The sequence below is a fragment of the Rhizobium sp. RCC_161_2 genome (assembly GCF_041355235.1).
GTDB lineage: Bacteria > Pseudomonadota > Alphaproteobacteria > Rhizobiales > Rhizobiaceae > Rhizobium.
In genome coordinates this window covers 1-57,086 of record NZ_JBFUPL010000013.1, presented here as the reverse complement: position 1 = coordinate 57,086, position 57,086 = coordinate 1, and the positions used below count along the sequence as shown (strand labels likewise).

General features: G+C 57.5%; 52 protein-coding genes and 1 pseudogene (1 of these 53 running past the window's edge). 30 read left to right on the top strand and 23 right to left on the bottom strand.

What is annotated here, in order from left to right:
* A protein-coding gene (locus tag AB6803_RS27405; protein WP_371111852.1) for an ABC transporter substrate-binding protein crosses the window boundary here: on the bottom strand, window positions 1-674 show its start. The gene continues 967 nt to the left of window position 1, outside the view; 674 of the gene's 1,641 nt are visible here — the first part of the coding sequence; its start codon is at window positions 672-674; its stop codon lies off the left edge, out of view.
* 235 nt (window positions 675-909) lie between these two features.
* On the opposite strand from AB6803_RS27405, the gene AB6803_RS27400 reads away from it, so the two are divergent.
* On the top strand, window positions 910-1,629 hold the full coding sequence (locus tag AB6803_RS27400) for a GntR family transcriptional regulator (RefSeq protein WP_371111851.1): 720 nt from the start codon (window positions 910-912) through the stop codon (window positions 1,627-1,629).
* A 209-nt stretch (window positions 1,630-1,838) separates the two neighbouring features.
* Here AB6803_RS27400 and AB6803_RS27395 read toward each other — a convergent pair whose 3' ends face one another.
* Window positions 1,839-2,654, bottom strand: coding sequence for an IclR family transcriptional regulator (locus AB6803_RS27395; RefSeq protein WP_371111850.1), 816 nt, complete (start codon window positions 2,652-2,654; stop codon window positions 1,839-1,841).
* A gap of 118 nt (window positions 2,655-2,772) precedes the next feature.
* Here AB6803_RS27395 and AB6803_RS27390 point away from each other — a divergent pair, with 118 nt between their 5' ends.
* The 6 genes from AB6803_RS27390 (at window position 2,773) to AB6803_RS27365 (ending at window position 9,978) form a co-directional block, all read left to right on the top strand.
* Window positions 2,773-3,861: a ring-opening amidohydrolase gene (locus AB6803_RS27390; RefSeq protein ID WP_371111849.1), complete on the top strand. Its 1,089-nt coding sequence runs from the start codon at window positions 2,773-2,775 to the stop codon at window positions 3,859-3,861.
* Window positions 3,862-3,959: 98 nt separating this feature from the next.
* A complete protein-coding gene (locus AB6803_RS27385; RefSeq protein ID WP_371111848.1) occupies window positions 3,960-4,982 on the top strand; it encodes a BMP family protein in 1,023 nt (340 codons plus the stop codon).
* 128 nt (window positions 4,983-5,110) lie between these two features.
* Window positions 5,111-6,598: an ABC transporter ATP-binding protein gene (locus AB6803_RS27380; RefSeq protein ID WP_371111847.1), complete on the top strand. Its 1,488-nt coding sequence runs from the start codon at window positions 5,111-5,113 to the stop codon at window positions 6,596-6,598.
* Complete coding sequence (locus tag AB6803_RS27375; RefSeq protein ID WP_371111846.1) at window positions 6,595-7,650, top strand: ABC transporter permease; 1,056 nt, start codon at window positions 6,595-6,597, stop codon at window positions 7,648-7,650. Before AB6803_RS27380 ends, AB6803_RS27375 begins: the two co-directional genes overlap by 4 nt.
* Window positions 7,647-8,549 carry an ABC transporter permease gene (locus AB6803_RS27370; RefSeq protein WP_371111845.1) on the top strand — a complete coding sequence of 301 codons (903 nt, stop codon included), beginning with the start codon at window positions 7,647-7,649 and terminating at the stop codon, window positions 8,547-8,549. The genes AB6803_RS27375 and AB6803_RS27370 overlap by 4 nt, the downstream gene beginning before the upstream one ends.
* A 22-nt stretch (window positions 8,550-8,571) precedes the next feature.
* Window positions 8,572-9,978: an amidase gene (locus tag AB6803_RS27365; protein ID WP_371111844.1), complete on the top strand. Its 1,407-nt coding sequence runs from the start codon at window positions 8,572-8,574 to the stop codon at window positions 9,976-9,978.
* A 132-nt stretch (window positions 9,979-10,110) separates the two neighbouring features.
* On the opposite strand, the gene AB6803_RS27360 is transcribed toward AB6803_RS27365, so the two are convergent.
* Both AB6803_RS27360 and AB6803_RS27355 read right to left on the bottom strand, forming a co-directional pair.
* Window positions 10,111-11,097 (bottom strand): NAD(P)H-quinone oxidoreductase, encoded by a 987-nt coding sequence (locus AB6803_RS27360; protein WP_371111843.1) that lies wholly within the window; start codon window positions 11,095-11,097, stop codon window positions 10,111-10,113.
* 12 nt (window positions 11,098-11,109) lie between these two features.
* Window positions 11,110-11,646, bottom strand: a complete 537-nt coding sequence (locus AB6803_RS27355) for a hypothetical protein (protein ID WP_371111842.1) — start codon at window positions 11,644-11,646, stop codon at window positions 11,110-11,112.
* Between the two features lie 116 nt (window positions 11,647-11,762).
* On the opposite strand from AB6803_RS27355, the gene AB6803_RS27350 reads away from it, so the two are divergent.
* From AB6803_RS27350 to AB6803_RS27330, 5 genes and pseudogenes are all read left to right on the top strand, one after another.
* The gene (locus AB6803_RS27350) at window positions 11,763-12,677 is read left to right on the top strand and encodes a LysR family transcriptional regulator (RefSeq protein WP_371111841.1); all 915 of its coding nucleotides are present in this window, start codon (window positions 11,763-11,765) and stop codon (window positions 12,675-12,677) included.
* A gap of 303 nt (window positions 12,678-12,980) precedes the next feature.
* Window positions 12,981-13,274, top strand: a complete 294-nt coding sequence (locus AB6803_RS27345) for an alpha/beta hydrolase fold domain-containing protein (protein WP_371111840.1) — start codon at window positions 12,981-12,983, stop codon at window positions 13,272-13,274.
* A pseudogene (locus tag AB6803_RS27340) lies at window positions 13,255-13,970 on the top strand (IS6 family transposase). The gene AB6803_RS27345 and the pseudogene AB6803_RS27340 overlap by 20 nt, the downstream one beginning before the upstream one ends.
* A gap of 319 nt (window positions 13,971-14,289) precedes the next feature.
* Window positions 14,290-14,511, top strand: a complete 222-nt coding sequence (locus AB6803_RS27335; protein WP_371111839.1) for a hypothetical protein — start codon at window positions 14,290-14,292, stop codon at window positions 14,509-14,511.
* A 185-nt stretch (window positions 14,512-14,696) separates the two neighbouring features.
* Entirely contained in the window at window positions 14,697-15,161 is a 465-nt protein-coding gene (locus tag AB6803_RS27330) for a VOC family protein (RefSeq protein WP_371111838.1), read from the top strand.
* A 27-nt stretch (window positions 15,162-15,188) separates the two neighbouring features.
* On the opposite strand, the gene AB6803_RS27325 is transcribed toward AB6803_RS27330, so the two are convergent.
* The 6 genes from AB6803_RS27325 to AB6803_RS27300 are packed head-to-tail and all read right to left on the bottom strand — an operon-like array spanning window position 15,189 to window position 21,888.
* The gene (locus AB6803_RS27325) at window positions 15,189-15,527 is read right to left on the bottom strand and encodes a hypothetical protein (RefSeq protein WP_371111837.1); all 339 of its coding nucleotides are present in this window, start codon (window positions 15,525-15,527) and stop codon (window positions 15,189-15,191) included.
* An 18-nt stretch (window positions 15,528-15,545) separates the two neighbouring features.
* Complete coding sequence (locus AB6803_RS27320) at window positions 15,546-16,100, bottom strand: ATP-binding protein (protein ID WP_371111836.1); 555 nt, start codon at window positions 16,098-16,100, stop codon at window positions 15,546-15,548.
* Between the two features lie 4 nt (window positions 16,101-16,104).
* Complete coding sequence (locus AB6803_RS27315; protein ID WP_371111835.1) at window positions 16,105-18,465, bottom strand: SpoIIE family protein phosphatase; 2,361 nt, start codon at window positions 18,463-18,465, stop codon at window positions 16,105-16,107.
* A complete protein-coding gene (locus AB6803_RS27310; RefSeq protein ID WP_371111834.1) occupies window positions 18,462-19,637 on the bottom strand; it encodes a methyltransferase domain-containing protein in 1,176 nt (391 codons plus the stop codon). The genes AB6803_RS27315 and AB6803_RS27310 overlap by 4 nt, the downstream gene beginning before the upstream one ends.
* Complete coding sequence (locus AB6803_RS27305) at window positions 19,634-20,149, bottom strand: ubiquinone biosynthesis methyltransferase UbiE (RefSeq protein WP_371111833.1); 516 nt, start codon at window positions 20,147-20,149, stop codon at window positions 19,634-19,636. Before AB6803_RS27305 ends, AB6803_RS27310 begins: the two co-directional genes overlap by 4 nt.
* 35 nt (window positions 20,150-20,184) lie before the next feature.
* Window positions 20,185-21,888 carry a putative bifunctional diguanylate cyclase/phosphodiesterase gene (locus tag AB6803_RS27300; protein ID WP_371111832.1) on the bottom strand — a complete coding sequence of 568 codons (1,704 nt, stop codon included), beginning with the start codon at window positions 21,886-21,888 and terminating at the stop codon, window positions 20,185-20,187.
* A 762-nt stretch (window positions 21,889-22,650) separates the two neighbouring features.
* On the opposite strand from AB6803_RS27300, the gene AB6803_RS27295 reads away from it, so the two are divergent.
* The 8 genes from AB6803_RS27295 (at window position 22,651) to AB6803_RS27260 (ending at window position 31,672) form a co-directional block, all read left to right on the top strand.
* Window positions 22,651-23,781, top strand: coding sequence for a helix-turn-helix domain-containing protein (locus AB6803_RS27295; protein WP_371111915.1), 1,131 nt, complete (start codon window positions 22,651-22,653; stop codon window positions 23,779-23,781).
* Window positions 23,782-24,347: 566 nt separating this feature from the next.
* Window positions 24,348-25,361 (top strand): UDP-glucuronic acid decarboxylase family protein, encoded by a 1,014-nt coding sequence (locus AB6803_RS27290; protein ID WP_371111831.1) that lies wholly within the window; start codon window positions 24,348-24,350, stop codon window positions 25,359-25,361.
* A complete protein-coding gene (gene galE, locus AB6803_RS27285; RefSeq protein WP_371111914.1) occupies window positions 25,361-26,347 on the top strand; it encodes a UDP-glucose 4-epimerase GalE in 987 nt (328 codons plus the stop codon). Before AB6803_RS27290 ends, galE begins: the two co-directional genes overlap by 1 nt.
* 26 nt (window positions 26,348-26,373) lie before the next feature.
* Entirely contained in the window at window positions 26,374-28,179 is a 1,806-nt protein-coding gene (locus AB6803_RS27280; RefSeq protein ID WP_371111830.1) for a glycosyltransferase family 2 protein, read from the top strand.
* A gap of 33 nt (window positions 28,180-28,212) precedes the next feature.
* Window positions 28,213-29,634, top strand: coding sequence for a UDP-glucose/GDP-mannose dehydrogenase family protein (locus AB6803_RS27275; protein ID WP_371111829.1), 1,422 nt, complete (start codon window positions 28,213-28,215; stop codon window positions 29,632-29,634).
* Window positions 29,631-30,194 (top strand): DUF995 domain-containing protein, encoded by a 564-nt coding sequence (locus tag AB6803_RS27270; RefSeq protein ID WP_371111828.1) that lies wholly within the window; start codon window positions 29,631-29,633, stop codon window positions 30,192-30,194. Before AB6803_RS27275 ends, AB6803_RS27270 begins: the two co-directional genes overlap by 4 nt.
* Window positions 30,191-31,138, top strand: a complete 948-nt coding sequence (locus tag AB6803_RS27265; protein ID WP_371111827.1) for a glycoside hydrolase family 26 protein — start codon at window positions 30,191-30,193, stop codon at window positions 31,136-31,138. The genes AB6803_RS27270 and AB6803_RS27265 overlap by 4 nt, the downstream gene beginning before the upstream one ends.
* A 33-nt stretch (window positions 31,139-31,171) precedes the next feature.
* A complete protein-coding gene (locus AB6803_RS27260; RefSeq protein WP_371111826.1) occupies window positions 31,172-31,672 on the top strand; it encodes a DUF995 domain-containing protein in 501 nt (166 codons plus the stop codon).
* Window positions 31,673-31,805: 133 nt separating this feature from the next.
* On the opposite strand, the gene AB6803_RS27255 is transcribed toward AB6803_RS27260, so the two are convergent.
* Window positions 31,806-32,126 (bottom strand): hypothetical protein, encoded by a 321-nt coding sequence (locus AB6803_RS27255; protein ID WP_371111825.1) that lies wholly within the window; start codon window positions 32,124-32,126, stop codon window positions 31,806-31,808.
* A 511-nt stretch (window positions 32,127-32,637) separates the two neighbouring features.
* Here AB6803_RS27255 and AB6803_RS27250 point away from each other — a divergent pair.
* Complete coding sequence (locus AB6803_RS27250) at window positions 32,638-33,768, top strand: helix-turn-helix domain-containing protein (protein ID WP_371111824.1); 1,131 nt, start codon at window positions 32,638-32,640, stop codon at window positions 33,766-33,768.
* Window positions 33,769-34,527: 759 nt separating this feature from the next.
* On the opposite strand, the gene AB6803_RS27245 is transcribed toward AB6803_RS27250, so the two are convergent.
* From AB6803_RS27245 to AB6803_RS27230, 4 genes are all read right to left on the bottom strand, one after another.
* Window positions 34,528-34,908 (bottom strand): pore-forming ESAT-6 family protein, encoded by a 381-nt coding sequence (locus AB6803_RS27245; protein ID WP_371111823.1) that lies wholly within the window; start codon window positions 34,906-34,908, stop codon window positions 34,528-34,530.
* 575 nt (window positions 34,909-35,483) lie between these two features.
* On the bottom strand, window positions 35,484-35,915 hold the full coding sequence (locus AB6803_RS27240) for a zinc-binding dehydrogenase (protein ID WP_371111822.1): 432 nt from the start codon (window positions 35,913-35,915) through the stop codon (window positions 35,484-35,486).
* Between the two features lie 43 nt (window positions 35,916-35,958).
* Window positions 35,959-37,269 carry an aspartate aminotransferase family protein gene (locus AB6803_RS27235; RefSeq protein ID WP_371111821.1) on the bottom strand — a complete coding sequence of 437 codons (1,311 nt, stop codon included), beginning with the start codon at window positions 37,267-37,269 and terminating at the stop codon, window positions 35,959-35,961.
* Between the two features lie 3 nt (window positions 37,270-37,272).
* A complete protein-coding gene (locus AB6803_RS27230) occupies window positions 37,273-38,322 on the bottom strand; it encodes a phosphotransferase (protein ID WP_371111820.1) in 1,050 nt (349 codons plus the stop codon).
* 201 nt (window positions 38,323-38,523) lie between these two features.
* On the opposite strand from AB6803_RS27230, the gene AB6803_RS27225 reads away from it, so the two are divergent.
* From AB6803_RS27225 to AB6803_RS27200, 6 genes are all read left to right on the top strand, one after another.
* Window positions 38,524-39,204, top strand: coding sequence for a GntR family transcriptional regulator (locus tag AB6803_RS27225; protein WP_371111819.1), 681 nt, complete (start codon window positions 38,524-38,526; stop codon window positions 39,202-39,204).
* A 74-nt stretch (window positions 39,205-39,278) separates the two neighbouring features.
* Window positions 39,279-40,019: an SDR family NAD(P)-dependent oxidoreductase gene (locus tag AB6803_RS27220; protein ID WP_371111818.1), complete on the top strand. Its 741-nt coding sequence runs from the start codon at window positions 39,279-39,281 to the stop codon at window positions 40,017-40,019.
* Between the two features lie 215 nt (window positions 40,020-40,234).
* A complete protein-coding gene (locus tag AB6803_RS27215; protein ID WP_371111817.1) occupies window positions 40,235-41,275 on the top strand; it encodes an ABC transporter substrate-binding protein in 1,041 nt (346 codons plus the stop codon).
* A 97-nt stretch (window positions 41,276-41,372) separates the two neighbouring features.
* Window positions 41,373-42,452, top strand: coding sequence for an ABC transporter ATP-binding protein (locus tag AB6803_RS27210; RefSeq protein WP_371111816.1), 1,080 nt, complete (start codon window positions 41,373-41,375; stop codon window positions 42,450-42,452).
* Window positions 42,449-43,627 (top strand): ABC transporter permease, encoded by a 1,179-nt coding sequence (locus tag AB6803_RS27205; RefSeq protein ID WP_371111815.1) that lies wholly within the window; start codon window positions 42,449-42,451, stop codon window positions 43,625-43,627. Before AB6803_RS27210 ends, AB6803_RS27205 begins: the two co-directional genes overlap by 4 nt.
* Before the next feature lie 3 nt (window positions 43,628-43,630).
* Window positions 43,631-44,413, top strand: a complete 783-nt coding sequence (locus tag AB6803_RS27200) for an ABC transporter permease (protein WP_371111814.1) — start codon at window positions 43,631-43,633, stop codon at window positions 44,411-44,413.
* A gap of 285 nt (window positions 44,414-44,698) precedes the next feature.
* Here the strand turns inward: AB6803_RS27200 and AB6803_RS27195 are convergent, their stop codons facing one another.
* The 7 genes from AB6803_RS27195 to AB6803_RS27165 form a co-directional block, all read right to left on the bottom strand.
* Complete coding sequence (locus AB6803_RS27195) at window positions 44,699-45,688, bottom strand: ABC transporter ATP-binding protein (RefSeq protein ID WP_371111813.1); 990 nt, start codon at window positions 45,686-45,688, stop codon at window positions 44,699-44,701.
* Window positions 45,685-46,689 (bottom strand): ABC transporter ATP-binding protein, encoded by a 1,005-nt coding sequence (locus AB6803_RS27190; protein WP_371111812.1) that lies wholly within the window; start codon window positions 46,687-46,689, stop codon window positions 45,685-45,687. The genes AB6803_RS27195 and AB6803_RS27190 overlap by 4 nt, the downstream gene beginning before the upstream one ends.
* Entirely contained in the window at window positions 46,686-48,164 is a 1,479-nt protein-coding gene (locus AB6803_RS27185) for an amidohydrolase family protein (protein WP_371111811.1), read from the bottom strand. The genes AB6803_RS27190 and AB6803_RS27185 overlap by 4 nt, the downstream gene beginning before the upstream one ends.
* Window positions 48,161-49,354 carry an amidohydrolase family protein gene (locus tag AB6803_RS27180; protein WP_371111810.1) on the bottom strand — a complete coding sequence of 398 codons (1,194 nt, stop codon included), beginning with the start codon at window positions 49,352-49,354 and terminating at the stop codon, window positions 48,161-48,163. The genes AB6803_RS27185 and AB6803_RS27180 overlap by 4 nt, the downstream gene beginning before the upstream one ends.
* A gap of 9 nt (window positions 49,355-49,363) precedes the next feature.
* Entirely contained in the window at window positions 49,364-50,323 is a 960-nt protein-coding gene (locus tag AB6803_RS27175) for an ABC transporter permease (protein WP_371111809.1), read from the bottom strand.
* Between the two features lie 16 nt (window positions 50,324-50,339).
* The gene (locus AB6803_RS27170; protein ID WP_371111808.1) at window positions 50,340-51,305 is read right to left on the bottom strand and encodes an ABC transporter permease; all 966 of its coding nucleotides are present in this window, start codon (window positions 51,303-51,305) and stop codon (window positions 50,340-50,342) included.
* Window positions 51,306-51,396: 91 nt separating this feature from the next.
* Window positions 51,397-52,953 carry an ABC transporter substrate-binding protein gene (locus AB6803_RS27165; RefSeq protein WP_371111807.1) on the bottom strand — a complete coding sequence of 519 codons (1,557 nt, stop codon included), beginning with the start codon at window positions 52,951-52,953 and terminating at the stop codon, window positions 51,397-51,399.
* Window positions 52,954-53,218: 265 nt separating this feature from the next.
* Here AB6803_RS27165 and AB6803_RS27160 point away from each other — a divergent pair, with 265 nt between their 5' ends.
* Window positions 53,219-53,905, top strand: coding sequence for a GntR family transcriptional regulator (locus tag AB6803_RS27160; RefSeq protein ID WP_051696709.1), 687 nt, complete (start codon window positions 53,219-53,221; stop codon window positions 53,903-53,905).
* 66 nt (window positions 53,906-53,971) lie between these two features.
* On the top strand, window positions 53,972-54,637 hold the full coding sequence (locus AB6803_RS27155; RefSeq protein WP_371111806.1) for a flavin reductase family protein: 666 nt from the start codon (window positions 53,972-53,974) through the stop codon (window positions 54,635-54,637).
* Between the two features lie 150 nt (window positions 54,638-54,787).
* Here AB6803_RS27155 and AB6803_RS27150 read toward each other — a convergent pair whose 3' ends face one another.
* Window positions 54,788-55,504, bottom strand: a complete 717-nt coding sequence (locus AB6803_RS27150; protein ID WP_371111805.1) for an IS6 family transposase — start codon at window positions 55,502-55,504, stop codon at window positions 54,788-54,790.
* 334 nt (window positions 55,505-55,838) lie between these two features.
* Between AB6803_RS27150 and AB6803_RS27145 the strand changes: the two genes are divergently transcribed.
* Complete coding sequence (locus AB6803_RS27145) at window positions 55,839-56,696, top strand: hypothetical protein (RefSeq protein WP_371111804.1); 858 nt, start codon at window positions 55,839-55,841, stop codon at window positions 56,694-56,696.
* Window positions 56,697-57,086 lie beyond the last annotated feature (390 nt).

Sequence of the window (57,086 nt, the reverse complement as noted above, 5' to 3'; positions counted from 1 at the left end):
AAGGGGCCACCACCGGAATCGTTCAGCGAGGTCCATTTGAGCGCCCATGGATCCTCGCTCGTTGCATGCTGCAGGGCGAGCTTCTTGTTGACGACGTAAGGAACCGGAACCGCAAGGTCAGGCAGTGTCAACTTGTCGGCTACGGGGAGGGTGATCTTGAACGTATGAGCATCGACAACGGAAAACTGCTTTGGATCCGTCAGCGATCCCGCTGCCATCTGAACGGTGGGGAATCCACCGACCGACACGGCGCGATCAAAAGACCATTTAACGTCATCGGCGGTCACGGGGGATCCGTCGTGGAAGGTCGCATCTTCGCGCAGGTGGAAGATCAGGGTCTTGCCGCCGTCCTGGACTTCCCAGCTTTTGGCAAGCTCCGGCTCTATCTTCGTTGCATCGTACATCACCTTGCCGTCGGGAAGCATCTTCGTCCCGTGCGTGATCAGGCGGTCATAGAGCTGCCATGATGCCATCTGGCTGAATTCGTTGGCCGCCGGGGCCATGGCGTCGAGCGAATTCGGGCCATGTTCGGCAACCTCGATCAACACATCCTTCGGGGTTTCGGCGTGAGCAGAGGATTCGAGCAGGCCGAGCGATAGGGTCGCGAAGATCCATAGGCACGTATGTGAGCAATAGACAGACGAGCGAGAAAGCTGGAATTTGCTGCTGGTCATGGGCGCGTTACCTTCCGCAAGTGTGATAGACGATTTGGGACTTGCAAGCAGTATGCCAATTTATAAATATTTGATTATATTATATATATTTACAAAGTGCATTATTTATGTAATTGTTGGCATGCTTTGAATATGATCAGAGTGCTTGATTTTTGGTCAGGTAAAACGCTTGCCTGGGTGCTGAGCAGTTCGGTATCTGTATGACCGGCAAGGGGGGAATGATTGGGGAATAACCATGGATGAAGATGAGGAATCGTCCGCTGCCGCGCCCTATGCGGTAGCCATCAAGCGTGCATCGCTCCATCATCATGTGGTCGACAAGCTGCGCGAGATGGTCAGTCGCGGCGATTTGCCGGCTGGCGAAAGACTGAACGAGGTTGCTCTCGCTCAGGCGATTGGAGTCTCGCGGACCCCGATGCGTGAGGCCGTCAAGTTGCTCGCTTCAGAAGGGCTTCTCGAGCTGCTACCGGGTCGGGGAGCAAGGGTGCGGCAGTTTTCGGCGGAAGAACTGCTGGATGTGTTCGATGTCCTCGGTGCGCTCGAGCGACATGCCGTCGAGATCGCAGTATCGAGGATGACGCCGAAGGCGCTCGCCGATATCGAGCGTCTGCACAATCAGATGGGCGAGGCCTACGGGAAGCGGAACCAGAAGAGCTACTTCAAGGCAAACCAGAAGCTTCACGCTCTCGTGGTCGAACTGGCGTGCAATCCGGCGCTGTCGAATGCCCACATCACGCTGACAAAGCAGTCGGTCCATAATCGCCACGAAACGCTCATTTCAGAGCAGCGTTGGAAAGAGTCCGCCGATGAGCATCGGGCCATCTTTGATGCCATCGTCAAAGGCGATGCCACGCTTGCAGGTTTGCTGGTGCTCGATCACAGCCGAAAAACCGGCGTTGCCGTCGTTGAAGCTGCCCGTGCTGCAAATGAACTCCGAACGGGGGATAGACGATAAGCGAATTTGATCTTGTTGTCGGGAGCGGCGTGCCAGGTAGAGACAGGCCCATGAATTGCTCGACTATTTTGAACCCATTGCCGGCTATGGTGAATTGGCAAACGGGGCGCGTTTCGTATGGAATTCAACCCGTGCCACCTGGACCATGCCAGTCGGAATGTCGTGTCTGGATGAAAATTCATCGATAGGTCATGGGGGCAGCTAGTCGCCTATCGGCGCGCGCGGCCGCCGATCTCCGAGGTTACGATTTTGCCGCATAGAGCTACCATCTCGCCGAGCGCGTCGATGCGATTTTCCGTGATGCGGGAGGCGGGACCGGCAAGCGAGATTGCTGCATGCACGGTACCGGCTTCGTCGAAGATGGGGGCGGCAATACAGCGTAAGCCCAGCGAGAACTCCTCGTTGTCGACCGCAAAGCCGCGCTGCCTGATATTGGCGAGTTCCAAGCGCAGCGCATCTGTCGTCACGATCGTATGTTCCGTATAGCGCGGCAAGCCGTTGCGTTCCACGATGCCGACGATATCCTCTTCCTCCATATGCGCCAATATCGCCTTGCCGGCTGCCGAGCGATGCATTTCAACGCCACCGCCGGGACGTGAGATTGCCCGAACCATCTGCTGGCTCTGGATCTGCGCCATGCACATGACCTCTTCGCCATCGAGCATGAAGAAATTCACCGTCTCACCCGTTTTTGTCATGAGACGGCGCATATGTGGGACCGCAAGTGGGACCATATCACGCGAACGCACAAAGGCATTTCCGACCACAAAGGCCTGAACGCCGACGAGCCAGGACATCGTCGCCGGCTCGAAGCGCACGAAACGCTGCCGTTGCAGTGTTGTGAGGATTCTATGCGCGCTCGATGGTGGCAGAGCGACGCTCTTGGCAAGCTCTGTCAGCGTCAGCCCGTCGTCGCACTCTGCCAGCCGGTCAAGAATGGTAAGGGCGCGCATAATCGACTGTACACCACCTTCAGCCCGCGATGCCTCTCTGCGTGACTCTGTCCCAGTGGCTTTTTCCGTCATTTTTTCCACTCCTGTGGGCTTGTTTTACCCACTATTCCACATCGTGAAATTTATTCCAATCTTGTTGCACACAATTTAGACATGCTTACAATATGGGCAGAGAGTGAAGGAGCGGACGATGCGCGTTGGTGTTCACAAGATAGAGATGGGCAATCCGGGTGACGTTTCTGACCTCGAACGTATGGTCGAGGCGGGTGAGATTGATCCGCGGGAGATCGTCGCGCTGATTGGGAAAACCGAGGGAAACGGGGGCGCTAACGACTTTACCCGCGGCTTCGCCACCCAGTCATTTTCATTGCTGCTCTCGCGCTATCTCGATCTTTCGCCCCATGACGTTGCCAAGCGCATTGCTTTCGTCTGGTCGGGTGGCACAGAGGGTGTGCTTAGCCCGCATGCGACCGTTTTCACCCGAAGCGCCGGCACAGCACCTTCCGACGGCAAGAGGCTTGCTGTGGGCATCGCTGTCACGCGTGATCTGGCGCCGGAAGAAGTTGGCACCATGGCTGAGGTGCGCGAGGTTGCTGCGGCTGTCCGCAAGGCCTTGACGGAAGCAGCCATCACCGATCCGCGTGACGTACACTATGTTCAGGTCAAGGGGCCGCTGCTCACGCCGGCCGCCGTGGCCGACGCCGACCGTCGGGGCGTCAAGCTCGTGACACGTGATCCGAACGGCTCAAAGCCCTATGCCCGCGGCGCGACAGCGCTCGGCGTCGCTCTCGGCCTGGGCGAGGTTCGCGAGACCGAACTTAACGACGAGGTGATCGCCAAGCGCATGGACCTTTATTCGTCCGTCGCTAACACGTCCGCCGGGGGCGAGTTGCGCAACTGTGAGATTCTACTGTTCGGCAATTCGGCTGAGGCCAGTGGCAACCTGAGGATCGGACACTCCATCCTGCGCGACGTTATCGATGCCGACGGTGTGCGCGCAGCCATACACGACGCGCTTGGCGATGAAGACGCGCCGATCGATGTCGGCCGCATCCGGGCGATCTTCGCCAAGGCGGAAGCACCTCCGGGCGGGCTGCTACGTGGTCGCCGCACGACCATGCTTTCCGACGCCGACATCAACTATGAGCGCCACGCCCGTGCCGCGCTCGGAGCGGTGATCGCTTCCGTGACGTTTGATTCAGCAATTTTCGTCTCCGGCGGCACCGAACATCAGTGCAAGCCCGGCGAAGCGCCAATCGCTGCGATCGTCCGCGTTTGAACATCCAAAGACCGAGCGCGCGCCGACGGCCGCTCAGTCGCAATAAGAACGCCGGAAGCAATGCGAAGACCAAAAATCAACCAGAGGGATGAACTATCATGACCAGAAAGACCTCCGACCGCTGGCGGTCGTCGGCGGCTGTCGCTATTGCCATGCTTTCGCTCACGGGAGCTGTCGTCACACCCGCATATGCAGAAGACAAGGCCGCAATACTGCTTCCGGGCAGCGCCAACGACCAAAGCTGGAACGCTCTCGGCTATTCCATTCTAAAGAGTCTTGAGCCGCATGGATTTAAGACGGCCTACTCCGAAAACGTCGCCGACGCCGATGAGGCCGAGGCCGTCCGCGACTATGCCAATCAGGGCTACAATATCGTTCTGGGTCATTCCGGCCGCTTTGTATCGGCCATGGAAGAAGTCGCCCCCGACTTCCCCAAGACGCAGTTTATCGCGGTCAGCGGCAATGAAGGCGCACCGCCCAATGTGATGTCGATCGACTACAACAACGCCCAATTCGGCTGCCAGCTTGGCCTGTTGGCCGCACGCATGAGCAAAACGCACAAGGTCGGCGGCATCTATGGGCTGCAGGGCGTACCCAACATCACTGCCCAGGCTGGCGGTTTCCGCGTCTGCGCAACCAAGGCCGGGGCCACGGTTACGATTCTCTATATCAAGAACATGGAAGACTCGGCAGAAGCCAAGGAAGCGGCATTGTCCCTTATCGGCAACGGCGCCGATTTCATCACAGGCAAGCTGAATGCGGCTGAGGCCGGACTCGTCCAAGCCGCCAAGGAGAAGCATGTTTTCGTAACCGGCCGCGGCTTCGACCAGACCGCAATCGCGCCGGATCTTGTTCTGACCAACATCGTCGAAGACTGGCCGGCAATGATCGGCAGTACCGCCGATCAGGCCAAGGCAGGCAAGCTGTTCGGCACCTTCGTGCAATATGGCTACGACACGGGGTCGGTGACCGGCGCCTCGCTGAAATACGGTGCCGACAAGGCCTTCAATCCGGTTGTTCCGGATGCCGTTGTAAAAGAGGTGAACGACATGGCCGCCGATTTCGCTTCCGGCAGGCTCAAAATCGCGCCGACCGACCAGGATGCTCGCAGCGGCAGCTAATCTAAGGGCGTCGGCCTCTGGCCGGCGCTCGTCTCCTTTACCTGTGAGCATCGCGGTTCATTCCGTACCGTCGCTTTTCGACATCTGCCTTACCTGCCCTGTTTCCGGCGGGTTCATCTGAGGGTTCAATGGCTGCTCTTCTGGAAATGCGCGGGATTGTTCGCTGTTACGGTGCCTTGCGCGCCAATGACGGCATCGATCTCGACGTCCATGCCGGTGAGATCGTCGGCTTGCTGGGAGAGAACGGCTCCGGAAAGAGTACTCTTATGAAGGTGCTATTCGGCATGGTGCCGCCCGACGCCGGCGGCATCGTGTTTCGCGGCAGGGAACTATCCGACCATCGCCCCCGCGAGGCGATGGCGGCGGGTATTGCCATGATCCATCAGCATTTCATGCTGGTGGAGGCCATGACAGTGGTCGAGAACGTAATGCTTGGCTGGCCTGACGCGGGCCGGCTGCTACGCTGGGAAGCGATCGCCGATCGTATCCGAGACGTCAGCCGTCGCTTCGGTCTCGACCTTGAGCCCCACGCCCGGGTCGCCGACCTGCCCCTCGGCCGACGGCAGCGCATCGAGATACTGAAAGCGCTGCTGCGCGAGGCTGAGCTGCTTATCCTCGACGAGCCGACATCGAACCTCGCGCCCCCGGAAGTGGCCGATCTGCTCGACATCCTGCGGCGTCTGCGGAGTGAAGGCAAAGGCATCGTCTTCATTACGCACAAGCTACCGGAGGTGCTCGATGTCTGCGACAAGGTCGTTGTCCTGCGTGCCGGTCGTGTCTCAGGCAAGGGGCCGATAGCCGGAGCCAGCCGCGCCCAGCTCGCGGAGATGATGGTCGGTCGCGACGTCACGAAGCCCCAAATTCTAAAGGATCATGCGCCTGGCCCGATCCGGCTCGAAATTTCGGCGCTGGCGGGCTCTGGGCTTGGTCCGCTCGATATTGCTGTTCGTGGAGGTGAGATTCTGGGTATCGCGGGCGTCGACGGCAACGGGCAGCTTGAATTGGCCGAAACGCTCGCCGGGCTTCGCGCCTTCGCGGCCGGAACCATCAGGCTCGACGGACGTGACATAAGCCGCGCCTCGGTCGCTGCCCGCACCAAGGCGGGGTTGGCCTACATGCCTGCCGACCGATCATCGACGGCGCTCGTTCGCAGCCTATCCATCGCCGAAAACCTGATGCTGCGGGATAGCAGGCGCGCGCCATATTGCCGACGCGGCGTGCTTGCTGGCACAGCTTTGGCGGCCAAGGCGCGGGCACTGATGGAGCAATACGACATTCGCGCGCCTTCTCCTGCCACCCTGGCGGGCCGGTTGTCCGGCGGCAATCAGCAGAAAATCGTCATCGCCCGCGAACTCGACAGGGCGCCGGCCGTGCTGATTGCCCATCAGGCAACCTGGGGTCTCGATCCGGGCGCGACGCGCTTTGTATTAGAACGCTTGATCGCGCTTCGCGACAGTGGTGCGGCCGTGATCTACATTTCATCCGAACTGGAGGAGGTGCTGGCGATCAGCGACCGGATCGCCGTCCTTTCGGGTGGCGCTTTTGCCGGCGTGGTGCCACGGACGGAAGTGGAGATGGGGCAGATTGGCCTCTGGATGTCGGATCGTGCAGCATGACTGAACTCCCACCCCTCGCAGCACCATCGTCTCGTCGCCTTGCTCTTCGCTTGCAGTCGGATTGGCTGTTTCTTCGCATCCTCGTTGCGATCGGCCTGTCGATGGTCTGCGCGGCCATACTCGTGGCGCTTGCGGGCCACAGTCCGCTCGAAGCTTTCCTGGCCATGCTTGCGGGTGCCCTCGGCTCACCGCATCAGATCGGCGTTGCTCTCAACCGTACCTCGCCCTATCTATTCGCGGGTGCGGGTCTTGCCATCTGCTTTCGTGCAGGGGTCATCAACATGGGCTCCGATGGACAGATCGCAATGGGCGGCATCGGTGCGACGGGCACCGTTATCTTCTGGCCCGGCGAGCCGACCGTCGTTACCGCAATCGTGGCGCTTGTCGGCGCGGCAGTCTGCGGTGCGCTATGGGCCGGGGTCGCGACAGCCATCCATCTCGGCCGGCGTGTTCACGAAGTCCTGGTGACGCTACTTCTCAACTTCGTCGCCCTTCTTATTGTTCAGCTGGTACTTTCAGGTGCGCTCGGTCAGCGCGGAGCCGGCTTCCTGCAGTCGCCCGCCTTCCCGCGCGCCGTCTGGCTCTGGCGCGTTCCGATGTTCGACTTCTATATCGGTATCTTCTTTGCCGTTGCTGCGGCCTGCATTCTCTCCTTCACGCTTTGGAAGACGCCGTTCGGCTTTGCCTTGCGGGTCGCCGGAAGTTCGAGACTTGCGACCGCATATGCCGGCTTCTCCCTGCCGACCATCACTTGGGGCGTAATGCTGACCGCAGGCGTGCTTGCCGGTCTTGCCGGCGGCACGGAGGTCCTCGGCCTGCATCATCGGCTGATAGAGGGCTTCTCGTCCGGCTTTGGCTTCAAGGCGGTCACGGTTGCACTTCTTGGGGCTCTGGAACCTGCCGCCGTCATTCCAGCGGCCTTGTTCATTGGGCTGCTTGAAACGGGTTCGCTGGCCATGCAGCGCCAGATCGGCGTGCCATCGGCGCTGATCGTCGTTATCGAGGGAATAACAATGCTCTTCATCCTGACAGCCACGGTGCGCCGATCATGATCGACTTTTTAGCTGCCGCCATTCGCATCGCCACGCCGCTGGTGTTCGCAGCCCTCGGGGGCATCCTTTCGGAGCGAGCCGGCGTTTTCGCCGTCGGGCTCGAAGGCATGATGCTCATGGGCGCCTTCGCTGGTATCCTTGGCTCCTGGGCGTCCGGAGACGCAGCGGCGGGCTTGCTGCTTGCTGTCTTGGGCGGTGTTTCCATCGGCATCATTGTTGCTGTCGTTACGGTCCGCTACCGGGCCGACAATATGGTAACTGGCTTGACGGCCAATATTCTCGCCCTTGGTTTGACCACCTATCTCCTGCAAATCCTGTCCGGCGGCGGCAGCCCGATCGCCATTCACCTGGACCCGCTCTCGCCTTGGTCCATTCCCGGTCTTGCTGACATTCCGGTCGTCGGTTCACTCTTCTTTTCTCAGCCGCCGCTCACCTATCTCGCCATCATCGGTTGCTTGGTGCTTTCCATCATCCTCTTTCGCACGCAGGCGGGCCTCATGCTGCGCGCGACGGGAGAGAACCCGGAAGCGGTATTCGCGGCTGGCCTCGATCCCATGCGAATGCGCATGATCGCCGTCGCCTGTTGCGGCGGTGTCGCGGGCCTCGGCGGCGCGGTTCTTTCGCTCCAGCAGGTTGGAACGTTCACAGACGGGATGACCGGCGGGCGGGGCTATCTTGCGCTCGCTTCGCTGATCGTCGGCCGCTGGAACCCGTGGGGGGCGGCGGCGGCATGTCTGATTTTCGGCGCGGCGGAGGCTTTTGAGCTGCGACTGCAAGGCTTCGGCGTCCCGATCAGCTCCTATATCGTCCAGATGGTGCCTTATCTTATCGCGCTTGCGGTGCTCGCCGGTTTGGGCCGGTCGAGCAAGTTGCCTGCAGCGATCGGCAAACCGCTCTGAGTCGGGACAAGGAGTAAGAGGAATGTTGGAGGAGATTGGCGAAATCGCCGCCGCGCTGCGCAGCGGCGCATTGACGGCACAGGCATTGCTCGATCGCTGCATCGAGCGGATCGCAAGGCTGGATCTGGTTTTGAACAGCTTCGTCGCCATTGACGAAATGAACGCACGCAACGCCGCGCGCGAAAGCGACCGCCGGTTGGCCTCCGGGGCGGCCCGTTCACTGCTCGAAGGCATTCCGCTGTCGATCAAGGACAACATCCTGGTGCGGGGCTTGCCGGCGACCTGGGGAAGCCGGTCGCTGGCGGATTTTGTTCCCGATCGCGACGAGTTGCCGGTTGCACGCGTGAGGGAAGCCGGCGCCGTCATTCTGGGCAAGACCAACGTGCCGGAATTGACGCTTGAAGGATATACAAGCAACGAGCTTTTCGGCACCACGCGCAATCCCTGGGACACTGCGCTGACGCCGGGGGGATCGTCCGGAGGCGCCGCAGCGGGCGTCGCTGCGGGCCTTGTTCCGGCGGCACTCGGCACCGACGGCGGCGGTTCGATCCGGCGCCCGGCATCTCACACCGGTCTCGTCGGCTGGAAACCCTCCACCGGGCACATACCGCGTCTTTGGGGCTTCCCCTCTATACTTACCGATTTCGAGGTTGTCGGAACCCTGACACGAACGGTTGCCGATGCCCGACTGCTCGATTCGATCATGAAAGGGCCGGACGCGCGCGACCGGCGATCGCTGCTGGCCCACTCCGGTTTATGGCCGAACCGAAGACGACGCGTGCTTTATGTGCCGCAGTTCGCCGGCAGTGCAGTAGACCCCGAGGTTGCCGCGGCAACGGCGGCCTTTGCCGATATGCTGGTTCAAACCGGAGCGGAGGTGGTGACCGGAGGGGTGTTCTTCGATCTCGAATCGGCAAATCACATCTGGCGCATTATCTCACGCGCGGGCGTGGCTTTTCTCATGGGCTGGCGCAATGGAAGTCTAGGCTCCAGTGCTGGTATCTCAGTAAGGGCCATGGCCGAGGAGGGTAAGGCGATCACCGGAGCCGATTACATGGCAGCTCTTGAACGGGTAGCCGCGCTGCGTCTGGAAATCGCCGATATCTTCGCGGATTACGATCTGGTCCTCACGCCGAGCGCAGCAGCGTTGCCCTGGCCGGCAGAAAATTCTTATCCAAACCGCATTTCCGGTCGGCCCGCTGGTCCGCGGGATCATGCAGTCTTCACCGGTTGGGTCAATATTGCTGGGCTTCCCGCCATTGGCCTGCCGATTGCACTGTCGGATTGCGGATTGCCGATCGGCATCCAATTGGTGGCCGGATTTGGCAGGGACGAGGAATTGTTGGCCTTTGCCAGCGAGATTACCCGCGCATCACCGCCCCCGCCTCTACCCACATTTAATAAAATCAATGCAGGTAGCGTGGACTGACGGCGGCGGGACTTATCGCTCAGTTCTCAGTTCTCAGTTCTCAGTTCTCAGTTCTCAGACCGAAACCCGAATTAACGGGCCGGTGGTTCACATCCCTTGAAGACGGGAGACTCGGAATGTATTCTTCCAGCACTATAGGTGAAAGCCACTCAAAACGATCTTGCCAAACACGCCACCGGCTTCCATCCGGCGATGGGCGTCCGATGTCGCCGAGAGCGGGTAGACCTCTCCAACTACCGGATTAAGTTCTTTTCCCAACATCGGCAGCACGTCGTTCCTGAACCGGCTGACCATCGCTCTTTTCTCTGACCGCGACCTGGATTTCATGACCGTGCCCATCAATTGCAGGTGGTTGTGAAGAAGGATATCGAGCGGAATGATGGCGTTGTCGTCGCGACCCAGCAAACCAACCTGGACAAGCCGGCCGTCGGGCGCGAGACTGCGAATATTGCGGGCGAGGTAGGATCCGCCAACAAAGTCGAGAATGAGATCGACACCGCGAGAGGCGGTCGCATCGATGCTCTCAGCCTCGAAGTCGCCCTGCTTGTAATCGAACACGGCATCCGCGCCGAGTGAGAGCATGTTTTCGATGTTGTTTGCAGATGCAGTGGCCAGCACGGTGGCGCCGGCGGCCTTTGCGAGCTGAACAGCAGCCGATCCGATACCGCCTGCAGCAGCGTGAATGAGAACGCTCTCACCTTTCGCGACTCTTCCGAGATGTGCGAGTGCCTCCCAGCCCGTCACGAAGCTCTCCATGACTGCGGCAGCCTCGATGAAGGATATATCTGTCGGAATGGCAGCGGCCATTCCGCTGTCGAGCCGCGCAAATTGGGCATAACCGCCGCCGCCAACGATGCCCATGACACGATCGCCGACCGAAAAACCGGTCACAGCGTCTCCCATGGCCATGACTTCTCCAGCGATCTCAAGCCCGAGAATATCGCTGTCTCCGTAGCTTTGCGAGCCATAGACACCTTCACGTTGAAGAAGGTCGGCGCGGTTGACACCGGCCGCCATGACCTTGACCAGAAGATCGTCGGGACGCACATCAGGCAGAGGAGCTTCGGCAAGCCGCAGAACATCCGCGCTTCCGAAGTCATCGAACATGATCGCTTTCATGCCAACAACTCCTTATTTGGAAAGCGCCCGGCGGGCGATGCTAGCAGCAAACAGTGGTGTCTCCCGGCTGTTATGGTCGCCGCCTGCGGCCTGACGGGCTGCCGCAGCATCTTCGAACCTGACCCCATGATCTTCGAGGAAGGCCATGAAGGCATCCGTCGGATGAGCGGTGACCTTGTTTGTGTAGCGAGTGCGGCTATCGTCGATCTTCTCGGCAATCAATTCCCAAACGACATTGACCTGGGTGCGGCCGTTGGCCGTAAAGACATCGGAGATCGAGTTCATGCGGCAGTAGGCGGGCTCTGTAACTTCGGCCACATAGTGCTGCACGACGAGGCCAGAGCCGATCTGCTCGACATTGATAGACATGCGACGACCGTCATCGGTCCACGTGACGCCGGCAGCGATATGATCGGGTGGGCAGCAGCGAAGGTATTCGGCTTCGGGCAAATTGAAGAGCCAGTCGGCAATGTCGATCTTTTCGAGCGGAACGTCGATCTCTGCGGAATAAGCGGATTGGGAGAGAATTGTATCGAGGATCTTGACCATTGTAGTGTTCCTTCTGTTTGTTGGGCGACCGCCCGTTGACGAGAAGGAAAGTGCTCCGAATGCCTGCAGATGATAACGAACTGAATGGTCGAAACGGTTTTGCGTCGTAGGCAAAGATGAGAGATCCACGGTTCGCCGAACATCTCGCGGTTTATGTCGACGTTGTCCGCACCGGGAGCTTTTCAGCGGCGTCTCGGCGTCGGGCTGTAACTCCCTCGGCCGTCGTTCGACAGATCGATGCGCTCGAGCAGGACCTCGGTGTTCCTCTCCTCGTGCGATCGACACGGGCACTGTCGTTGACGGACGCGGGCCGTCACCTCTTCGAGCGCGCCCAGCGCTTGCTTGACGATCTGGCCGATACCCATGCGGAAGTCGCTGCCTTCGACAGTGCGATCAGCGGGACGCTGCGTATCGCGTGCTTCCCGACCTTTGGAAAACGTTACGTCATCCCTGTTCTGGCATCTCTTGCGCAGCATTATCCGAGCTTGCATGTCGAGTTGGATTTAACCGAGCGGCTGGCCGACCCGGTCGCAGAGCGCCTTGATTTGGTGGTCAGAATGGGGGAGCTACAAGACAGTTCGCTGATCGCAACCAAGTTGGCGCCTCATGATCGTATTGTCGTGGCGAGCCCAGCTTATCTCGAGCACTATGGGGTGCCGGAAAGTGCAGACGCGCTTCGCCAACATCGTGTCCTCGACAAGCTCCATGGCAACGATCTTCTTGGTTGGTCGCATATTCTCGGCGCGCCGACAGGAGAGGCGTGCGAGCGCGTCGTATTCCGGTCCGACGATTTTGAAGCGCTGAATGGTGCTGCGATCGCCGGGATGGGTGTGGCGCTCCTACCGAGCTGGGTCTCAGGGCCTTCCGTCCAGACGGGTGATCTTGTACGCCTTTCGCTGGCGGGCGAAGGGTGGAATGAAAGGTCTTCCGGTATCTACCTTCTCCGTGTGCTTCAGGTGCCATCTGCGAGAATTAGGACATTTACTGAGGCGCTCAAAAATCATATCGGGGCTCCGCCGCTCTGGAGCTGAGAGGCGCAGTGACTGCAAAAACTCGTCACACCACCAGTTAGATCAACTCAGCGGCTGATAATTGCGGATTCCGAGTTCTATTCCATTCAACAGCTCGATTTTGGGGCCTGCGTCGGAAAGCTCGAGTTGTTGATTTCGAGAAAAAGCTCAATGCCGCCGATATTGAAACTGAGCGAAAGAGGCGCATCGCTTTATCCAGATACTGGCGTATCGGCTCTCCTTTTTTGATGATGTCAGAGATTCTTCGATAACCGTCGAAGGGCGGACGACGAAGTTTCGTATCCGCAACCCGGATGTTACGACTTGCTTGCCGATTACCATGCTCATTCACGGTGGCGGCTGGGTTTACGGGAGCATCCAAGAGATCGAACCGCTCGCAGACGTCTGGCGTTCCAGACGGGTTCCGTCGCCGTTTCGATAGATGACAGGCTGGCACCCGAGCATCCTTACCCGGCAGGCTTAATTGATTGCAGGAACCTTCTCGACTGGCTGATACATGAGGGTGATAAGATTGGCGGGGATCCGACACTGCACGGTAAGGTAACCTGTCAGGGATCGACCTGTGCGATCCTTCAGTATGACCCAAGTCATTCGTGATCGCCTTTATCACCGCCATCGATTTCCTGCAGACGTGATTGCCCACGCCGTGTGGCTCTATCTTCGTTTTCCACTCAGTCTGCGCATGGTCGAAGATCTGCTGGCGGCGCGTAGGATCATCTTTTCGCACCAGATCGTGCGTCTCTGGGTGGAGAAGTTCGGTAGGCATTTCGTCAATGATATCCAGAGGCGATCCGCCGGCCGGCCTGGTGACAAATGGTACTTCGATGAGGTTGTCATCTCCATCGGCGGCGAGAAACACTGGCTGTGGCGCGCCGTCGACCAGGACGGTTTTGTTCTCGACGTACTGGTGCAAAGCCGCCGCAATACCAAGGCCGCCGAGCGTCTTATGCGAAAGCTTATGAAAGGACAGGGCACTCGCCCCGCGTCATGATTACCGACAAGCTGTGATCCTATGGCGCCGCAAAGCGCGATATAATGCCCGGCGTCGAGCATCGCTCGAACAAAGGCTTGAACAACCGGGCCGAGAACTCCCATCAACCGACCCGGCGGCGAGAACGGATCATAAAGGGCTTCAAGTCAATCCGACATTTCCAGCGTTTCGTTTCAATTCATGACCCTGTCGCCAACCTCTTTCACATTCCATGCCACGAGATCTCATCAGACCATCACCACGAATTGAGAACCGAAGCCATGCAAATATGGAACGAAATCGCACGCCTGCAAACCACATAAGTGAAAGCCGCGCCAGACATTCTTGATCGATGTCCGTTAACTTTACGGTGCCGTCGCAGCGCATCCCTGGCATCTGGTGAGCTATGGATGAGCAGACCTAGCTTTGTGAAACAACTGACAACTTAGCGACTGGCGAAAGGCCTTAGATCAGCAATCACGAAAATGGACGCGGCTGCAAGTTTCCGGATGCATGGCTAACGACACGCCATGCGTAAGCCCTTAAAAAAGAAGCACAATAGCAGAGCAGTCGGCAGGGATCGATCACATCATGAACGTATAATGCGGTCTGACAGGCCGTTCTTTAAGGGGGACATAGCAGATGGCACCTACCCGTTCGACAATACAGATCAGCAAGCCTCAACATTCTGTCAATGATGCCTATCGCGCAGTTGAGCGCGAGGAAGTGCTTGCTGTGGCTTTTCGAGATTTCGTGCATGCAACGCTTGTTGCAGGTTGGAAGGAGCCCGAGGTCGCGTTGACCTTGGCCGACATCGCGGACGACTACGTGATGGCTCTCGCTGGAAGGGTTACAGAAATCTAGTGATGCGTGAGCGTCCGCGCTCCCCAGTGGTGAGCGCGAGCGGACGCCGGTAACTCTTCAGCCAAGCCGCCGGTGGCGCCGCTCAACAAGAAGGCGGTTCACCGGCGGCATGAATTCTATCGGACGGGGATCACGTTCATCCCAAGGCCTTGTGTGATGCGGGATGTCGAGGAAAGGTGGACACGATGAAGATGAGACAACATCTCTGGTTTCGGCGCGACATGGAATCGGCGATTGAGCTCTATACGTCGCTGATCCCTAACTCGTCGATCGGCTGGGTTTCGAACATTCCTGCCGACAACCCGAACGGGCCGGCCGGCAGCGTGAAAGTAGCGGGCATCACTCTTGGCAACCGTTCTTACATGGCATTCGAGGCGGGGCCGCTCGCGCCGTTCGATCATGACTCCTCGATAACCGTTTCGTGCGAAACGCAGGCGGAGTTTGAAAGGCTGTATGATATTTTGAAGAAGGGCGCCTCGACGGAGCAGGGCGGCATTCTGCAAGACCGCTGGGGCTTGCGCTGGAAAATCTTACCTAAGCAGCTTGGCGATCGTGTACCGGCAACAGTCAAGACTGAGCAATTGGGCGAGGACCAACTCCATAAAGCGAAGTTCGATATCGCTGAGCTGGAAGCGGCGGCAAAAGGCTGAACGCCGCTTACGGGTGCGCGAGGCACCTCACGTCAATCGCAGATCCAGGCTCGGGTGCAATTTCTTCAGATTCGGCAGTGATTTCATCTGCCAGGGAACCTGCGAAGAGCCGCGCACCGTCAGATGGAGATGCGGATGCTTGCGCGCCTCGATCGTGAGCTTGGCAAGCAGATTTATACCGGACGAATTCAAGAATTGCAGGCCGGTCAGATCGAAAAGAGCCTTGCCACTCTTATCTTCGAGCGCTTTCATGGCCAGGTTATAGATCGGCGCATAGGCGTCAGGCCCCGCCAACCGCATGGTTCCGTCAAAATAAACGGTAGTGCCCTCGGACCAAACGCGGAACGCTTCTTCTCTGATTTCCATGGCATTTCTCCCGCGGGTTCAGGACAGCGCAATTGCCATCACAGCATAGGTTTCAAGTTTCGTTCGTTTGTGCGGACGATCTTCCTCGAAGCGCCAGGCCAGATGCGCTTGATAGTCGCTCATGAGGGTCAACAATCCCAAACCAGATGTGTTGCCGCTCGCAGCAACACTTGCTTCGATCTGTTGAATAAGGAGTTCGCCCGGATCCCCTGTCGTAACGTTCGACAGGAAGCGTTGAAACCTCACCGCCGTTTCATCGTCGACAAAGTTCGACACCCGCATTCTAAAGCTGTCGGTTTCCGCCTGAGCCTCGATGACGATATCGCCTTGCGTGCGAAACTTGATGGCGTTCTCGATCAGCTCGTTCGTCAGATAACCAATATCGTGCCGGACCACTTTATATCGCTGCATCGAAGGTCGAAAGCTGAGTGCGATCATCTCGGCAATGAAATCTGATGTCATGGCAGAATGCTTCCAGGCAAGATGAAGTGGCCCTTCGAGGAGACGAAGCCGCAGCGCGCGACTCGTGTCAAATGTGACAAGGTGCTCGCTGCCATAAAGTACAGTTGTCATGCTCTCACCTGTGCCTCATCACGACGAGGGTAATGTCATCGTGTATTTTCTGTGTCCCGATATACCGCATCAGATGATCGAGAATTCCTGTCACCACTTCTTCCGAGGTTCCGCCGTGCAGGCGTCGTGCATCTTCGCAAAGTCGTTCGAAGCCAAACAACTCGCCGCTTGAGTTTTCCGCTTCGGTGACACCATCGGTATGCAGAACGACCATATCGCCCTTCTGAAAAGGTATTTCTCGGGTTTCGATGAATGGCGATATGTCGGCCTCGAGCCCAACCGGAAAGCCGAGATCGCCGGTATCGATACGCTCGAGCTCGCCGTTCCGGCGAACGACGATCATGTCCTCATGCTGGCCTGATACCGTTAAGCGTTCGCCATCGTAATCGAGAAAGGACAATGTCAGATGTTTATCGGTCTCGGTCCGCTCGATGTTCTTGAAGATCGCGCGGTTAAGGTCGGTCAGGAATTTCGCGGGGGTCATCTCGCCGGTCTCCTGCAAGGCACGGGCGATTGACTGTACCATGAGCATGAGCACGCCGCTCTCCAGCCCGTGGCCTGTCACATCTCCGATACCTATCTTCAGATTGTTCCCGTTCTGCAAAACATCATAGTAGTCTCCGCCGACCTCATCGGCGGGGCGCATATAGGCGGCAATCTCCAAATGCTCGATTGCCATAAGCTCTTTAGCGCGCGGAAGGACCATGAGCTGTATTTGCCGCGCTACGTCCAATTCGGCACCAAGACGCGAGTTTTCGCTCTTCAGCTGACCATTGAGGACGGAGATCTCTTCCTTGGCCGCTTCGATCTCCGTGGTGCGCTCTACGACCAGTTTCTCGAGATTTTCAGTGTGGAAGCTGATCTCTTCCGCCATGCGGTTAAATGCGAAGCCCGCTTCAGCGACTTCATCCTTGGTTGGAATATCGACCCTTACAGAGTAATCCTTCGCCTGTATTCGTTTTGCGGCATCTGCCAACGCGCTGATGCCGCTCGTGATGCGCTTCGAGGCGGCAAACACAGCAGCCGTGACGATCATCAGCGACACGAGAACCGCGAGGATCTGATAGAGCAAGATGCGGTTGGTAGCGCGCGATATCTGGTCTTTGGCGGCTATCAGCGATGCATAGATCTCGCGCTCCGGCACGACGATGCCGAGTGACATGACCTCGCGCTGGACAGGGCCGTTGACCCAGAGATTGGTCGGACGCAACTGTTTCACCACAACAAGGTAGGGAACATCTTCACCTTGCTCGTTAAGCGAAATGTGTTGGATGGCGCCATCGGCGTCGAGCGGCAAGGTCGAAATGGCCTTTTGCGTGCTGTTGCGCAGAGAGCGGTCAAGACCGGTCACGCCCTTGTTGGCTAAATCACTCGCTGAGCGAAGGCCGATGATCTTTTCACCAACGGGATTGATGGCAACAACGTTTCCATTCGACATGGTCAGAAAACCGAAGCCGCTTTGGGCGACTTTCACGTTCTCGACGATCTCTGCGAGCTGATTGAGGGTAATATCAGCCCCCGCAGCGCCTGCCACGTTATGTCGATCGGCTGTCCAAAGTGGATGGAAGAAGCTGACGATCTGTTTTCCTGTGATCGCGTCGGTATAGGGAGCGGTCTGCGTGATATCGTCGGCAACCGGTCGGGACGTGGGACTCAAGGCCCATTGCTGCCAGGATTCGTAGAGGCCGGGAAAGAAGAAATTCCAGAAGTCCGCACTGTTGTGGCCGGGATAGAGCCGATCGAATGTTTGCGCCTGCGCGGTGTATGGCGCAGTTCTGAAAACCGGGCGTTCTTTCGGGCCGATATAGTACATCTGCAGCTTCGATGCGCCGTTATTCAGGAGAGACGGGGCAACAAGATCAAGCACAGCGCTCGTATCGATATCCGCCTGGACTTGCGGCAAGGGACGGTGGTCCTTGTCCAGCAAATAGCCCCACACGCTGACGACAGAAGGGGATCCGGGAAGATTTTGCGCCCATTGGCCGGTCGTGTCGTAGGTTACGGTCACGGCGCCCGGCGAGGCCTTCGCCATAGCCGCACCTATGTCATTGTTCCGGGTCGGTTGATCGATCTGCCCCTGAAGCACACCTGTGAGTGCCTTCACGTCGGAGTGGACTTGATCGAGCAATAGAGCGACCTGGGAGGCGGTAGAGTTCGTGTAGGAGCGAATGTAGTCTTGGCTCGCTTTTTCGAGGCCTTCGCCGACCTCAGCGGTGGCATTGCGAGAAAGACGCTGAACGTTCCAAAGCGCCAGCCCCCCGCTGACAAGCAGGTCGAAGAGGACTGCCCCCCCGACCACGATCAGAAACTTGGCTCGAAATGAGCGCAGGCCGAGCCTTTGTTCTGTGATGGGCGACCACATCATAGCGGCTTCTGCCCTGACGCCGCCCAAATGGGCCAGCCGGCATAACCTCTTGGATGAAGAGCAGCGAAGATATGATCTGCGAAGCCCTGCTTGAAACGCTTGATGAACGCGGGTGAATCACCTCTTTTGACCGCCATTTCGTCGGCGTAGACGTTCTGCCACGCCGTAATGATGTCAGCAAATTCCTGAGGGTCGCCATCGAGATTGGTCACCATGAAACTTTCCAATTTGACGGCCGTGAAGCCGGCATCCAGCAACATGCGACGGCCCTTTGGGCCCATTTCGACGTCCATGTCGAAATATTCGAAGAGCTTCGCGACCTCGTTGTATGTCCACTGGATGGTGTCTGCTCGTGGTTCGCCGAGACAATGAGAATTCTTCTCGTTGGTAATGTAGACCCTGCCGCCCGGTTTGCATATCCGATAGAGCTCTCGCAGCAACACATCCGGACGGTCGAAGATTTGCAGCGAGTGACGGCACGTCACAAAATCGAATTGATTGCTTTCGAACAGCATCTGCGATGCGTCACCATAGGTGTATTCGATGTCTTGCACATCGAAATCTTCTGCCACCGCGCGTGCATAGTCGAGACTCAACATTGAATGGTCGAGGGCAACGATTCTCGATGGCCGGAATTCCTTTCTTAACAGCATCGCGAAATCGCCTATGCCACAGCAAATATCGGCAATGATCATGCCTTCACGAAGCCCGTGACGCGGTAGGATGTCTCGCTCATGTCGCCAGGTCATCTTGGTTTGCGTCCTGAGGATCGGGATGAAGCTCTGGTTCTCAACGAATGTCTGACCGGGATAAAAAGCCGAGTCGTAGATCTCGACTGCAATATTTGGTGAAAGGTCGCTTAAGTGGTGAAACAACCGCGATGCCCATGCAACGACGCTTGAGGCGATCACCACAAGCTTAAGCTCCGGCCGCGAGCGAGAGGCATCGACCAATACGTGCGTCAAAGCGCGAAAAGCCGTATTGTTCATATGGGTCACGCGCTTGAGATTGATGTAGAAAACGCCCTTGACGGTCTCGATTCCGTTTCTGAGCAACGCGAGGTCGTCGGCAAGCTCAGCCACAGAGTGTGGTCTGAGCACCCCCGCGAAAGAGAACTCCTGATTGTTGATGTCGAACCGTGCCGTGAAGCCGGCGGAAATATCCTGGCTCAATTAAGTAGCCTCTCGAGCGGCAGATCGACAATAAAGGTCAGGGCGCTGGTGCCCAGATCCCTCGCTTTTATGTCTGCATCGTAATTAACCACCAGGCCTAACAAGATCGCTCGATCGGCGGGCGCTGCATCATTGGCGATGACATCGAGATAGCTTGCAAGCGCCTGCTCGCCTTGTAGTTCCTGGACGATTTCATGGTAGAATCGGCGCTTCTGGGGCGAACACGGAAAGGTCAGCTCTATGCGCTCCGTTTCGCGGTAGCGATAGAACCGGTAAACGAATTCGCCATCGTCCTCATTCGAATGAAACGACATTTCCAAAAGCTCGTTGAGAGCCGATGAAAGCAGATTTGCGTGTCGGATGGGATCGCGGCGGTCATGGCTGACCATTCGGGCGACATAATTGGAGCATTGATCGCAATGCGACCAGTCTGCTGTAAAGACGGCCATATTCATTTTCAGATCGAGCAGTGGCTCGAACCCAATATCCGTTGGCGTCTCTTTGATGTTCAATCGAGATCTCCTTGAGGAAATGGCCTTGCAAACGGTCAGGGTCCAGCGCGAACCCCGTCGAAGGAAACAGTTGGGTGTGTGCGGCTCCTTTGCGCTATGAAGTCGGCCAATCGGTCAGCGCCCATCGGTGGGCTGAGGAAATAGCCTTGCAAACGGTCGCAGCCCTCGCTCTGGAGCCAAGTAGCTTGTTGCGCTGTCTCCACGCCCTCGGCCGTGACGCGCATATCCAGGCCGTGCGCCAAGGCAATGACGGAGCGGACAATGGTTTGGCTTTTGCTATCCCTCGGGAGATCCTTTATAAAATATTTGTCGATCTTGATGTTATCGAACGGAAAATTCTTGAGGTAGCTCAAGGACGAATACTCGGTCCCAAAATCATCGAGTGAAATCTGGATGCCGAGCACGTTGAGCGTGTTCAACGTGTCGAGATTGTTGATGGTGCGTTCCAGCAAGACGCTTTCGGTGATTTCAAGTTCCAGACGTTCGGAGGGGAACCCGACAACATCGAGCGTTTGCGCGACGCGGTCGGTAAAGCCCGGCGTCAGAAATTCGGCTGGCGACAGATTGACGGCTACGGTGTAGTGCACCGGCCATGTAAGCGCTTCGCGGCACGCTTGCTCAAGGATCCATTGGCCGATCTCGCTCATCAAACCATCGGCCTCCGCCATCGGGATAAAGGCTATTGGCGGAATGATCCCCAAACTGGGATGTCGCCAGCGCAATAGTGCCTCAAAGCCGACGACCGTAAACGGCGGCTCCACCAATGGCTGATACTCGAGGAAGAATTCATCGCGCTGGAGCGCCACACGCAAACTGCGCCGCAACAGTTCCCTTTGCTCCAACACCACAAGCATGCCTGGATCGAACGTTCGTGCCCTTCGGCGCCCCTCCTTCTTGGCGGCATAGAGGGCGACGTCGGCAGCTTTCATCAACTGCTCCCCCTCATTACCGTCACGAGGTGCAATTGCTACCCCGATGCTTGCGCCGACGAACAGCGAGATGCCGTCAACGACGAACGGCTTCTTGAATTCGGCAACCAATGCCTCTGCCAGTCTTTCGGCCTCCATTGGCTGCTGCGCGGCGACCTGGATGATGGCGAACTCATCGCCGGCGAGACGGAATGCCACCTCGTCGTGAGCAAGGGTTCGGCTTATCCTTTCGGCAGCAAGCCGAAGCACGATGTCACCGGCACCATGCCCCATGGTATCGTTGACGGGTTTGAAGTCGTCCAAATCGATCTGCATCAGCGCGAGACCTGCTTTGTCACCGGTCGGCAGAAGCCTGTCCAGCTCCTGGCTAAATTGGCGGCGATTGGGCAACCCAGTTAGAACGTCATGCGTGGCCTGATGGAGGAGCCGTGCCCGCTCCTGGTCTTCGGGTAAGGTCGCTCTGTCGGTGCCGCTGCTGTCGATTTCGATAACAGCAAGACCGTCTCGAGTATGGAATAACAGCAAATCTTGGCCTGCGGACATCGAGGGGTTGAGCCGTACACGTCGCGAATGCCCGGTATCGACCACGAACTGAACCAAGTCCGCGAAGGCGGGATTTGCCAAAGAGGGATAGATCTCCCATAACGTCATGGCCGTCAAGGAAGCAGGGCCTACCCGGCCCTTGAGCTCCTCCGAGCAGTCAATAAGCTTGAAATCCAGACCCCAGAGCGAGAACAGCGCCTCAGGACGATCGTCAAATTCAGACTTTTGTGGAACCAGCAGCGGCCAATTCGCACGGTTTTCGGGCATGGGGCTAGTCTCCTCCCAACCTCAGCAGCCTATGTCGTATCAGAGCCTACGCGTCTTGTTGCAATCACAGCGAACGCGCCATTGCGGTTTCATTACTTCACACATGAGCGGCGCCTCATTCTCAATCAGTATATTACAGGATGTTTGATTAGAAAATAGCCAATAAATGCGGCCACATATACTCCCAAAGGTTCGTTCCTCCGGAAGATGGACTGAGCATCATCATCGAAATATCCCTCAACGGTCCACTGCGACTTTTCAGACCCAGCCGGAACGGTGCTCTAATCTATAAAGTCTATAGTCTATAAAGGTGGGAGGGCGGCAACCTGTTGCTGCCTTGGCCTTTGCCAGGAAAGGGAAGTATTTTGTTCGAGAGAGGCTGGCATTTGCGGACGTCGCTGGATTTCGGCGGCACCACATGAGGCTTGCCAAGCTTGCCTTCCTTAGTATCTGCGAGATCGGTCCGCCCCGCACACCGAAGCCTATCTGGGCAGCATATCTCGTTCAACGTGTCCGTGTGTTCTGACATTGAAATGCAGCAACATCCTGGATGTGCTGAAAGATGCCACAATCTCGGGAGGAAATTGCCTGGACATTAACCGGCAGCAGGGAGATACTTGAACTCTAGCCCGCTGTTAGCCGGAGTCGAAATGCCGCTAACGCGGCGAGCGTATGTGAGGGCCGAGCTCTGGAGAGGCCACATTGTCGGACTTTCGGCGCGAAGAACGAGCTGCAGCCAACGCTATCAAAGCCAAAGATGGCATGCGAAGCGACGAAACCGCACCCCCGCATGGTGAGCGCCGTCGTTTCCCACGGCAGGCAGCAGCAACTGAAGAAGGGCAACCGGCTTCGTCGGCACTGAAGCCATTACTGTTTTCCACGCGAGATCTGCCGCCAATAGATCAATTTGCTGCTTGGCAGGCCTACGTGGCCCCCCTGATGGACATTCAGCGTCCGGATGTTTCCTCCCAGGATACGGAGTTCGTTGCCGATCACGCATCGTGGAATCTCGGAGGAATGCTGGTCGTCCAACAAAATGCGCCTCCCCACAGCTACATACGCTCGCAGGCGAAGGTGAGATCGGATCTCATCGACCATTGGCATGTCTCGATATTGCGCAACGGCCACATGTGGACTGAAGTCGATGGGCATGTCTCGGAGGGGGAGCCGGGAAATGTGGAGTTGCGGTCTCTGGGGCACCCTTTTCGAGGTCGATCAACCCAGTCGCGGAGCTTGTCGCTTTATTTGCCTCGTGAACTATTTTTTGACATTCCCGGCTCCACTGAGATCAAGAACAACACCGCATTGTCCGGCACCTACACCAAATTGCTGATAGAATATCTGGACAGTCTCGAGGAAAACCTTCCACGCTTTGCGGTAAAGGATCTTCCCCATGTGGTACAAACGACGCGCGATATGATTTTGACCTGTGTTTCGTCGTCGGCCGTTGATGCGACTGTCTCGGAGCAGCACAGCAACTGGGCTTTGATGGAACGCATGCGGCGTCTCGTGCAGCGCAATTTGATGTCGCCCGATCTGACAACGGAGTGGCTATGTCGGGAACTCGGCGTTTCGCGCACCCGCCTCTACCAACTGCTCGAGCCGGATGGTGGAATTCATCACTACATTCAGCGGCGCCGTCTTCTGTCTGCCCATGCGGCCCTCAGCGATATCACCAATCGGCAGCAAATCGGCGATATTGCCTTTGCCGTCGGGTTTTCGTCTGCCGCCCACTTTAGCCGGGCCTTCAGCAAAGAATTTGGCTACAGTCCTCGTGAGGCACGGAACCTGACTGTTCCGCCTTATCTTGGGCGTGCAGCTGCACCGACGTCTGAGATCGAAGATGATCACTCCTTCGACAAGTGGCTGAGAATGCTCGGCCATAGCCGCTGACCCCGGGTTAGTCGACATAGGGCGGGCTCTGGCATCGACCGTGTTGCAGTTCAAGCCGCGCCCAAACATGCGTTCAACGGCCTGATCAGTGGGTTAATTTCCTCTTCACAAAGCGTCCGAGCACAATTGGCAACATGCGTTGTCGATTGCCGCTGCAGCGATTTTGATCCGCCAGGACTCCCGCGCCGTCAATGCCATCAGAATAACAGTAGCCGAGCTCCTCGTTCTCAACGCACCCGGCCAACAAAGGAGATCAATTTTCAGCGCGGTATCCGATCAATGATAGATTAACTACGAAGTTTCTCCCGAGAAATACATATATCATGCGGATTATATTCGATTATCTCCTGTATTTATTTACTTCAACTATGCCAATTTGAGAAAAATAATATGGACGAAATGTAAAGTTTTTGAATTCCCGGATAACGACAGTTAGAGGAAATATATTTAAGTTATAACTAGCGATATAAAAATTTATTAACTATCGCTGAAGCCGGAATGCGAGAATTTAAAAGTTCTTTTGCCTGAATATGTTCGGCGTAAAACAAAATAGTGGGGAGAGTTTTATGAGCATGACCTTCAGATCTTCACATCTATCTCTGATGCATACCGCAAGACGTGTAATTCTTGTTGCCGGAGGCGCAGGCTTTCTTGGATCGCATCTTTGTGAGCGTCTGTTACTTGAAGGTCACGAAGTGATCTGTGTGGACGATTTCTCGACGGGGCGGATGGAGAATATGCGGCATCTGCTGCGCTTCGATACTTTCAGTTTTATCCGCCATGATATTATCGGGTCGATCGATCTGCCCGTCGACGAGATTTACAATCTTGCCTGCCCGGCTTCACCGCAACATTATCAGGCAGACCCGATCCATACCTTGAAAACATGCGTATTCGGATCGTTAAACCTTCTAGAACTGGCCGCCCATCATCAGGCACGGATATTCCAGGCTTCCACCTCGGAAATCTATGGAGATCCCCAGGTTCATCCGCAGCCTGAAGGCTATTGGGGCCATGTTAATTCCTTCGGTCCGCGCGCCTGCTATGATGAAGGCAAGCGTTCTGCCGAGACGCTTTTCTACGACTTCCATAAGAAATATGGCGTCGATATCAGGATTGCGCGCATCTTCAATACTTACGGGCCGCGTATGCGTCCTGACGATGGCCGCGTCGTTTCCAATTTCATCGTCCAAGCGCTCAAGGGGCAGGATATTACCATCTACGGCGATGGATCGCAGACGCGCTCCTTCTGTTATGTCGATGATCTGATCGAGGGTTTCACTCGGCTGATGCGCAGCCAGCCGGCAATTCACACGCCGGTCAACCTTGGCAATCCGACCGAGTTTAGCATCCGCAATCTCGCGGAACAGGTCGTTGCGATGACAGGATCACCATCGAAAATTGTCTATCAGCCGCTGCCGGTCGATGATCCTCGCCAGCGCCGGCCCGATATTACGGTTGCAAAACGGGAATTGAAGTGGGAGCCGTCTGTCGCGTTGGCGGACGGTCTGAAGTCGACGGTTTCCTATTTCGAACGTCAACTCGTTCGCCCCAATGGCGAGCTTGTCGAGGTGGCGTGATGTCCATGCGAAACATACTCGTCGTAGGTGGTGCCGGCTTCATCGGCAGCCACACCGCCAAGCTTTTGCGCAAGCAAGGCTATGAGCCGATTGTTTATGACAATCTCTCGACTGGCCATGAAGAGTCGGTACGCTGGGGTCCCCTTGAAAAGGGGGATATTCTCGACACGCAACGCCTTGTCGAGGTTCTCACAAAATACAGCCCTGATGCGGTGATACATTTCGCGGCTTCGGCCTATGTGGGTGAATCCGTTGAGGATCCAGCGAAATACTACGCCAACAATGTGAACGGCACTCATTCGTTGCTGGAAGCATGCCGGCGCACGGGTACGGACAAGCTGATCTTCTCGTCGAGCTGCGCGATTTACGGCATTCCGGATCATCTACCGATCCGCGAGCACCAGATCCCGCAGCCGATAAATCCTTACGGCAGAACAAAGCTGATCGCGGAACATATGCTGGCTGATTATTCGGCGGCCTATGGGCTGCATTATGTGGCACTCCGCTATTTCAACGCGTCAGGCGCCGATCCGGAGCAAGAACTCGGCGAGTGGCATGATCCCGAGACACATCTGATCCCTCGTGCACTGCTTGCCGCAAGCGGCTCTATCGACTTTCTTCAAGTCTACGGCGACGACTACGACACGCCGGACGGCACATGCATCCGCGACTACATCCATGTCATGGATCTTGCGCGCGCTCACATACTCGCCGTTGAATATCTGATGAGAGGCGGCGCCAATCTCGCCGTTAACCTGGGTACTGGCCACGGAACATCCATTAAGGAGATTCTGACCGCGATCAGGCGAATCTCCCGATGCCCGGTGCCGGTCGAAATGCGTGCCCGCCGGGCGGGCGACCCACCTGCTCTGTATGCCGCTTCGGGTCTTGCAGCCGAGAAACTCGGCTTTCAGCCTGTTTATTCAAACATTGAAACGATCATCCGAACTGCCGCTCCTTTCTTCGGATTGGAGGTGCACGAATGAGTATGCGCGAGATACGAGCTCAAGCAATGCGAGACGAACCGCTAATGGTGCCAGTGCTGACCGGTTATCGGCGCGCTGAATATCTTGCCGGTACCGCTTTATGGCTTGCCGCGGTTGTCTACTTCTGGCGCTGGTGGTTTGTCCCCGCGCACCACGTCTATCTTGTCGGATCCATTTTGGTGACGTCGGTGCTGGCGTGGGTCACTATCATTCCGCTCTATTTTATTGCCGCCTTCTACCGCGCGCGGAAACCAACCGGTCGGCTGCGTTTGCCCGCCGGCAGCCGCGTGGCAATGGTGGTGACGAAGGCACCGTCGGAGCCCTTTGAAATCGTGGCTAAGACATTATCCGCCATGTTGGCGCAAAAAGTGCCGCACGACACCTGGCTTGCCGATGAGGATCCGTCACCCGCGACGTTGGACTGGTGCCGCGAACAAGGCGTCCATGTTTCCACCCGCAAGGGGCGCGAGGATTATCATCGCCAGACCTGGCCGCGGCGTACCCGCTGCAAGGAAGGCAATCTCGCCTTCTTTTATGACCATTATGGCTATGCGCGCTATGATTTCGTTGCACAGCTTGATGCCGATCATGTGCCTGAACCTGACTATCTTTATCAGATGCTGCGTCCCTTCGCCGATCCGGCGGTCGGCTATGTCTCCGCACCGAGCATTTGTGATCATAACGCGCGTGAAAGCTGGTCAGCGCGTGGTCGTCTCTATGCGGAAGCCAGCATGCATGGATCGCTGCAGGCGGGTTTCAATGGCGGGCTGGCGCCGCTTTGCATCGGCTCGCACTACGCCGTTCGAACCGCAGCCCTCAAGGATATAGGTGGGCTTGGTCCTGAACTTGCCGAGGATCACTCGACCACGTTGATGATGAACGCGCACGGTTGGCGCGGTGTTCATGCACTCGACGCCATCGCTCATGGCGATGGTCCGCGTACCTTCACAGATCTCATCACGCAAGAGTTTCAATGGTCGCGCAGCCTGATGATGATCCTGCTGCAATATTCGCCGAAGCTGGTCAGACATCTGCCGTTGCGGCTGAAGATGCAGTTCCTGTTCTCGCAGCTTTGGTACTGTCTCTTCTCGCTCTTCATGGCGTTGATGTTTTTCCTGCCCGTGGCTGCGCTTATAAGCGGAAGGATTTTCGTTGATGTGTCCTATCCCGACTTTCTGCTTCATTTCGTGCCGCAGTCGGTGCTGCTGATCCTGCTTGCCTATCGGTGGCGCAAAACCGGCACCTTCCGGCCGGTGGATGCCAAGATTCTCAGTTGGGAAATGACATTGTTTCTGTTCGCCCGCTGGCCGTGGGCACTTGCGGGAACTCTGGCGGCAGTGCGTGACTGGGCAACGGGATCTTTCGTGGATTTTCGGGTCACGCCGAAGGGCACGTCTGATGTCGATCCGCTCCCGTCTAGAGTTCTCGCGCCCTATATCTTGCTGTCGCTGAGCTCTGTTCTGCCGGTACTGTTTGTCGCCAATGCTGAAGACACTCGCGGTTTCTACATCTTCGCCACCGTGAACGCAGTCATCTATACGCTGCTCGTCCTGGTTATCGTTCTGCAACATGCGCGCGAAAACATCGTGTGTGTGGCCAGCCGCTTTTATCGTCCGGCGCTTGCCGGAAGCGTGCTCACCCTGATCGTTTTGCCGTGTCTTGCCACCATCGAGCGCGGCCGTAGCGGGATCGAGTCGCTGACCTGGGACACGAGCGGCTACACGCTGTTCGAATATCGTTTTTCGGTCGCAGGCGCCGGAATAGGCGGACATGACCTGCACAGGATCGTGTTCAATCCCCGTTGGCGTACGAGTGACGCTGACACGAATTGATAACAGGAAAGGGCGCCATTGGCGCGAACGCAAATGAAAATAGCTGTTATCGGAACCGGATATGTAGGCTTGGTCAGCGGCACGTGCTTTGCCGAATGGGGCAACACTGTTGTCTGTGTGGATAAAAATGCGCGGAAAATTGCAGACCTCCAGCAGGGCAGAATGCCGATCTACGAGCCCGAACTCGACGAATTGGTCGAGCGCAACTACGCTTCGGGACGGCTTGACTTCACCTGCAACCTGGCCGAGGCGGTAGATGGAGCCGCGGTCGTCTTCATAGCCGTCGGCACGCCTCCACGCGCCGATCATGGAGATGCGGACCTTTCCTTCGTCTATTTGGCAGCGCGCGAACTTGCGCCGTTGATCGCGGACAACACGGTTGTGGTGGTCAAATCGACCGTGCCCGTCGGCACGGGGGACGTGGTGCAGAAGATCATCGGCTCTGTCCGCAAAGCCGGCACGTTCTCCGTTGCCTCCAATCCGGAATTCCTACGCGAAGGCGTTGCGGTCAGCGACTTTCTTGCGCCGGACCGCGTTGTGATTGGCGTCGAGGACGAGCGTGCGTCCAAGCGTCTTATGGAACTCTATGACGGTCCGATCACGTCGCAGAACACGCCGGTTCTCATCACCATGCGGCGCACCTCGGAACTGATCAAATATGCCGCGAACGCATTTCTGGCGACCAAGATCACCTTCATCAATGAGCTGGCCGATCTTTGCGAACATGTGGGCAGCGACGTAAACGAGCTGGCGCTCGGCATTGGGCTCGACAAGCGTATTGGGACAAGCTTTCTCACCGCCGGGCCTGGCTATGGTGGCTCCTGTTTTCCAAAGGATACGCTGGCGCTTCTGCGGACAGCGCAGGATCATGGGGTAGCTCTTCGCATTGTGGAGGAGACCGTCAGCGCCAACGAGGCACGTAAGCGACGCATGGCGCTGAAAGTGATGGAAGCACTTGGCAACGACATAGACGGCCTGACCATCGGCATCTTCGGCCTCACGTTCAAACCCGATACCGACGACATGCGCGACGCGCCCTCTGTGCCACTCATAGAAGCGTTGCAACGTTTCGGCGGCCGCATCCGCGCCTATGACCCTGTCGGCATGGAGAATGCTGCGAAAATCCTCAATGACGTCAAATTCTGTGACGACCCGTATGAGTGCGCGAGAGGCGCCGACGCCGTCGTCGTCATCACGGAATGGGAAACCATCAAGAAGATCGATCTGGCTCAACTCAAGCAGAACATGCGCCAGCCAATTCTCATAGATCTTAGAAATGCCTTGAATGCCGACGCGGCCGAACAGCTTGGGTTTCGCGTTTCATCCATCGGCCGGTCGGCCAGGACAGAGAGCGATATTCAGAACACCGCGAGGCGGAGGAACGATACCCTGCGGGCGGTCAACATAACAACGGCAAAAGCTGCCTCGGTTGCTGTACGGGAGGAACAAAAATGACGCCATCGAACAACAAAGCCACCCACCTTGTTTGTGCGACAGCGCTGGCCTTCGCCACTGCGTTCGGGCTTGCCGCGTCGAGCAATGCCGCCGCCGCCAAGGTCGATGTCAAGCTGCCTACAAGCGCCCGGCCCATGACGGCGGGTGAGCTCTATGTGCTTTATCGTGACAAGACTTGGCAGTGGTCCGATGGCGCGGGACGAATGCAGGATGCAGATCGCCGGTTTTTCGCCTGGATCGATGGAGCAGGAGGTCAGTCCTGGGCCGAGGGCCGTTGGACAGTAACCGATACGGGTCGCCTATGTTTCGTGGCGGCTTGGCACGCGACAAACGGCAAGTTTCCGGCAAAAACCTGCTTTGTCCATCAAATTAGCAATGGAACCATCTACCAAAGGCATGAGCCGGATGGGTCCTGGTTCGTATTTCGTCATGCCGTCGCCCAAAAAGCCGATGAGGCGGAGAAGCTGGTCGCTGATGACCTGGTTTCGCAGCGACTGGATGTCGTGAAAGCCACCTTGAGCGCGGGCAAAACCGAGCAGAAGAAGGAGACACTCCAATGAAAACCATATCCAAACTGACGGCAGCTATGCTTTGCACTGCCGCTATTTGCGGAGCAGCTTACACTGCCAGTGATGTTCTGGAGGCAAAGGCCGAGAACCAAAGTCTGTTCCATGACAAGAGGCCGATCATCACCCCGCAATCGCTTGCTTCGGGTGCCTATGATCCAAATGGGGATTTTGCCAACGACCATAATCCCAAGATCGAGCATCTCTTCCTTGCCTGGGAAGATGTCGATCTCGCAACTCTCAGCACGGCGGATGCTTATGCGCGTACGCGCGGGCGGGCATTGCTGATTACGATCGAGCCCTGGTCCTGGGCGCGCGACTGGCGCGTTGCGCCCGAGGATCTTTTGAGCGGGATTTTAGCCGGTCGCTACGATGCCAACATGGCAGCGGTGTGTTCGGCGGCAGCTAAGCTCCAGAGCCCCGTTACCATCCGCTGGGCCCAGGAAATGGATGAAAAGAACGGGCAGTTCACTTGGGCCTACTGGAAACCAGAAGGCTATGTGAAGGCCTATCGGCATGCCATCACGGTATGCCGCCAAAGTCTTCCATCCGCAAAATATATGTGGTCCCCAATGGGGAAGGAGGGACTTGAAGCCTACTACCCCGGCGATCGTTACGTTGATGTCGTCGGTCTTTCGGTCTTCGGTTACCAGCCATTCGATCAGAAAAAAATCGGACGGGACTCAACTTTTGTGGAGGCAACCAAGCCGGGCTATGATCGCGTTAAGGCTTTTGGAAAGCCGATCGTCATCGCCGAACTGGGCTATCAGGGAAATGACGCTTACAATCGCGCCTGGGCTGAAGAAGCCAACAAACCGCACGCCGAATTCCCGGACATGACAGCAGTCGTCTATTTCAACGACCGTGAAGTCTATCCGTGGCCGGATGGCTTGGGTCGGCCGGACTGGCGTGTCGTTGCCAGCCCTCTGGTGAACTGATCACCGCAGCAAACAACTGAAGTGGAAACAAAAATGTCTTCGTTCCGTTTCGTTATCTTGAATGCTGCGCTTGCGACGTTGCTGTTATTCGGGACAGCCAGTGCGGCAACACAACAACAGGCCGATCGGGTAATCGCCCGCGCGGCCAGTAAGGCAATACCAATGAGCGCCGCCGAGTTGCACAGGCTTTATGTAGGGCGTTCATGGATATGGAAAAATGGTGCAGGGTTTTTCTCGAAAAACCGGAATCATTTCATCGCGTGGTCGCATAAAGGTGCCCAGAAATCTTACGCAAAGGGCAGCTGGTATACGTCCAACCGGGGCAAAGTCTGCATGAAGGCCCTTTGGTACAGCAAGAAAATGGCCGCGCAGAATGTCTCCTGCTTTATGCATCGTGAGAAAGCAGGCGTCATCTATCAGAAGCGAGCATCGGGCGGAAAATGGTATGTGTTCCGGCACAATCCGCTCAAGCATGATGATGAGGTCCGCAAACTGCGGCGGGGTGACTATGTCAGCAGACACCTGCCGGGTTGAAAATCGAACGCTGGAATAGGGGCTATAGCGAAGTGCGGAAGCGAATTGCCTATCATCAAATCGTGCAACCGCTGCCTAAGATAGCAGCCCCTATTTCCGTCTCTTGAATGATTCGCAAGAGCCTATATTTGCATCAAAATGTATTGCGCGCACGACAGTGCGATGTTCTTCCAAATCCGCTGGGTGTGCAAATATAGGGCGCGCCCTTGAAATACTCCTCTGCGGAAACATTGACTTTCGCTGCACGCGGGTTCCCGTTGTAGAAGAACGTGTGATTTTTCTCATATTTTTTCATATATAATTCTATGGTTTTCTTTTCCGGCCGCTTCAAATCAGCTGCATTTACGCTGCCAAGCAGAGTTGTGGAGATTGCCAGCGCGCCGAAAGCAGATAGTGCCAATTTTAATAGGCGATGATTAGGGCGCTCACTATATATGTGTCGATTCAACTTCATCAGTTGCTTCCTGTGATTGTTGCTCTGTGTCATTTATGGCGAAAATTGTTTAATTTTCCGTCATAAGTTGCTTGATAATATTAAGGATTTCTGCTTAATTATTTGTTGCAATTTCAGGCCAAGGTCTGCAACAATGCCATCCTTAAGGGCGTTCATTTTGCGTAACTTGCGATCGCTGCCCAGAACCTTCGGTCGGGCGCTTTTTGCTTTCGCGAACTTGTCTGCCGATGCGTTGCCTTCAGGCAGAACGCACTTCCCAAGATACAACACGGTAGCTTTCCACGTGTTTCTCTGCCCCTTTCTAAGGGGGCCATGCAATCAGATTCAGGCCATTTTTAGGTGTTCCAATACCGATTTAGGTATCCGGGAAAGGAACTGTTCTCTACGCCAAGATTATTTTCCGCCCTAACTATTTGGTCTCGCTCATGTATTGGATGCATATTCAGTACTTGGAGAACATACGGTAATTTAGACTGGACAACTTTCAGCGTACTATTGAAAGGCCGTCACAATGATGTGGAGCAAAGCTGATGTTTCTTCAGAACAGCCAACGTCTGTAGAAAGACGTCGGTGGCCGCGTATATCCCAGGTGCCGCTCTGTAGCGGAACCCAGGGCGTGCCGCAGCTCGTGTCCCTGCCGTTTTCGAATCGAGATCTGGGCTCGGATCAACAGTTTCCTGCGTGGCAGGATCGTATGGCGCCGCTCATAGATATGCGCTTGCCGGAGAATGCCAAAGTTGATGACTGTTTTCCGGTCAATCAAATCGTCTGGAACCTTGAAGGGGTGCTGCTTATCCAGCAAGCCACACCAGCTTTCAGCTACGAGCGCTCGGCCGAGAAAGTACGCTTTAGCTCCGTAGATCACTGGCAGATCACCTTCCTGCGCACCGGAAGAACATGGACCGGCGTCAACGGGCGGGTTGCGGAAAACGAGCCCGGCATGATGGAGATCCGCACGCTCGGCTATCCTTTTTACGGACGTACCCTGAGCGCTGAATCGGTCACCCTGATCCTGCCTTATGATCTGTTTGCCGATCGAGGCGGACTGCCGGGCGCTAGCAACAATGTTGTTTTCAGCGGTGCGCGCGTGAAGCTTCTCTCCGACTACGTTGCCTTCCTCGAGGCGAATCTTGATCGTTTAACAAGGGATGATCTGCAGGGTGTAAGAAGCCAACTTCGGGAGATGGTGTTCCATTGCGTCGCGCCGCTTATGGATTGCCATATGGTCAACGATCAAACTTCGCAGATCGGACTGATGACTCGAGCCCGGCGCTTTATCCAAAACAATCTGGGTTCGGAGGATCTGACGCCTGAAACTTTGAGCCGTGAACTGGCGATTTCGCGCACCCGACTCTATGAGTTATTCCAAATATCGGGTGGCGTTTTGAACTATATCCGCAAAAGACGGCTTTTGGCGGCCCGCGCAGCGATTGCCGATCCTGCCGATAACCGAAAAATTATTGATATCGCTAGCCAATTTGGTTTCGATTCTGCGGCTAATTTCAGCCGCGCATTTACGCATGAATTCGGCTATAGCCCCAGCGAAGTGCGCAAGCATATGGGAGAGCTCAGGATCGAACACCCACCACACGCGGAAGAACTGCCGACCTTCGATGGCTGGCTCAGTACACTTGGGCTTTGACGACCCGTGGAGGCGGTCTTCTGGCGTTCAGGCAATCCATTTCGAACTCGTGAATGGTTCAAGAGGCCATGTTTCAAGGAGCGGGGCGGGTGAGGCATATCTTCCTTAAGCCATTTGCCACGCGGTGCGTTTGAACCCGGGATATCCGAGTTAAATCAATCTATGATTGAAAATTTGAGCATCGCCTTTAGCCTTTGTCTTTCGGCTTTCGAAGTTTATTGGCCCAATCAAGGCCTTCATCAGTTCAACCAGGCCACCGTGTGGCTTAGCTTATTTTAGCCGGCCAACGTCTACCAGCCCAGCCGTCGACCCGTTCCGTCCTGACGACCGTGTAATCCTGTAGGCTGGGCAAGGTCGATTCTTCGTACAATCTGCGTGTTTGCGACCCTGGCCAGAGAGCGGGCGTAGAAAAGGGGGTAGATATCTGTTGCAATGAGGAGGTCGATGGTTCGGCTCCCATCAAGACCACTGATACTAGATCCAGCCTAGAAGGGTAGAGGCCTTTTCCGACCTCTTTGGGGTAATGCGGATTATGACGCAACGGGCAAGGTTGCAATCTTGCTGCGGGGATCGCTTGGAAAGGCCAACGGGCGAGCCCAGACCGTGAATCGCATGTGTCTGCACGACAAGAAGACCGGCAAGGCTTCTATCGCCGAATACCACTGGCTAGGGTAATAGCCCGCCAAGGCCAAGATCCAGGGCAGAGATGCGCAGCAGGCTGAGGCAGTGTGGCGGCTTTTGCCGCCACAGCCAGATTTGCTACTTAGGGAGCTGCGCCCCGGCCTGCACCACGGCATTTCCGATGGTTTCACAGAACTGCTTTTCGGTGACGTTCTGCGCTTTCGCGGATGCCGCAAGGTCTTGAGTGATGCCCATGGCGGAAATAGTGCCCTTTGCACCCTCTTGTTCGGCTGCATCGCCTTTCGCCGTATCTGACGGTGGCGGGATAAGAGCGATCAATTTTGTTTGCACCGCAGCGGCGGCGCCATCTATGTGCCCCGCGCTCTGGCAATATTTTAGAATACCGAGCTGATTGCGTGCTGAATTGTAAGCCATTTCCATCTGATCGCTCGATACCTGCGCATAAGCGGGTATGGCAAAACCAAATATTGCGATGCTGGCTAGGATTACTTTCCTCATATGAAACTCCCGATTGCTTCCACATGTCGCGATATATCCTCAATCGTGTGGAAGGCAATACTCGTAAGGATCAAGAAGATTCCCTCGCGTACCCGGTCGAATGTTGCGAGCCGCCGTCGCATTGATCCGCTCAATCTCACCGCCGCCGGTAGCCATATCGATGTCCCAGAGTTTCCCGCCCGGTTCCATGCGCCAAGGTAAAGTATTGATCCTTGACGTCGGCGTCCGGCCCACCAAAGCGCGTTACCTGCCGGATCCGCATCAGTATGCCGGCGCTTCCTCCGTCGCTCCAGGCCGCGATCGGATACCCATCATGAAGCGCTCGGCCACCAGTCCCGTCGATGCCTCAAGTCCAGCGCCCGGCGCTCGCCAGATCGTTTCGGTCAGATCCCACAGTCCGATTCGACCTGCAAGTAACTGCCCTTCGACGCCGAGTTCATTCAGTTCTGTTCTATCCGCCACTTTGACGGTCGTGGCCGTGAGGAGTCCACCCGCCATTGCTGCGCCGAGGAATGGCGTAAGTTTTCATGAAGTTTCGACGATACATGGAAGCACCTGGTTTCTGGCGTGTTTGGTTAAAGCGAGAGATCGATGACGATCTTGCCGAAGGCACCGCGATTGAGATGCTCGAGGGCTTGCGGGAGGTCCGACAAGCCGTAGCGAGCGTCGATGATCGGTTTCAGTCCCAGTGCATCGACCGCCTTGACCAGGTCGTTCTGAGCGCGGTGATGTCCAACGGCGATACCCTGAATGAGAGGCCCCTTCAGAAGGAGCGGGCCCACGGATAAAGACAACTGATTGCCTTCCAGGACGCCAATCATGGATATCCGGCCGCCGGGTGCAACGGCGGCAAGCGCCTTGGCCAGATGTGGTCCGCCAACAACTTCAAGAACGTGATCGACGCCAGGCCATGCCATGGCCGCGTGGGAAGCCGTAAGTGTACGGTCTGCCTGAAACCGCGGTGTTGGTCTCAAGCAGCCACATTTCAAACAACGTGACAACGTCATTGGGACAAGTCACTATCGGACTTTACGAAGCATACCACAACCATCAGGCGGTTTTCAGAACCTGGTCCAGGGCTTCCAACAGCATATCGGCGTTCGCGCGTGAGAAAACGAGCGGAGGGCGGATTTTCAGTATGTTGGCATTTGGGCCGGAGGCGCTGATGAGGATACGCCGGTCGCGAAGACTGTTTACAATGCGGGTCGTCAAGGCGGCGTCCGGACGCTTTGTAGCGGGTTCGCCGATGATCTCGATGCCGATGAACAGGCCTGAGCCGCGCACGTCACCGATCGCCGGATGGGACAGGCTTCTCAAGCCCTCCATCAGGTAGCGGCCAACCTCCAGTGCGTTTTGCTGCAGGCCCTCGATCCGGATCGTGTCAAGCACGGCCTTGCCGGCGGCGGCGGCCACCGGATTGCCGCCGAAGGTGTTGAAATACCGCGCGCGCGGGCCGAATTCGGCGATAACCTCGGGGCGCAGCACGATGCCTGCCATCGGATAACCGTTGCCCATGGGCTTGCCGACCGTCACCATGTCGGGGGAAACGCCGTGGCGCTCGAACCCCCACATTGTTTCACCGGTACGGCCGAAGCCGGGTTGCACTTCGTCGGCGATGAAGACGCCGCCGGCCTCGTGGATCGCGTCCACCGCGGGTTTGAGAAACCCGTTCGGTCCGGCGAAAATGCCATCGCTTGAGAAGATCGTATCGGTGATCAGCATGGCCGGCTTGATACCGTGGCGCTTCAGGTCGACGATGGCTGCACGCACGTCGCGACCGAACTTCTCCATCACCTCGTCAGGCGAATAGCGATAGCTGTCAGGAGCTGGAATGGTCCGCACATGCGGCCCGAGCGTCACGGATTCACCGAGCGAGGGAGAAAACTCCGCCACAGCGCTTGTCAGGCCATGATAGGCAAGCTCCGTGGCGATAATGCCGGTTCCGCCGGTAACAAAACGGGCGATCCGAAATGCCAGGTCGTTTGCCTCGCTGCCTGTGCAGGTAAACATGACCTGACTGAGCGTTTCGGGGAATGTCGCCGTCAGCGTTTCGGCATAATCGACAATGCCTTCGTGCAGGTAGCGTGTATGCGTGTTGAGGATCGCGGTCTGCTTCGTGATCGCTTCTACTACGCGCGGGTGGCAATGTCCGAGCGACGCGACGTTGTTATAGGCGTCGAGATACTTTTCGCCAGCGCTGTCATAGAGGAAAACGCCGTCGCCACGCACGAGATGCAGCGGCTTTTCGTAGAAGAGACGGTATGCAGGCCCCAATACCTTTTCACGACGCGCGATCAGCGAGTGTTCGGTTTCATCCAGCCGCTCGAAATCTTCGCGCGAGAAGGCATTTGCCATCGACATGATTCAAGCCTCGCAAAGGTTCGGCACGAGCGTCTTCAGCCGCGCCGGTGTTAAATCGGATATGTTAAGTATGCCCTGCCAGGCAGAGGCGTGGTTGCGCATGATATAGCTGGCGTTCTCGGGCACCCGTGCCGAGCGCCATTCGGCAATGATGACCGACATCGCAAGCCGCGCCCGCGTCAGCACCGGCAGAAGCTCCAGTTCGGCGGGTTCAAGCGCGCGGGCAGAAAGATAACCCGCCAGAAAGGCACCAATCCGCGCAGCCCAGTTATCCGTTGCCAGGTGATAAGAAAGCGCCACGGCAAGATCGTTGACGAGCGGCGCATGCACCATGTCGCCGAAGTCGATGATGCCGACGACCTCGGTCTGCTTTTCCGGGTTGAGCAGGATATTGTGCGGATTGAAGTCGTTGTGGATGATCTGGCGACGCCCAAGCCCATTGATCGCAGACATTGCACCCTCGAATTCGCGAAGTATGGCCCCGACCCGTGCGCGGCGCTCCGGCGCGACATGGTCGATAACGTTGGCGAGATCGAGCGTGTGGGAAATGTCCCACATCAGCTTTCCGGCTGGCGGACGTCCATTGTAGTTTTCGAGGCCAACGCCAAGCGCTGCCAACGCCCGGCCGACATTCCGGCTCTGCGCTTCGCAATTTTGCGTGCGGTACTGCAATTCGCCGCGAAGGAAGGTGAGCAAGCGTATGATGCGTGGACCGTCAGACATCTCCAGCGTGTGGCTGCGTTTGCCGGCATTTGTGAAGACGAGCCGCGGCACGGGGACGGCGGGGGCGACGGATGCCAGATGCAACAGTGCGCCATCCTGAAATTCGAGCGCGACCGGATCTTCTGCCGGGTTGGCAATCTTGAGAACGAACTCCGTTCCGTCGTCGCGCGTAAACAGAAAGGTCTCGTCGCGCTCGCTGGAAAGACGCTTTGCCGTGCCGGAAAGGCCATAGATATCGCTGACCGCGGCTTCTGCATCGGCGAGCCCTGTCACATTCCATGTTGCCAGCATGGCGTCCTTTTTCTCGATGGCAGTCGATGGCTTCGTCATGCGTCCTCCATTAGGCGTTGTTTTCTGCATCCACCTTGTTGTCACTGCTTTCCCGGAGTTGTGTTACCCGTGGAAACTTGATTTCGCAGTCGAGCGCCCACGTCTTGTCGATCACAATATCACCGTGCTCGAAAACGGTGCTTGCAACACGCCAAATAAGATGCATCAAGTATCTTATTGCGCAATTTTTTGGACCAGTCCATGCCTGAATTTCCCATACTGGAATACGAGAACCTGAACAGTGCGGTTTACGGCAAGCTGTGCGATGCCTTGATCCGGGGGCAATTCCAGCCAGGTGATCGGCTGAAGATCCGCGATCTCGCCGAGCAATTCGGCACGAGCGTTACGCCTATCCGCGATGCCATCCTGCGGCTGGCCAATGACGAGGCGATCATCTTCCGCTCGCCACGTGATATCCGAATTCCAGGCCTGAGCGAGAGCCGTTACAAGGAAATTCGAGCAATCCGTGTACGGCTTGAAGGATTGGCTGCGGAAACCGCCGCGCAAATGGTGACGAGTGCCGACATCGTGGCGTTGGAAGGTATTTTGCATGAAAACGAACAGGCAATCGCCAATGGCGACCGGTTGAGAGGCACGGAACTCAACCAGGCCTTCCACTTCATGCTGCCGAAAATTGCCGGACTTCCGCTTCTGAACGGCATCCTGCGGCGGCTCTGGCTGCAGATGGGCCCACACATATCGCACGCATATCTTCAAGGTGGGCGGACGATGATCGACCATCACTATCCGGTCATCGACGCCTTGAAGCGCCACGATTCTGCGGCTGCTTCCATGGCAATCGTCGATGATATTCTGCTCGGCGGGAAGCCTATACTGGAACGCCTCGAGCGGAAAAACGAGCGTCAGTCGCGACAGGGATAAGCTTTCGAGAGAGAAGGCTTGCATTTCACCGATTTCGAATTACGATGCATCAAACATCAACAGAGAATGCTCAAATGACCGAAGAACGGCGTTACATGTTGTTGACAGGTGCAAGCCGCGGCATAGGCCATGCCACGGTAAAGCTGTTTCAATCGAAGGGCTGGCGTATACTCACAGTGTCACGCCAACCTTTCTCCGAGGAATGCGCCTGGCCGTCGGCTCGCGAAAGCCATATTCAGGCGGACCTTTCCGACCTGACGCAGATTGATCGCCTCGCCGCAACCGTACGGGAACGTCTCCCCAATGGCCGGCTGCATGCGCTGGTCAACAATGCCGGTATTTCACCGAAGGGGCCAGAAAAGAGCCGCCTCGGCGTCATGGGCACGGACGCCGACATCTGGACGCAGGTGCTCAACGTCAATGTCGTATCGACGGCGCTGATCGCCCGCGCGCTGATTCCCGAGCTTGAAGCGGCCAAGGGGTCGATCGTCAACGTCACCTCCATTGCGGGAACGCGGGTCCATCCATTTGCCGGCGTCGCCTATGCGGCGTCCAAGGCGGCTCTTGGCTCGCTCACACGGGAAATGGCGCATGAATTCGGCCGCCGCGGCGTCAGAGCGAACGCCATCGCGCCCGGTGAAATCGAGACATCGATCCTGTCGCCGGGGACTGACGCCCTGGTTGCTGCGGAAGTGCCCCTGCAGAGGCTGGGTGACCCGCGTGAGGTCGCGGAAACCATTTACTTTCTCTGCACAGAGCCATCGTCCTACATCAACGGCGCCGAAATCCACATCAATGGAGGCCAGCACGTCTGACACCGGTCAATGCGCCGTCGACCGGCAATGATCGCAATGGATCTATCGGCTGAAGGCACCCAAGGGGAAATGGGTATGCAACAACCGGAAGATTGCCCGACATCGATACGCCAAAGGCGACGGTGGGCAGCGATTTGCATGAAGAAATGATCATCGGAACAGGGCCGATCGGTTCCTGCAATAACCAAGAAAAGGGGAATGCAATGAAAGCTCTCATGAAACCCGGAGTTCTAGCGGCCGTGATCGTCGTAGTGTCCGCAAGCCTCGTCTCGCCAGCATTTGCGCGGGACCTGACTGTCGTCTCCTGGGGCGGCAGTTATCAGGATGCGCAGCGCAACATCTACTTCAAACCCTTCGCTGAAAAGACGGGCAAACCGGTTCTGGACGAGGCTTGGGATGGTGGCATCGGCGTCATCCAGTCGAAGGTCAAGGCGGGCGTGCCGAACTGGGATGCGGTTCAGGTGGAAGCCGAAGAATTGGCGCTTGGCTGTGCGGACGGTCTCTATGAGAAGATTAATTGGGACAAGATGGGCGGCAAGGACAAGTTTCTCGACTCCGCCGTCAATGATTGTGGCGTGGGCGCCATCGTCTGGTCGACCGCAATTGCCTATGATGGCGACAAGCTGAAGGAAGGCCCCAAAACTTGGGCCGATTTCTGGGATGTGAAGAAATTCCCCGGCAAGCGCTCGCTGCGCAAGGGACCGAAATACACGCTCGAATTCGCACTGCTCGCAGATGGTGTTTCGAAGGACAAACTCTATGATGTCTTGGCCACGGAAGAGGGCGTGGCGCGTGCGTTCAAGAAACTCGACGAACTGAAGTCCAACATTATCTGGTGGGAATCGGGTGCGCAGCCTCTTCAGTTCCTGGCATCAGGTGAAGTCACGATGACATCGGCCTATAATGGCCGTATCACCGGCATAAACCGCTCTGAAGGCAAGAATTTCAAGGTAGTCTTTCCCGGCAGCATCTACGCTGTCGACAGCTGGGTGGTGTTGAAAGACGCTGAGAACAAGGATGCCGCGCAGGACTTCATCGCCTTCGCAAGCCAGCCCGAAAACCAGGCCAAGCTACCGGAATTCGTCGCCTACGGCCTGCCTAACAAGGATGCCGCAGCCAAGGTCCCGGAGAGATTTGCCAAGGATCTGCCGACCGATCCGGCAAATATGACCGACTCGATACCGCTGAATGTCGATTTCTGGATCGACAATTCGGAAACGCTGACGCAGCGCTTCAACGCTTGGCTTGCCCAGTAGGAACATCCGCGCAAAAGGGTGCCGGGCAGGTACCCTCCTCCTCTTGCCAGACGCGATCTCCCGTTTTTTTGGGGAGCGCCGCCTTCTGCCTCAAGTGATGGAGTCTTCCGTGGCGGAATTCATTCGATTTGACAATATTACGAAATTTTATGGCCCACTCTGCGTGGTCGAAAATCTTGATCTCAGCATCGATAAGGGCGAGTTCGTCAGTCTGCTCGGCCCGTCTGGCTCCGGTAAAACGACGCTGCTCATGATGCTTGCCGGTTTCGAGCAGGCTACCTCCGGCAATATTCTGCTGGACGGAACCGCCATCAATAACGTGCCTACCTACAAGCGCGACATGGGCGTCGTGTTTCAGAGCTACGCACTGTTTCCACATATGTCGGTCGGCGATAATGTCGCCTTTCCGCTCCAAATGCGCGGCATGAACAAAGCAGACATTGCAAAACGCGTGGCGCGGGCGCTGGACATGGTACAGCTATCGGCCTTCACGACCCGCCGCCCATCTCAATTGTCCGGTGGCCAGCAGCAGCGCGTGGCACTGGCCCGTGCATTGGTCTTCGAACCGCGTGTCGTTCTCATGGACGAGCCGCTCGGCGCGCTCGACAAGCAATTACGCGAACAGATGCAGCTCGATATCCGCGACCTGCATCGCCGGCTCGGCCTTACCATCGTCTTTGTTACGCATGATCAGTCGGAAGCGTTGACCATGTCAGACCGCGTTGCCGTTTTCAACAAGGGCAAGATCGAACAGATCGGAACGCCGCGACAGGTCTATGACGAACCGGCGACGCGCTTTGTCGCGGAATTCATCGGAGAAACCAATCTGGTCGAAGGCGTAATTGAAGTGGTTCAAGCAGGACAAGCGCTTGTGCGCCTGTCCTCCGGCGCTGAAGTCGTATCGGCTGTTTCCGCCACGGTTTCCCCCGGCCAGACAGTGTATGTGTCCATACGCCCCGAACGGGTCGATCTCAGCGAGACGCGAGGGGACGCCCGAAACTGTCTGGAAGCGGAGGTCGCCGACTCGGTCTATCAGGGGGATCATCTGCGTGTTCAGTTGCAGAATGCATCGCATCAGCTGATCGCGAAGCTTGGCCGGCGATCGCGGGAGTTTCAGCCAGGCACCAAAGTCTACGCCGCCTTTTCGGCAGATGATTGTCGGGTCATTTCGCCATGAGTGCCCTGACGTCCCGAACCGGCCGGTCGCTGCTTCTGCTGGCGCCACTGCTTATTTTCCTCCTCGGTTTTTTTGTCTGGCCACTGTTCAGCATGATGTCGCTATCGGTGTCCGACACCGCCGTCCTGCGCCTCCTGCCGCGTAGCGCCGAAGTGCTGCCGGACTGGGACCGGGTCTCACCGCCGACCAGTGCCATGCAGACCGCTCTGATGGAAGATTTGAAGGCTGTCGCCGACGATCAGGCGCTCGGCGACATGGTGCGCCGCCTCAACAGCGCTCGCTCCGGTTTCCGCACGCTCATGTCGAAGACCACCAGCGCGCTCCGCGACACGGCAAACCCGCCTGCCGATCTCGTTGCCATCGACAAGCGCTGGGAGAAGCCGGAATTCTGGCTGGCAATCGCCGATGCGCTCTCGCCGCTGACTGATCGCAACCTGCTGGCGGCCGTCGATCTCGGCCGCAACGCAACGGGTCAGATCGAACAACTGCCCGTCGACCAGTCAGTCAACCGCGTCATTCTCATTCGCACATTCTGGATCGCCGCCCTCGTTACGTTCGCCTGTGCATGCATCGGTTTTCCCTATGCAATCATCGCCGTTTCGCTCACCGGCTGGAAGCGCGACCTGATGCTGGGAGCTGTATTGCTGCCGCTCTGGACCTCGCTTCTTGTACGCACAGCCGCCTGGTTCATCTTGTTGCAGGAGAAAGGGTTGATCAACGATGCCTTGCAAATGCTTGGCCTGATCAATGCTCCGCTGCCGCTGATCTTCAACCGCACGGGCGTGATCATCGCCATGACCCATGTGCTGCTGCCGTTCATGGTGCTGCCGATCTATTCGGTTCTGATCACCATTCCGAAGAACCTCATGCCGGCGGCCGCATCACTCGGCGCTCATCCGCTGCGCGCCTTCCTGCGCGTGCTTCTGCCGCTCAGTCTGCGTGGAGTCGCCTCCGGTAGCCTGCTCGTGTTCATCTCAGCCATCGGCTACTACATCACGCCCGCGCTGATCGGTGGGCCGGGTGATCAGATGATCTCATCGATCATCGCGTTTTATGCCATCGGGTCGGCAAACTGGGGCATGGCCGGCGCACTGGGCGTCGTGTTGCTGCTCGCGACATTGCTTCTCTACAGCGTCTATGCGCGGCTCTCTGCCGACGAATCGGAAAGGTATTAGGCGATGCCGATGAAGCTCACCAAATTCGCTTTCGCGTCGATGACGATGCTCTTTCTCGTGGCGCCTCTCATTGCCATTCTGCCGCTTGCCTTCACCTCGAGTGTCATCCTCACCTATCCCATCCCATCCTGGTCCCTGCGCTGGTTCGAAGAGCTGTTCACGGCGGATGCCTGGCGGCGGGCCATCGTCAACAGCCTCATCATTGGAACGGGTACGACATTGCTCGCGACCGCGCTCGGTACGTCCGCGTCCCTCGGTTTGCGCAACCGGCTTATCTTTTTTCGTGGAACGATGCGCACGCTCTTTCTCCTGCCGATGGTCGTGCCGGCGGTCGTGCTGGGTGTCGGAATGCAGGTGCTACTTGCGCGCTTCGGCCTGACAAACAGCTATGCGGGCGTCATTATCGCGCACACCGTCGTTGCCGTCCCCTTTGTCGTAGTCAGCGTGACAGGCGCGCTCGCCGGTATCGACAAACGCGTAGAACTCGCCGCGGAAAGCCTTGGCGCTTCGCCCATAAGAGTCCTTCGACGCGTCACTCTGCCGCTTGCCATGCCAGGCGTCCTGTCCGGAGCCGTCCTGGCATTCGCAACCTCGCTCGATGAGGTCGTCTTGACGCTCTTTGTCGCTGGCCCGAACCAGCGCACATTGGCCCGGCAGATGTTTTCCAGCATCCGAGAAAATATAAGCCCTGCAATCGCAGCCGCTGCATTCCTATTCATCGCCGTGACACTCGTCGTCGGCCTCATTGTGATGTTGTCGCGTTTCACATTGGCAAAACGACAATAGAGGCGAGACGCCCATTCGAACCTACTGCCTCTGAAGAACCCAACGCACGGCCGTCGAACATGCATGAAAGCGATTGCTATGTCCCAATGCGAAATTCGAGAAGGGCTTTGCGCCTCACGAGTCAAATAAATTATTGATATTGTCTATTTGTAATGTTCGCGTGGCGGTTCAAATCTCATCAAGACCGCCAGACTAGCGTTGCTTCGATTTCGTTCGCATGCAAGCCCATACCGGTATCGCTGCTAACAGCTGGGGAACCGTCACACAAATTGAGGAGGACCCCGACTAAATGCCAAGCGATATTTGTGCCATTTCCTCCGCGAAATGGCACAGGACTTTTCCGCCACCCATGCGTTGGCGTGGCGTTGGGGCAGCAGTTTTGCAAATATCCTGGGCCATGGGACAGCGCGGGTGAAATGTGCATCCCGCCGGCGGGTTGAGGGGGCTGGGGGGCTCGCCCCCCATCAGCGTGCGCGCCCTGTTTGGCGCCAGCACATCGGGTATCGTCTGAAGGAGAAGCTGGGTGTAGGGATGTTGCGGATTGGCAAAGAGTGCCTCCGTTTCCGCCTCCTCGACAATACGGCCCAGATACATTACGGCAATCCTGTCGGCCATGTGACGCACGACGGCAAGGTTGTGGCTGATGAACAGATAGGTCAGTCCGAGTTCGTCCTGAAGCCGGCGCATTAGATTGAGAATTTGCGCCTGGACGGAAACGTCCAGCGCGGAGGTGGGCTCATCGCAGACAAGGAATTCCGGCTCGCCGGCCAATGCGCGGGCAATCGAAATTCTCTGTCGCTGGCCACCAGAAAACTCGTGTGGATACCGCCTGGCGTCATCGGGCGAAAGCCCGACGATGCGCAGCAGCTGCGATACTCTTTCGGTAATCTCGGCAGTCGACGCTCTCAGTTTGAACTCACGGATCGGCTCGGCGATGATATCGCCCACGCGCCATCGGGGATTGAGGCTCGCATGGGGATCCTGGAAGATCATCTGCGCTTCCATCGGCTTGCCATTGGCGGAGCTGCCGAAGACAATTGCGCCCTCCGTCGGCTCATGCAGTCCTGTCACCAGACGCGCGACCGTCGACTTGCCGCAACCGGATTCGCCGACAAGCGCGAGGCACTTGCCCTTTTTCACGGTGAAGGTCACGTCTTGAACGGCCTGCAGATATCGTCTGGGCTTGCGCTCGATCACCCGGTTCAACCATGGAGCCGAGACCTCGAAGACACGGGTCAGCTGGTCGACTTCGAGAGCGTTTTCGACATCTCTCATTGGACACCTCCTTCGATCAGCCAGCAGGCGGCTGCACCATGCTCATCCGCCTGAGTGAGCGATGGTCGTTCGATGCGACAGCGCGGCATCACATCCCGACAGCGAGGATTGAACGCACATCCGGAAGGCATGGCGTTCAGGCGCGGCATGGCGCCATCGATCTGCGCAAGTGTCTCAAGCCGCGCGCCAAGCGCCGGGATCGAAGCCATGAGCCCACGCGTGTAGGGATGCTTGGGACGCGCGAGGACTTCCGCCACGGGACCGATCTCGACGACGCGACCGGCGTACATCACCGCAACGCGGTCGGCGGTCTCTGCAATGACGCCCATGTCGTGGGTGATCAACATGACCCCCACCCCCTGTTCGACGCAAAGGCGACGCAGCAATGCTGTGATCTGCGCCTGGATCGAAACGTCCAGCGCCGTTGTCGGCTCGTCGGCGATGATCAGTCGAGGGTTGCCCGCCAGAGCCAGTGCGATGACAACGCGCTGGCGCATTCCGCCCGAAAACTGATGCGGATAGTGGTCCACCCGCTCTTCCGCGCCGGGAATGCCGACATGCTTCAGCAGTTCGATAGCCCGAAGCCGAGCGGCGGCTTTGTCAATGTTGCAATGCAATCGAACGGTTTCGACGATCTGCTGTCCGACGGAAAAGAGAGGGTTGAGCGATGTCAGAGGGTCCTGGAAGATGGCCCCCACCTTGCGTCCCCGAACCTTCTCCATCTGCCTCTCGTTCAGGCTATCGGTGCGCTGACCGGCAATGCTGATTTCGCCGGCGATGACGCGACCCGGCGGTTCCAGCAGGCCCAGCACGGCCATCCCTGTCATCGATTTGCCTGCCCCGGATTCGCCAACGACGCCCAAGATTTCTCCAGGAGCGATCGTCAACGAGACATCGGACAAAGCGGCAAGCGTTCCCCGTCGGGTCGGAAATTCGACCGAGAGGCCGGATACCACAAGTGCTGGTTCATAAGCCGTTTGGATCTGGGCCGTTTGCGTCATTGCTGCTCCAGGGCTGGGTAGCTTGGTGGGAAAATCGAACTGACCGGCGGGTGCCGATAGGTTCGCTCCGGATAGAGGGAGACCAGGCTGTCGAATTGCGCTTGCGCTCTGGCGCGCGCGGCCGCCAGATCCATTCCGGCAACTGCGCCATCGCGCATCGAGATGCGCCCGTCGACGATTGTTGCCTTGGTGACGCGGCCGGTCGCCCCATAGATCAGCGTCTGAACCGGATCGATGCGGGGCGCGATCATGGCATCGCTCATGTCGAAAACGGCGATATCGGCCTTTGCGCCGGGTGCAATTCGGCCGAGATCGGGGCGCTTCAGCGCATCGGCGCCGGCAATTGTTGCCGAGTCATAGAATTCGGATGCGGATGCAGCGTCACCTTTGCCCTCGGTGATGCGATTGGCCATCAGGCCGACGGCAAGGTTCAAGACCATGTCCGGCGGGGCAGTGTCGGTGCCCATGCCGATACGGATGCCCATCGCCTTGAGGCGCGAATAGGATTTGAGTGCCGATCCGTGGCGTGCCGATACAAGCGGACAGTGCGCGACCGTTACGCCACTATCGGCATAGAGGGCGAGGTCCTCGTCCGTTGCGACCGTTGCATGCGGCGCGATCAGGCGAGAGGAAAGCAATCCGAGATCGGCGAGCCAGCGTGGTGCCGTGACGCCGTGCAGTCTTCGCATAGTCTGAAGTTCCATGTCGCCCTGGGCCATATGCAGCCGTACCGGCAAGTCAAGGTCGTCCGCTCGGGCGAAGGTTTGCCTGAGCAAACTCTCCGTGCACGTCTCGACCCTGTCGGGTGCAAACATGCCGGAGATCAGACCATCCGCATGGCCATGGATGCGGCGGGCAAAGTCTGTGGCTTCAGTGAGTTCCGCAAGGCCTCGGGCTTCATCGAAGACCGTCTGCATGGTGCCGGCTTCGTCGAGGACCACGCCGCCGCTACGATAGGCCGGTCCCAGCCAGACGCGCAGCCCGAGATCGTCGGCTGCCTGAGCGGCTGCTTGGAATTCGGTAACGGTCTCTCCCCAGGCCCGGTAGAAAAGCGATGCGATCGGCAGCGCGGACGTGATCCCGTTCAGTAAAAGTTGCGCGAAGGCATAGCGCTTCTGGAACGCCAGTTCTTCGGCTGTATACATCTCGCGGGATTGCGCCGCATAATCGGCGGGCCACACCCGCCCTTTCTTCCAGCCCGGCTGGTTGTCCATGGCAAGCACGGTGGTATCGAGGTCGGAAAGCGCGTCGAGATCCACGAAGCCGGGGCCAATGAAGGCCTCCCCCATGTCATATCGGGCCACAAGCTCACCGGCGAAGCGATGTCCGACCCAGACGATGCGATCCCGCTCGATGACGATTTCGCCGTTCTCGATCAGCCGCCGTCCGTCCGGTGTGTCCGCAATGATAAATCGCGCTGTCAGCGCCCAGCGTCCTTGCGGACGGTGCCCGAGCGGAAGATCCGACCAGCTCATGGGCGTTCTCGCAGGCTTTTGCCATCACGGGCGACGACGTTTCCGGCGGTGACGACCAGCTTTCTGGGCGCATGGGTGACGATTGCCTCGGCAAGCGTTTCCCCTTCGACCAGCACGATATCGCCACGTCCGCCCAGGGCGATTTCATGGCCGGTCCTCTCCATCACAACCGCGCCGCCGGTTGTGCAGACATGCAAGGCCAGCGGGAGTTCGTCATCGCGGCGCAGATTGTTTTTCATGCCGAGAAGCATGGCGCGCTCGAGCATGTCGCCGTTGCCATAGGGACCCCAGGTGTCGCGGAAGCCGTCGACGCCGGCGCCAAAGCGGACGCCTGCCGCCAGAAGCCGTTTCAGGGATGGCGTCTCTCGGGATGGCGGCGCCGTTGTCAGGATTGGGATGTCGAGTTCGGCGCATGTGTCGATCAGCCCCTGCGTCATGTTCCAATCCGGGTGGCCGAGGCAAAAGGCGTGGCTGACGGCGACCTTGCCCTGCAGCCCGAGCGCGCGGACGCGTTCGAAAATCATCTCCATGGAAAAAGCGCCCAGTTCGCCGGACTCGTGCAGATGAATGTCTATGCCCTTGCCGTGCCTTTGCGCGATGGAAAAGATCGTATCGAGATGGCCCTTGGGGTCCTTGTCCATGCCACAGGGGTCAAGGCCGCCGACAAGATCCGCACCCATTGCCATCGCCCGATCCAGCAACTCTGCCGTGCCTTGCCGGCGCATCAGCCCTGACTGGGGAAACGCAACGATCTCGATTTCGACAATGCCGGCAAGCTGCCTGCGAGTCTCCATGACGCCTTCCAGCGCAACGAGGCCCTGGTCGGTGTCGATATCGACATGGGTCCGGATTAGCGTTGTTCCGTAGCCGACGGACTGCAGCGACTGGCGCATGGACTGGGTGTGGGCATCCAGCCCGAGATCACGTTTGACCTGTCGCTCGTTGTCGATCTTGTCGATGAGTCGCGGCCCGACTTCATTGACATACCAAGGATAGCCGAGCAGCGACTTGTCGAGATGGGTATGGGCATCGACGAGGCCGGGAATGGCGATGTGCCCGCCGGCATCTTCGACCGTTATACCTTCGGCTGCGATGTTCTGGCCGATGGCGGCAATACGGCCGTCCACGATCAGGATATCGGTGAGGTCCTTGCCCATGGGGCGCGTGTTGGTGATGAGAAGCTTGTTCATGTGACGTCCTCAGCGCAGTTTGGGGTTGAGTGCATCGCGCAGCCAATCCCCCAGGATATTGATCGAGACAACCAGCAGGCAGAGCTGAATGGCCGGGAACAGGACGATCCACCACAGTCCCGAGAACAGGTATTCGTTGCCGATGCGGATCAAGGTGCCGAGCGATGGCTGCTCGACGGGCATACCGACACCGAGGAAGGAAAGTGTCGCCTCGATGAGAATCCCGAAGCCGAAATTGAGAGTTGCGGTCACCAGCAGCGGCGTGGTCGTATTCGGGAGGATATGCCTCAGCATGATCCGCCGCGCTGGCACGCGGATCAACCGGGCCGCCTGCACATACTCCTTGTTGCGTTCGACCATCGTCAGAGCGCGCACGGTGCGGGCATATTGCACCCAGGCCGAAAGCGAGATGGCAAACACGATCACTGACGATGCGCCGGCGTCGCGCAGTCCGGGTGGCAGCATCTGACGCGCCATGGCCGAAACCAGGATGGCGATCAGCATCGTCGGCATCGAAAGAAGGACGTCGCCCGCCCGCATCAGCAAACCGTCGGCCCACTTTCCATAGTAGCCTGCGACGAGACCGAGCGTGGCCCCGACCGCCAGCGAGACGGCGACAGAGGCTGCGCCGATCACGATCGAAGCGCGAGATCCATAGAGGATAGCCGAAAGCACATCGCGGCCCTGAAGATCGGTGCCCAACAAGTACGGCCACTGGCCATCTGCGCTCCAGATCGGCGGCAACTGGGCGTTCAGCAAATCGAGAGATGCCAGGTCATACGGATTCTGCGGCGCGATCCATGGTGCCAGAAATGCCGATGCCAGCAGCAAAGTCAGGACAATGGTGGCAACGATGGCGGAGGGATGCTTCTTGAAGCTCCACCACAGGTCCGTATCGGCGATGCGGTGGCGAAGGGAGGGGGGCCGGGACACGGGTTTCGTCGGATTGGCCGTTTCGATGCCGCTCATGGGGTGCTCCTCTCGGTCAGGCTTTGCGCAGACGCGGATCGACGACCGCATAGGCGACATCAACGAAGGTGTTCAGGACGACAAAGATGAAAGCCACGATGCAGAGATAGGCGGCCATCACAGGGATATCGACGAAGGTGACTGCCTGCATGAACAGCATGCCCATGCCGGGCCATTGGAAAACGGTCTCCGTGACCAGGGCAAAGGCGATGAGATTGCCAATCTGCATTGCCGTCAAAGTAATGACGGGCATCAGACAATTTTTCAGTGCATGACGAAACCACAGCGACCGGCGCCGAACGCCGCGGGCGCGGGCGAACTTGATGAAGTCCGAACGCAGGGTTTCCAGCATCTCGGCGCGAACAAGCCGCATGACAAGCGTGATCTGGAAGAGCGATAGTGAGAGTGCAGGCAGCACCAGCGCAGCGCGCCCGGAAGAGGTGAGCAGACCTGTTGACCACCAGCCGATCTGGACGATATCGCCGCGCCCATAGCCGGGTAACCATCCAAGAGACACGGAAAACACCAGGATCAACAGAATGCCGACAAGAAAGCTCGGCAGGGAGATTCCGATCACGGAGGTGAATTGAAGTCCTTCCGCCCACCATCTTCCGCGCCCGATGGCGGTGAAGACACCAAGCGGAATGCCGACGACGAGCGAGATGATCGTAGCGATGAGCACAAGCTCGAATGTCGCCGGAAACCGCTCGCCGATCAGCTTGATGACATCCTGCTGGTTTCGATAGGAAAGCCCGAATTCGCCCTGGGCCGCCTTGACGACGAAGCGGGCATATTGCGTCAGGAATCCGTCGTTCAAGCCGAGCCTGGTGCGCAGTTCGTCATGTTCGGCCTGCGTGGCACTTTCGTTCATCATCATTTCGACGGGATCGCCGACGAAACGGAAAATCATGAAAGCGATGAAGGTGACGGTCAACATCACGAGGATCGCATTGCCGATGCGCTTTACGAGGAAGGCGATCATTGCGCTTTCCGTCCCTGGTTTTGAGCGAGCCCGATTTTTCGTGAGGGAGGCCCGCCGCCGTAGGTAGGGTGCGGTGGGCCAGATTGCATCGTTACTTCTTCACAAGCCATAGGCGGGGAAGGTTGTCGGCAAAGAGCGGCAGGTCCGCGACCTTGTTCGCCGTCGCCCAGGTCAAAGGCTGCTGGTGCAACGGGATCATCAGCACATGTTCCTTGGCAACCTTGAGGGATGACGCTTCCAGTGCCAGGCGCTTGGTTTGATCGAGTTCGACTGCCGAGGCTTCCGTCAGTCTGTCGAATTCGCTGTCCGACCAGCCGCCCCAGTTGAAGATGCCATATGTGCCGCCCTTCGTGTGGAGGACCTGCGAGGTGAGGCTGTAGGTGTCGAGCATCGGGAGGGTCGCCCAGCCGAGCGTGTAGACATCGACCTGCCCATTCGAGCGCTTCGGCGTCTGGACTGCGCGGGGTCCCTGGTCAAGCTTCGGCTTCAGCCCGATACGCGACCACATGGAAGCCACGGCCTGGCAGATCTGCTCTTCGTTGACGAGCGTGTCGGTGCAGTTGAAGTCGAAGGCGAAATCCGCAGCGCCCGCCTCCTTCAGGAGCGCCTTCGCCTTTTCCAAGTCGGGCTGCAGCGGCGTATCGAGCGCGGCGTCGTAGCCCGGAATCTGCGGTGCGACGAGCGTGCCGGCGTTGCGGGACTTTCCGCGCATGACCTTCTTCTTGATGAGGTCAAGGTCGATCGCGAGCTGCATCGCCTGACGGACGCGCACGTCTTTCATCGGGTTGGGAGCGCCGGAAAGAAGCGTGTCGCGCTGGCTGAAGCCGATCATGACCGTGCGCAGGTCGGTGCCCTCGAGAAGCTTGACGTTCGGCGATGCCTGCAGGCGAGGGATGTCCTGAACGGGCGCCTTGTCCGTGAAGTCGATATCGCCGGCCAACAGCGCCGCCACGCGTGTCGCGTCTGAGGCAATCGGTGTGAACTCGATCCGATCGATATTGTGCTGCGGCTTGTCCCACCAGCCATCGAACTTGACGAAAACGGTCTTGGCGTCGGGCTGGCGGCTCTCGATTTTGAAGGGACCGGTGCCGTTGGCATGATAGGTCGCGTAGCCTTCTACGCCCGATCCGACGTCGGTCGGGGCCTCGGTATTGTTGTCCTTCAGCCAGCCGGCATCGAAGATGTAGATCGTTGTCAGGTCATTGAGAAGGAGAGGGTAGTTTGGCGTGACATCGATTTCGATCGTATGGGCGTCGATGACCCGCGATCCCTTATAGGCAGGAATGTTGCCCTTGAGCGGTGATTTCGGATCGCTGGCGCGCACCAGCGACGCCTGCACGTCTTCCGCAGTAAAATCGGCGCCGTTGTGAAACTTGACGCCTTCGCGGAGCTTGAAGCGCCAGGTCGTCGGCGAAACAACGTCCCAGGATGTCGCAAGCGCAGGCTCGATCTTCAGGTTGCGATCGTAGCGCACCAAACCTTCGTATACGTGATTGAGCACTCCGAGCGTAAAACTGTCGCCATACGAATCGGGATCAAGAGAACCCAGGTCGCGTGATGCTCCCCAGCGAAATGTCTCCGCTCCGGCTGGCATGGCCAGGCCGAGCAATAAGGCTCCGGCGAGAAGTAGTCTTCCAATTCTGATCATGCTGTTCCCCGATCTTTGTATTGTATGCAATTTTTGCTCAAAATCCGCGATTTTCTGACGAAAATGGCATGATTGCGCCAATGTCAGCGTCGGTGTTCAAACTGAAATCTTAATTTGCTTGCAGAGCGTATCAAAATTCGTATTCTAGATCGTATGCAATATCAACATAAATTTGCATGCGATTTTTATCCGTTTATGGCAGACAAAAATTGTGCATATAGAAGCGCAATGAAAAGCGCCGCCAAACCACGGGATGGAGACCTCTATGTCCACGAACCAGACGCGTAGTGATGCCATTTACGCTTCCCTGAGACGGGCGATCCTTGAGCAGGCGCTGAAGCCTGGGGTTAAGTTGCCGGAGGATTCCATCGGCGACACCTTCGGCGTCAGCCGTACGAGCGCTCGCAATGCGCTTGTGCGCCTGGTTTCCGACGGTCTGGTCGAGATCAAGCCCAACCGGGGTGCCTCGGTCGCCATGCCGACATTGGAGGAAGCACATGAGGTCTTCGCGCTACGCCGTTGCCTGGAGCGAGAAGTCATCGAGCGGCTCTGCACGCGCATGCCGAAAGACGGGATCGATGCATTGATATCGCATGTCCGCGAAGAGGAGCGCGCGCTGCGGTCGTCCTCGCCGCGGTCAATCCGGCTGGCCGGGGAGTTTCACATTCTGCTGGCCGAACTGACCGATTCGAAGCTGTTGATCGACTTCATCAGCCGGGTCGTGTCCCGCTCCTCACTCATTCTTGCCCGGTTCGGCCGACCCCATTCCGCCGAATGCGGCATCGATGAGCACATCCAGCTTATTGAGGCTCTGAAGCAGCTCGATCGCGCGCGCGCGACGGAAATCATGGATCACCACCTCCACGCCGTCGAAGACCGCGCGCGTGTCGATGAGGATGATGCGCCTGATGTCGGGGAGATATTGAGCCGCTACCTGGCTGTTTCCGACTAACGACAAAGACATCTCGGCATCGTTGTAAAAGTGGGCCATGCCGGAGACGACAAGGAAAATATAACAATGACGGTGCCCAAGAGCCTGCCCAGTGCAGCTGATTTTACGCGGTTCGATTTTGGTTCGCTGACACCGCGTGAGTGTTACAAATTGCTGATCGGCACTGTCGTGCCGCGTCCCATCGCCTGGGTGACCACGGTCGATACTCAAAATCGCGTCAATGCGGCTCCGTTCAGCTTTTTTGGCGTCCTGTCTGCCGATCCGCCGATCCTGGCGATTGGCGTCGAAAATCACGGCGATCTGAGCTTCAAGGATACCGGGCATAACATCCGCCATACCGGCGAGTTCACCGTGAACATCGTTGGAGCCGAAAACCTGGATGCCATGAATGTGACTGCCGTCCCATTTCCCGCCGGCGTTGACGAACTCGAACGCGCAGGGCTTACGGCTTTGCCAGGTACTCATGTTCGCTCTCCCTATATCGCGGAGGCACCGGCGGCTTTCGAGTGCCGCCGCCATGTGACCTTGCAGGTTGGCGGCTCGCGAGAGATTGTCATCGGAGAGGTGCTGGCACTGCACATCAGATCGAACCTCGTCAACGAGCGTCTGCATATCGACCCGAAAGGCCTGAATGCCCTCGGCCGAATGGGTGGCCACGGCTATGTCAGAACAGGCGAAACGTTCGATCTGCCAACGATGTCGCTGGATGAGTGGACCGCGGGGATCAGTTGAGGAAGCGATTTTCACGCTGACGGGGTATTCAAAGTCTGTGTGTCGGTCCCGGACTTGGCAGCGCCGATCTCGGCCGGCCGATCGAGATGGTCGCCGATGGCCCTGTAAACTTAACGCTGCGAAGCCATGATTTAGGATTATGCCTTGGGATCAGGCGACCTGCAGATGGGCGATCTCGCTCCACATCTGCATCGCGGCCCCTCGCAGTTCGCGATGGTTAGCGGATGAAATGTCGTGGCGGGGAATTTGAAAGAGGTTGGCGATCGGGTCGTGGATGGAAACGAAGCGTTGAAGCTGTTGCACCGGCTTGAAGCGCTTCATGATCCGTTCCCGTCTTCGGATCGGCTGATGGGAGTTTTCAGCCGGATTGTTCAGGCCCATGTGCGAGCGATATTCGACGCCGGGCATGATCTCCCGCTTCGCCGCACCATAGGATCGAAGCTTGTCGGTGATCATCACACATGGCGAACGGCGTTGTCCTTTCAGAAGCTTTCTCATCAACCGCTTTGCAGCCTTGGCGTTGCGGCGGCTTTGCGCCAGCACGTCAAGGACAAAGCCATGCTGGTCAACGGCACGCCATAACCAGTTTTTCTTGCCGGCGATGGTGATGACAACCTCATCGAGGTGCCAGATGTCGCCGAGCCTGCCGGCTGATCGCTTGTGGATATCATTGGCAAAGTGTCTGCCGAACTTCTCTGCCCACAGCCTCACGGTCTGGTGTGAGACGATGACGCCGCGCGCTGCCAGCATATCCTCGACCATCCGCAGACTGAGCGGAAACCGGAAATAGAGCCAAACGGCATAGGCAATAACGGCGGCTGTAAATCGGTGGCGACGGTACAGAGGATCACGGGCAAGTCTGGTCATGCTGCCAATTCACACATTTCGATCGCCGCCCGGTTAATGTGACAGTGCCCCCCGATGTCATCGAGATTGCGTCAGACCCATTCTTCAGAGCCGGTTCACAACCCGATAAACGATCCGTGCATCAACGCTAGGAACCACCACACCGCACCGACTTGACGTCAAACTCTATTCTCTCCAAAGATCAAATCGGCCTTAGGCAAGCGAAAGTGTCCGGCTTCATGTCGGAATCATCGTCCGGCATCACTGGAATGCGCACCCAATGGCAGACCACCGTTTCCCCTCTTGCGTGGGCGAACGAACCAGCATCGCGCGTCGATTTCAGAAGGCTTCATAAATGGCAAATTACGTATTCCTCAACTCATCTGAGTGGCCTCGTATGCCGTCGGGTGAAGCTGGCGAGTGGCGGAAGTTCTGGCGTGATGGCCGCAGCGAGCTGGAAGCCAAAAACGGGATTCCGCTGTTATGGTGGTGTCTGTTCGGGGAAACCGATATCGTCCGCGCCCGGATCATCGACAATTTTGACATCGATGATCCGGATGGAGAGCGTGAGAATTTCAAGGTGGAATCGGGCTATTCCGAGGATGTGACCTACCCTTACCTGGTCACGAGCCGTGAGCAGGCGCTCATTCGGCTGACCCGGCGGCGCGAACTCGTGCTGAGGGGTATCGGTGAGAAATACGCTCCCATCTATGATGGCTTTGTCGAGTTGATGGAGCGCGATTTTGGACCCTTTATCCTTGTCCGAACGGCTGGCCTTCCCGATCCTGAGGACGCAGAGTCCTGGCTACGAGAAACCGCCGGCTCCATGGACCGACTCGAGGACGGTCCGACGCCGATTTTTGAGAGCATGGTGGCAGATTTCAACACGTGGCAAAATTCCGACCCGATCTGGCTACTTAGCGGAGCGGGCGCAGATGCCTGGCCAACGCCTGCGCTTGCCTCGGTATTCCCAAATGGTCGAAAGCCAGCGCGGGATGCGTCGGATGCCTCCACTTCTGACAGCTATGCCTCAAGCAACCCCGCTCGTTCCAACATGCTGCCCAAGTTCGTCGTGGAATGGATCGGGCCTTTGTTTGTGGGCGGCTGCACCGTTATCGCTTATCTATGGACGCGGTCCATCGCGCTAGGCGCGCTCGCCTTCGTGGTATCAGTGGCCTTGTTTGCCTTATTGGTTACGAAGTTCAATCGCTAGTCCAGTAGCTTGTGCTGAAGAGGAGCCAAAGACATGCTCAAAGATCCATCTTGGTCGAGCCGCGATTCATGTCTCTGATCGGCTATGGCTGTCATGAGGCAATACGTCTTCCCGTCCTCCGGTTGCCAGGGAATTCCAAGTGCGGCTTCGTCGATATGGAATTGGGCGGCCGCATTTTTGCTTCGCCAAGAAGTTCTCATTTGAAATTGAGGCAAGGGCGTTTTCTTCAACTCGGAAGACAGGGAAAAGTGCAGCTGCTCAGTGGTTGACGTCTAGGGCGCGGTGAATCCCCGGTTCGCTTCCGTTCAAGACCTCAAGGCGAGCGAATTAACCTCACCTCCACTAATCTTCCAGCCTGAGCGTTCGGCGCTGGGGTCCAAAAACGGCGAG

What these genes read in the sequence shown, in the direction of transcription:
- AB6803_RS27400 (WP_371111851.1), top strand. Translation starts at nt 910, where the DNA reads ATGGATGAAGATGAGGAATCGTCCGCTGCCGCGCCCTATGCGGTAGCC.
- AB6803_RS27395 (WP_371111850.1), bottom strand. Translation starts at nt 2,654, where the DNA reads ATGACGGAAAAAGCCACTGGGACAGAGTCACGCAGAGAGGCATCGCGG.
- AB6803_RS27390 (WP_371111849.1), top strand. Translation starts at nt 2,773, where the DNA reads ATGCGCGTTGGTGTTCACAAGATAGAGATGGGCAATCCGGGTGACGTT.
- AB6803_RS27385 (WP_371111848.1), top strand. Translation starts at nt 3,960, where the DNA reads ATGACCAGAAAGACCTCCGACCGCTGGCGGTCGTCGGCGGCTGTCGCT.
- AB6803_RS27380 (WP_371111847.1), top strand. Translation starts at nt 5,111, where the DNA reads ATGGCTGCTCTTCTGGAAATGCGCGGGATTGTTCGCTGTTACGGTGCC.
- AB6803_RS27375 (WP_371111846.1), top strand. Translation starts at nt 6,595, where the DNA reads ATGACTGAACTCCCACCCCTCGCAGCACCATCGTCTCGTCGCCTTGCT.
- AB6803_RS27370 (WP_371111845.1), top strand. Translation starts at nt 7,647, where the DNA reads ATGATCGACTTTTTAGCTGCCGCCATTCGCATCGCCACGCCGCTGGTG.
- AB6803_RS27365 (WP_371111844.1), top strand. Translation starts at nt 8,572, where the DNA reads ATGTTGGAGGAGATTGGCGAAATCGCCGCCGCGCTGCGCAGCGGCGCA.
- AB6803_RS27360 (WP_371111843.1), bottom strand. Translation starts at nt 11,097, where the DNA reads ATGAAAGCGATCATGTTCGATGACTTCGGAAGCGCGGATGTTCTGCGG.
- AB6803_RS27355 (WP_371111842.1), bottom strand. Translation starts at nt 11,646, where the DNA reads ATGGTCAAGATCCTCGATACAATTCTCTCCCAATCCGCTTATTCCGCA.
- AB6803_RS27350 (WP_371111841.1), top strand. Translation starts at nt 11,763, where the DNA reads ATGAGAGATCCACGGTTCGCCGAACATCTCGCGGTTTATGTCGACGTT.
- AB6803_RS27335 (WP_371111839.1), top strand. Translation starts at nt 14,290, where the DNA reads ATGGCACCTACCCGTTCGACAATACAGATCAGCAAGCCTCAACATTCT.
- AB6803_RS27330 (WP_371111838.1), top strand. Translation starts at nt 14,697, where the DNA reads ATGAAGATGAGACAACATCTCTGGTTTCGGCGCGACATGGAATCGGCG.
- AB6803_RS27325 (WP_371111837.1), bottom strand. Translation starts at nt 15,527, where the DNA reads ATGGAAATCAGAGAAGAAGCGTTCCGCGTTTGGTCCGAGGGCACTACC.
- AB6803_RS27320 (WP_371111836.1), bottom strand. Translation starts at nt 16,100, where the DNA reads ATGACAACTGTACTTTATGGCAGCGAGCACCTTGTCACATTTGACACG.
- AB6803_RS27315 (WP_371111835.1), bottom strand. Translation starts at nt 18,465, where the DNA reads ATGATGTGGTCGCCCATCACAGAACAAAGGCTCGGCCTGCGCTCATTT.
- AB6803_RS27300 (WP_371111832.1), bottom strand. Translation starts at nt 21,888, where the DNA reads ATGCCCGAAAACCGTGCGAATTGGCCGCTGCTGGTTCCACAAAAGTCT.
- AB6803_RS27295 (WP_371111915.1), top strand. Translation starts at nt 22,651, where the DNA reads ATGCGAAGCGACGAAACCGCACCCCCGCATGGTGAGCGCCGTCGTTTC.
- AB6803_RS27290 (WP_371111831.1), top strand. Translation starts at nt 24,348, where the DNA reads ATGAGCATGACCTTCAGATCTTCACATCTATCTCTGATGCATACCGCA.
- galE (WP_371111914.1), top strand. Translation starts at nt 25,361, where the DNA reads ATGTCCATGCGAAACATACTCGTCGTAGGTGGTGCCGGCTTCATCGGC.
- AB6803_RS27280 (WP_371111830.1), top strand. Translation starts at nt 26,374, where the DNA reads ATGCGAGACGAACCGCTAATGGTGCCAGTGCTGACCGGTTATCGGCGC.
- AB6803_RS27275 (WP_371111829.1), top strand. Translation starts at nt 28,213, where the DNA reads ATGAAAATAGCTGTTATCGGAACCGGATATGTAGGCTTGGTCAGCGGC.
- AB6803_RS27270 (WP_371111828.1), top strand. Translation starts at nt 29,631, where the DNA reads ATGACGCCATCGAACAACAAAGCCACCCACCTTGTTTGTGCGACAGCG.
- AB6803_RS27265 (WP_371111827.1), top strand. Translation starts at nt 30,191, where the DNA reads ATGAAAACCATATCCAAACTGACGGCAGCTATGCTTTGCACTGCCGCT.
- AB6803_RS27260 (WP_371111826.1), top strand. Translation starts at nt 31,172, where the DNA reads ATGTCTTCGTTCCGTTTCGTTATCTTGAATGCTGCGCTTGCGACGTTG.
- AB6803_RS27255 (WP_371111825.1), bottom strand. Translation starts at nt 32,126, where the DNA reads ATGAAGTTGAATCGACACATATATAGTGAGCGCCCTAATCATCGCCTA.
- AB6803_RS27250 (WP_371111824.1), top strand. Translation starts at nt 32,638, where the DNA reads ATGATGTGGAGCAAAGCTGATGTTTCTTCAGAACAGCCAACGTCTGTA.
- AB6803_RS27245 (WP_371111823.1), bottom strand. Translation starts at nt 34,908, where the DNA reads ATGAGGAAAGTAATCCTAGCCAGCATCGCAATATTTGGTTTTGCCATA.
- AB6803_RS27240 (WP_371111822.1), bottom strand. Translation starts at nt 35,915, where the DNA reads ATGACGTTGTCACGTTGTTTGAAATGTGGCTGCTTGAGACCAACACCG.
- AB6803_RS27235 (WP_371111821.1), bottom strand. Translation starts at nt 37,269, where the DNA reads ATGTCGATGGCAAATGCCTTCTCGCGCGAAGATTTCGAGCGGCTGGAT.
- AB6803_RS27230 (WP_371111820.1), bottom strand. Translation starts at nt 38,322, where the DNA reads ATGACGAAGCCATCGACTGCCATCGAGAAAAAGGACGCCATGCTGGCA.
- AB6803_RS27225 (WP_371111819.1), top strand. Translation starts at nt 38,524, where the DNA reads ATGCCTGAATTTCCCATACTGGAATACGAGAACCTGAACAGTGCGGTT.
- AB6803_RS27220 (WP_371111818.1), top strand. Translation starts at nt 39,279, where the DNA reads ATGACCGAAGAACGGCGTTACATGTTGTTGACAGGTGCAAGCCGCGGC.
- AB6803_RS27215 (WP_371111817.1), top strand. Translation starts at nt 40,235, where the DNA reads ATGAAACCCGGAGTTCTAGCGGCCGTGATCGTCGTAGTGTCCGCAAGC.
- AB6803_RS27210 (WP_371111816.1), top strand. Translation starts at nt 41,373, where the DNA reads ATGGAGTCTTCCGTGGCGGAATTCATTCGATTTGACAATATTACGAAA.
- AB6803_RS27205 (WP_371111815.1), top strand. Translation starts at nt 42,449, where the DNA reads ATGAGTGCCCTGACGTCCCGAACCGGCCGGTCGCTGCTTCTGCTGGCG.
- AB6803_RS27200 (WP_371111814.1), top strand. Translation starts at nt 43,631, where the DNA reads ATGCCGATGAAGCTCACCAAATTCGCTTTCGCGTCGATGACGATGCTC.
- AB6803_RS27195 (WP_371111813.1), bottom strand. Translation starts at nt 45,688, where the DNA reads ATGAGAGATGTCGAAAACGCTCTCGAAGTCGACCAGCTGACCCGTGTC.
- AB6803_RS27190 (WP_371111812.1), bottom strand. Translation starts at nt 46,689, where the DNA reads ATGACGCAAACGGCCCAGATCCAAACGGCTTATGAACCAGCACTTGTG.
- AB6803_RS27185 (WP_371111811.1), bottom strand. Translation starts at nt 48,164, where the DNA reads ATGAGCTGGTCGGATCTTCCGCTCGGGCACCGTCCGCAAGGACGCTGG.
- AB6803_RS27180 (WP_371111810.1), bottom strand. Translation starts at nt 49,354, where the DNA reads ATGAACAAGCTTCTCATCACCAACACGCGCCCCATGGGCAAGGACCTC.
- AB6803_RS27175 (WP_371111809.1), bottom strand. Translation starts at nt 50,323, where the DNA reads ATGAGCGGCATCGAAACGGCCAATCCGACGAAACCCGTGTCCCGGCCC.
- AB6803_RS27170 (WP_371111808.1), bottom strand. Translation starts at nt 51,305, where the DNA reads ATGATCGCCTTCCTCGTAAAGCGCATCGGCAATGCGATCCTCGTGATG.
- AB6803_RS27165 (WP_371111807.1), bottom strand. Translation starts at nt 52,953, where the DNA reads ATGATCAGAATTGGAAGACTACTTCTCGCCGGAGCCTTATTGCTCGGC.
- AB6803_RS27160 (WP_051696709.1), top strand. Translation starts at nt 53,219, where the DNA reads ATGTCCACGAACCAGACGCGTAGTGATGCCATTTACGCTTCCCTGAGA.
- AB6803_RS27155 (WP_371111806.1), top strand. Translation starts at nt 53,972, where the DNA reads ATGACGGTGCCCAAGAGCCTGCCCAGTGCAGCTGATTTTACGCGGTTC.
- AB6803_RS27150 (WP_371111805.1), bottom strand. Translation starts at nt 55,504, where the DNA reads ATGACCAGACTTGCCCGTGATCCTCTGTACCGTCGCCACCGATTTACA.
- AB6803_RS27145 (WP_371111804.1), top strand. Translation starts at nt 55,839, where the DNA reads ATGGCAAATTACGTATTCCTCAACTCATCTGAGTGGCCTCGTATGCCG.